We start from the raw sequence: 57,671 nt of genomic DNA on the forward strand, positions 1-57,671 counted from the left end.
AGTCTCGCCTTCAGGCTGAGATTGTTGCGTTGAAGAAGGATCATGATGACGGCGGCAGCACCTCCAAGGGCGGCGCCGAAGGTAGCGATAAGGGAAGCCAATGGCTGCGCCGATGCTTGCAGGCTGCCGATATCGGCGTGCACCGTCACACACGCCAACTGACGGCAAACATTTCGGTAGACCGTATCGCCAGTCCGACCGGCGCCAAGGGGCAGCTTCATGTCGATCTTGCCGATACCCAGTGTACCGAACATGCCGATGGTGGACGATGCGTCCGGTGGATTGTACATCACGCCGAAGGTGTAGGCCGGGTGCTTCAGTGTTTCAAATGCGGCCGGATCCAGCACCACATTGGCATTGCCGATCCCGATGATCGGGGCCGTGGACTTCGAAATTGCCAACCGGGCAGTGGCATAGATGAGTTTTCCGTCCGGCGTTGCCAGATCGTGCCTGATCAATGGCATCGGCTCCTTGCTGTTGCCGAAGACAGCAGAGCAGTGAAAGGAGCCGTCCTTCACACGCCCCATGTCCTTGAGATACTTCGTACTGAACAATGTATCGCGCAGGAACATGATCTCCTTGTCGGAGCAGAACGGATATGGAGAAGAGTTGGCGACAGCCAGCATCCGGTCTGCTTCGGCGAACACTTCCACCGCACGGTCCAGCAGCTCATCCGAGAATATCTGCATCGGACCCCTGTCGCCTGAGATGACGACGAGCCTGCTGATCCACATACCGCATGCGGCACCGGTGGTAATCAGCACAACAGTCATTATTGCCAAGAACCATCGCCGGTCGATATAGCGCGACATTCAGAAAAATCCCCCGAGGCTTGCCCTGCAAATCGTGATGCCGGTCTGCACGCAAGCGTTGCAGCATTATTGCCACTGGGACTGTTAAGATTTCTCTGATTTTCTGCAAACCTGTTCATTTCAACCGGAACCGAATTGCCACCACGCCACGGAGGCAAAAGGGCGTGTTAAACATTGTGACAATGTTTTCGTGGGAGAGTATGCAGGATAGAGTTTGAGGGGGGAGTTACAATCAAAAACAAATGAACCCGGCCAGATCAGAGCAGGAATTTCAGAATATCCTACGGCGGCTGGAGCTTGCGCTTGACGCCTCACAGATCGGGGTTTGGGAGCACAACGCCGACAACGAGGTCCTGTGGGATCTGCAGATGCACAGGCTTTATGCCACCGGCAAAACACAACGAAGCGTGACGGCCGAGCTGTGGATAGACGCCATTCATCCAGATGATCGTGCGCGGGCCCAGGAAGATTTCGAAGAGGCCGTCCGTCGCAAGGGCGACTATTCATCCGAATTCAGAATCGTCCTGTCGGACGGGAACGTCCGGCACATACGATCGAGAGCCCACTATTACGAAGATGGAGAAACCGCAACATTCATCGGCGCCGAGTGGGATGTGACGGCGGACGTGATTTTGACCCGCGAGCTATCGGCCCAAAAGGCCATCGCCGAGGCCAGGGCGCTGGCGCTCGAGGCAAGCACTGCGCAAATCGAGTATGCCGCCGAACACGACTATCTGACTGGTCTGCCAAACAGACGGTTTTTTGACAAACGGCTCTCTGAACTGTCTGCAGACTGCAATCTCGAACGGCTGGCGATCCTGCATGTCGACCTGGACTACTTCAAGCAGATCAACGACACTGCCGGCCATGCGGCGGGCGACGCTGTGTTGAAATCTGCAGGGCTCATGATTGCATCGGTTGTCCCGGAAAACGGTTTCGTGGCGCGCATGGGCGGCGATGAATTCGTCGTTTTGATCCCGAACTTCTCGACGCTCGGTGAGCTGGAGATCGTGGCGCAGCACATTGTGCGGCTGCTCAAGCAGGGCGTCTCCTACGGCGGTACGCTTTTGCAGACGGGCGCTTCGATCGGTGTGGCCTGGATGACTGATGGAAATGCACAAGGCTTGCTGGCCGAGTCCGACATTGCTCTCTATCGCTCGAAGAAGATGGGGCGTAACAGGGTTGAGTTTTTTGCGCCGCATCTGAAAACGGGATTATCGCGCGACAGGCGCATTGCCGAGCACGTCAAATTCGGGCTCGAAAGAGGCGAGTTCGTTCCGTTCTACCAGGCGCAGGTGGATGCGCAAACACGAAGCGTGGTGGGTATCGAGGCACTCGCCCGATGGAAACATCCGCAACGGGGACTACTGACCCCGGAAACGTTCATGAAAGTGGTAACGACTCTGGGGTTGAGCGCCGATTTCGACGCAGCAATACTCAAGGCAATCATACATGACCGGCAAAGCTGGGAAGCGCGGGGGATTGCGGCGCCGCGGGTTGCCGTCAATACATCGGCGGCGCGGCTTTCCGACCCCACCCTCATCGATCAGCTCAAGCAATTGAAGATCGAACCGCACACACTTTCGTTCGAGCTTTTGGAAACGGTTTTCCTCGACGAGCTTGAAGACGATGTTCTTTTCAATATTACGGCGCTGAGGCAGATGGAAATCGATATCGAAGTCGATGACTTCGGTTCCGGACATGCCTCGATCATCGGGTTGCTGAAACTCAAGCCGAAACGGCTCAAGATTGACCAGCGGCTGGTGGTGCCGATCATAAAATCGCGCGAGCAGAGAAGCCTCGTCCGTTCGATCGTCGATATCGCCAAGACACTCGGGATTGACGTCATCGCTGAGGGCGTGGAGACCGTCGCGCACGCGAGGCTTCTTCGCCGGCTGGGATGCGATACATTACAGGGTTATGCGATCGCACACCCGGTCTCGTCGCTGGACCTGTGCGCTTATCTGGTCGCGGCGCAAAGGGACAGGCTGGCAGGATAGCCAGCTGACCGTTAGTTACTTCCTAGTGCTCCGTGCGCGTCTCATTTGCCGCCTTCGGAAGGTTCCGTACGGGAAATGGCTTCTGGAAGTGCCCGCGGCCGGCCAGGAAGTTAAGCTCGCGATTTGCCGCCATTGCGGCGAGTTCGTCTTCATCTCGAATGCCGCTTTCGAATATGGCCATGATTATGCGGGCAAGGTCGTTGCAGCGCTCGTGTGTCTTGGGGCAGCGGTCCAGCAAGCGAGATGCCTGGTTGTGAGCCCGCTGCATGATCTCCCAGTCAGTCGTCGCAAAAATACGTCGGTCTCGAGCCGAGAATGCCATGATACGCTCCCATCTGTTCGGGCGAGAACACATCTATTTCGCGGGTCGCCGTTCCCGCAGACTGGCAACAAAGGATAAGCTAAGCGCATTTCCCGGGCCGCCGCAATTCAGTTCTAATTGTGCAGCATTCCGTGCCACTTACCGCAATGCGAAAACTCCGCCATCATCGACAAACAGGACAAGTCCGGCTCCGCCCGCCAGGCAACATATCCGCCAATGCCACGACATTCATGCATTTGCCCTTTCCAACAGGCGCATCAGACCGGTTTCCGCGCTGCTGAGGCCCTTGCGACATGGGCCACGCAGGAGTGATGTATCGAGTTGACCGGCACTGAAGCAGTCGGTAATCAACGGGTGGACATAGCTCGACCGTGTTACGGCGGGTGTATTGCGCAGATACTCGCTGACATTCCGCATTGCGGCGGCAATTGCACGCTTCCTGGCCGTGTCGGTCGTTGCGTCGACGCGCGCAAGGAACTCGAGCGCACGGGCCGAACCATGGAAAGTGCGAAAATCCTTGGCGCTGACTTTCGAGCCTGAGATTTCGCGCAGGTAGCTGTTCAGTTCGCCGGCGTGCAGGCTGCGCCATCCTCGGTCAATCTTGTATTGGAACAATCTTCCGCGCCGCTTCAACATTTTCAGCCGCTTTACGGCGGACTGATCCTTGATGGCAATTTCGTGCTTTTTCTTGGATTTGCCGGCGAAAACAAAGTTGGCGACGTTACCGTCGATCTTGAGGTCAGTTGACCTGAGCGAGGCGATCCCGCGGCCGCCGTCCTTCGCGTATTTTTCGTGACCTGCGCGAAAGGCTTCCTTATCGATCAACTTTACGGCAAGGGCCGCGAGCGGCCGGCTGGAGGTTGGAGCGTGCCGCATGTCACGGAGAATGCGTTTGCGAATGAGCGGAAGCGCCCTCCCGAATGCGAGGAGGCGATGAGCCTTGATGCTGTTGCGAACCAGTTCCCATTTAGGGTGGTATATATACTGACGGCGTCCAAGATCATCCAGGCCAACAACTTGGATATGTCCGTTATCGCTGTCGCAGCAGAGCACACTGGTCCAGGCGGGAGGGATGACCAATGCCAAAAGCCGCTCGGTGTTTGGACGGGACGCTGGTCGGCCATTCGTATGGACGTACTGGAAGCCATCCCTGTGGGGGACCCGTTTCAGCGTGAACGTTTCCGGATCGACCAGCTCAAGTCCAAGTTCCTTTGCATAATCTGCATAATCCTGCGGCATTGCTTCACCCTGTTGCTGCGGTCAACAACGTGCACGCGTGTGGAGCGGTTCCCAGCACAACCAAAAAGGTGCATTCTGCTCCGCAGAATCCGGTGCGGGATCTGATTCCCGATGCTGCTGTTCAATCATTAAAACGCCTCTCGAGATCTGGAACCAAACAACAACCGATCCGTTCATGCCAATCGTTAGGGAAGGACTGCCATGGCTCCGCGCTCATTCTGGAAGGGGTATCTCAAGCTTTCACTCGTCACCTGTCCGGTCGCAATGGTCCCTGCGACCACCGAGGAAGAAAAGGTACGCTTCCACACGCTGAACCGGAAAACCGGCAATCGTGTCGTGAGCCAGTATGTCGATTCCGTAAGCGGCAAGCCTGTCGACGAAGACGACGAGGTGAAGGGCTACCAGCGGGGCGAAGATGAGTACGTCATGCTTGAGGATGATGAGATCAACGCGGTGGCACTCGAAAGCACACGCACCATTGACATTGAAATGTTCGTGCCGCGGGAGAGCATCGACTGGATATGGTATGACAAGCCGCATTACCTGACCCCCGACGATCCAGTGGGCGAGGAGGCCTTTTCGGTTATTCGCGATGCGATGGAGGCGACCGGGAGGGTTGGCATTTCACGGCTGGTCATGTACCGGCGCGAACGGGCCGTGATGCTCGAACCGCGGGGCTTGGGTATCGTCCTGTGGACGTTGCGCTATGGCGATGAAGTGCGCGACCGCGATGCCTATTTCGGCGATATAAAGAGCGATACGACTGACGCGCAGCTGATGACGCTGGTGAAGACCCTCATCGACGAGCGGACCAAGCCATGGGACCCGAAGATGGTCGATGACCCGGTTCAGGACCGGTTGCTTGAAATCATTGCCGCAAAGAAGAAGGGCAAGAAGCGCCCAGCTGCGAAGAAGGCCGAGCCAGAGCCTACCAGCAATGTCATCAATATCATGGACGCCTTGCGCAAGAGCATCGCGAGCGAAAGCAAGCCGACGAAAAAGCGCTGAGTGTCCTGACCTAGGCCTTCTTGCTCCGTGGCTTTGGCTTTTCGATCGGGACAGCTGCCGCACGGAAGTCGGCCCAGGGATCGGACTTGTACGCTGCAACCCGGATCGGCGTGTTCAGCACCGTAAAGTAGGCGGGCCCGATGCCGGAAGTAAGCTCGCTCCATTCAAGCGGCATCGAGACGGCTGCGCCTGGTCGCGCACGGGTGGAATAGGGCGCCACGGCAGTTGTGCCCCGCTGATTACGCAGATAGTCGATCAGGATTTTTCCCGTGCGTTTTGACTTGGTGATGGTCGAGACATAGCGGTCCGGACTGTCCGCGGCCATTGCATCGGCAATGCCCTTGGTGAAAGCCTTTACCTCCGGCCATGCTGCCTTGGGCTTGACCGGAGCGACCACATGCAGACCCTTGCCGCCTGAAGTCTTGACGAACGCATTGAGGCCGGCTTCTTCAAGCCGCCGGCGCGTCTCATGCGCAGCCTCGATCACGCTTTCCCATGGCACGCCATCGCCGGGATCGAGATCCATGATGATGATGTCCGGATGTTCCCAGTCCTTGACCGTCGATCCCCAAGGATGGATTTCGAGGACGGCGGATTGGACCAATCCAATCAGCCCATCGAGGTCGTTGATACTGATCAGTGGCTCGTCATCCTTGTCCTTCGGGTCCGTCACAAGAGCAATGTTCGGATTGAGACCCTTCCAGGCATGCTTCTGAAAGAAGGACTGACCCGTAATGCCTTCCGGGCTTCTGAGAAGCGCGAGCGGACGACCTACCACAAAGGGGGATATGTATGGCCAGACATCGGTATAATAATTGGCGAGACCTTCCTTGGTGACGCCCTGTTCGGGCCAATAGATGCGGTCCGGATGGGTGAGTTTCACGGTACGCCCCTCTGGTCTTGTTCGGGATCGGGATTTCGTCTCGGCGGCAGAATTCGTTGTCTCCCGTTCAACTTCGTGTGCCGGCTTGTCCTCGCGCAGTCCGCGGAACGCCGCATGCCGCAGCATCTCGTCGGCCGTCCAGGCACGGAATTCCACCTGAGCTACAAGCTGCGGCTTGACGTACCGCACCTGCCTTGCCGCATCAGCGCTCAACCGTTCGGCAAAGGGGCTTTCGGGAATACGGATACGTTCGAGTTTACGGTAGAGGTCTTCGGCCACCGAGGCGCTGTAGCCCGTGCCGACGCGGCCGACATGCTGGAGCTTCTTGCCTTTGTAGACGCCCATGACAAGCGATCCTATGGCTTTACGGGATGTCGTGGACGGGACGTAACCGGCGATGACGAATTCCTGGTGCTGAGAGCACTTGGATTTCACCCAGCTCTTGCCGCGGCCGGAGCGATATGGCGCGTTGTGCAATTTGGATACGATGCCTTCCAGTCCGAGACGGCAGGCATGGTCATGGATCAGTGCGCCGTCCCCCTCGAAATGCTCGCTGAACCGTATCTGTGTTGACGCATTGGTAACGAGATTTTGCAACACGGCTTTCCGCTCGGTGAGGGGCAGGGCCTGCAGGTCATATCCATCGAGGTGGAGCAAGTCGAATACATAGAAGACAAAACGGTCCGTCCGGTCCGTGCTGAGGTCTGCCTGCAGCGCGGAAAAATCCGATGCGCCGGCGGCATTCTCCACGACCAGTTCGCCGTCGATCACTGCCGTGCCGACGGGCAGGTCCTGAAACGCCGCCATGATCTGCTTGCCGAATTTCTTGGTCCAGTCCAGACCCGTGCGAGTCAGCAGTTTGACGCGACCTGCCTCGATCCGGGCTTGGAGGCGATAGCCGTCAAATTTGATCTCATGAATCCAGCGTTCGCCTTTTGGCGGTTTCGGGGCAAGCGTCGCCAAGGCTGGTTCGATGAACTCCGGCAGGCGCGCTTTCTTTGCGCCCGGGAGGGTTGACGGATCAGGGCCGCTGGTTTCGGCGACCACCGTCTTTCTTGTGGGTTTCGGCTTCGCCGCTCCCTTTTCGATCTTGCCAGTCTTCGACGACCAGCCCGGCGCCTCGCCGGCCACATCGGCAATCTGACGTCCTGTCTTCACCGACTTGGGCATCTCTTCGAGGATATCCGGGTCACTTTCTGATCGGGCAGCTTCGTCTTCCCCCTTGATAAGCAGCCAGTTTTCGCGTTTCTCACGCGGCTTGCCATGCATGCGAACCAGGTGCCAGCGGCCGGAAAGCTTCTTGCCGTGCAGTTCGAACTCCAGGTGGCCCTTGGCATAGCCCCGATCAGGGTCGAACACCGGCGTCCACGTGCCTCGATCCCAGACAATGACTGTACCGCCACCATATTCGCCCTTGGGAATGGTTCCTTCGAAGTCGCCATATTCGAGCGGATGATCCTCGACATGGACCGCCAGCCGCTTCTCGCCGGGAACCAGGCTCGGACCGCGGGTAACGGCCCAGCTTTTCAGTACGCCATCCATTTCCAGACGGAAGTCGTAGTGGAGCCGTCGCGCATCGTGCTTCTGAATAACGAAGCTGTTGCCCGATTTCCGTCCCTTGCGGCCTTTGGGTTCGGACGTGGTCTTGAAATCACGTTTCTTGCGGTAGGTTTCGAGCGCGACCATGGATCAGATACTCGGGCGACAATAGCGGTGCATCGATCTTCCCCCGAGGCGCTAGCTTGCTTTCCGCCGTGCCGGCTCCGCCTTGGCTTTCTTCGTCGCGGCTGGCTTCTTTGCGACGCCCGCGCTTTCACGCAAAGCCTGCATGAGATCGACAACCTTTTCAGATTTGACGGGCTTTCTTGCGGGAATCGGCTTGCCCTCAAGTTTCGCCTTGACCATTTCGGCGAGCGCGGCCTCGTAGCGATCCTTGTATTCGGATGGCTTGAAGGTACCGTGTTTGGTTTCGATGATATGTTTGGCAAGGTCGAGCATCTCGCCCTTGATTTTCATATCCGGAACATCGCTGAAGGCGTCCTTGGCCGAGCGGACCTCGTAGTCGAAGTTCAAAGTGGTCGCAATCAGCCCGGAATCCTCGGCCCGGATGAGGAGTGTGCGGACACGCCGGAAGAGCACGGTCTGTGCGAGGGCAGCGACCTTCTTGGCCTTCAGGCCGTCTCTGATCAGGGCAAATGCCTCCTGACCAAGCTTGTCACTTGGCGTTAGGTAATAGGGCTTGTCGAAATAGGTGTGGTCGAGTTCGTCGTAGGAGATGAAGGCCTCGACAGCCAGGGTCTTATCGCTTTCAGGGACCGCCGCCGCAACCTCTTCAGGTTCCAGCACGATGTACTCACCGCTGCCGACCTCATAGCCCTTGACCTGGTCTTCGCGTTCCACCGGCTTGCCCGTATCGCTGTCTATGAATTGACGCTGGACACGGTGGCCAGTCGCGCGATTGAGGGTGTGAAATGCAATACGTTCAGACGTTGAAGCGGCGGTATAAAGGGCGACGGGGCAGGTAAGCTCCGCAACCTTCAGAAAGCCCTTCCAGTTCGCACGTGGCGCCAATACTCAACTCCCTTTGGCTACCGTGAGGAATGCCGGAGACTGCAGTTGGTTCCGATGATGGCGTTTATTATGCCGAAATCAACTAGATTTGGATAGTCCGTGCTTTTACGTGTGCTGCCCGCCCCGCGCCCCAGCCAAAAATAGCGACTCCGAGGCCGAGCGCCACGAAGAGGATTGCAGTTGCGGCGAAGGTTCCCGTCGCGCTGTGGATGAGGCCAACAAGGAGTGGGCCAGCCGCTGCCAGAATGTAGCCTATGCACTGCGCCATGCCTGAAAGATGCGCCGCCACATGAGCATCGCCAGATCGCAGTACGATAATGGTCATGGCGATCGCGATGAGCCCCCCTTGTCCCATGCCCTGCACAATGGCCCAGAGCCAAACCGTCGCAAGGGGCGCAAACAGGAAGCCCAGTAACCCCGTGACGGCCAGTGTTATGAGCGTGATGTTGATGATGCGCTGGTCCTTGCAGCGCACTGCGATCGAGGGCACGAGCAGGCAGGTGAAGACCTGCGTCATAATGGAAACTGAAACGACAACGCCCGCTGTGACCGCGTCAAGGCCACGTTCGCGCAGGATTGGAGCAAGCCAGCCGAACACGCAGTATGCCAATGCGGATTGAAGACCCATGAACAGGGTGATCTGCCATGCGAGCCGATCGCGCCAAAGGCCTTCCACTTTGAACCCCGCATGTTTGGTCCGGACCTTCCTGAAGGCCGCGTGCGGGAACCAGATAAGCGCGACTAAGAATGCCGGCACCGCCCAGGCTCCAAGCGCCAGGGACCATGAGCCGCCCAGCATGCGCTCCAAGGGTACGGTCAATCCGGCTGCGCTGGCCGCCCCTGCGCACATCGCCATGGTATACAAGCCTGTCATCATACCGGTTCTGCTGGCAAAATCGCGCTTCACGAGACCGGGGAGGAGGACATTGCCGGTCGCGATGCACGCGCCGGCGAGGGCAGTTCCAACAAAAAGCAAAGGCAGGGAGCCGAGTCCGCGCAATGCGGTACCAATGGCCAGAAGCAGCAGGACGCCAAGCAGAGTGCGCTCGGCGCCAATGCGTTGTGCCAGCCTAGGTGCCAGCGGGGCGAACACCCCAAGGCAGACAACGGGCAGGGTAGTAAGTACTCCAGCGCCGAAAGACGACAGGCCCGTCTGCTCGATAATCTCCGGCAACAGCACGGATGTGCTCGAAAAGATGGGACGAAGGTTAAGGGCTATGAGTACGAGACTGAAACCAGTGAAAATCTGTGCAGTGCGACTTGCGAAAATCGGAGCGGCCGGCTGGGGTACGCTGTCAACTTCAGCGTCTATCAGCTGGTCATCGACAATGCTGGGCAGCGGCTTGGGGGAAAGGTGACCGTTCATGAAAGAAGCCGATCAAGCTCGATAAAAATAGGGGTCATGAAGGCGCGGGTCGTCGACGCAGCCCGTTCTGGATCGCCCGAAGCGATGGCGTCGACAATGGACATATGTGACGCCATATCGGGCTCAGGAAGTTCGCCGGTGACGGTCGCCTTGATCACCTCCTGGATCGAGGTGGAGAAAAACTCGTAAACTTCCACAAGAGCATTATTGCCAGATGCAGCAACGACTGCCTTGTGGAAGGCCAGATCGCGTTCGACATAAAGATCGTGCCGCTCGGCCTCGTATTCCCCGCGGCTGATCAGCAGATGGCGTAGTCGCGCAATGGTTGCGGGCGTCTGACGAATAGCGGCGAGACGTGCGGCTTCGACCTCGAGCGCACATCGCGTCTCGACCTGGTCACGCAGACCGGTTCGACGGATTCTCAGGAAATATTCGTCGACATCGACCACCGACCGGACATAGGTACCAGACCCCTGCCGCGTCTCGAGAAAACCTTGGGCAACAAGAACCCGAACGGCTTCCCTCACCGTACCCCGGCTTACCGCCAGCATATCCGCAAGGGTCGCTTCGTTAGGTATACGGTCACCGACCTGCCAGCGATTGGCCGTAATTTCGGCTCGGATGTTGTAAACGGCCGTATCAGCAAGATTTGTGCGGGCTACTGGCTGCATTGCCAAATCCTAAAGTCATCAGATGACTTGATCAATAAAAGAGCGCCCATACCAAGTCAATACGCAACCGTAACTTGAAGAAAATGATGTCGCTACACGCTCGGTTGCGCGTTGATTGCTGGCACGCCGGTCGACGCGCAGGAGCGAGCATCAAGTTGCAGGATGGCGTTTCTCCGCATCCGTCGCAATTCTGGATGCCAGAAGTAACTGGAATCGTTGGGCAACTGGGTTTGGCGCACAGCAAGCGAAATCAATAGACGGATAACTTAATGGTTTCAGTGGGGTTTTCGATTCGGACGTCATGTCCGGCCGACCGAAACCAGCGCTACACAACTGTTACATTGCTGTCATATCACTGTAATAAAGCTTCTATAGACCGCAGGCCGACGTCGGACGCGTCACAAGAATTAAACCAACAGGAGCTGCTCCTATGAACAAGCTATTTTCCACGGCCGCGTTGCTCGCAATCGCAGTGGCCGCATCAACAGTTGGCGCATCTGCCCGCGACCAGATTCAGGTTTCAGGCTCCTCGACGGTGCTGCCATATGCCAAGATCGTTGCCGAATCCTTCGGCGAAACATTCCCGGATTTCAAGACGCCTGTCGTTGAATCCGGTGGTTCAGGCGCAGGTATCAAGGAATTCTGCAAGGGCGTTGGCGAAGACACCATCGACATCGCGAACTCTTCCCGTCCGATCAAGGACACCGAGCTGAAGTCCTGCGTTGACGCCGGCGTCAAGGATGTCCAGGAAGTCCGCATCGGTTATGATGGCATCGTCTTTGCGACCGACATCAAGGGTCCGGACTGGAAGCTGACACCGAAGGACATCTACCTGGCGCTCGCTGCCCAGGTCATCGTTGATGGCAAGCTTGTCAACAACCCGAACACAAAGTGGAACCAGGTCAACCCGGCATTTCCTGACTGGGATATTGCGGCCTACATTCCTGGTGAAAAGCACGGCACACGCGAAGTCTTCGAAGAGAAGCTGCTGACCGCCGGCTGCAAGGAGAGTGGAGCCACGGATACCATCAAGACGCTGGGTCTGGACGAGAAGGCTGCTGCTGCCGCTTGCGTCAAGGTCCGCAAGGACGGCAAGGCGATCGACATCGATGGCGACTACGCAGAAACATTGGCTCGCATCGATGCGAACAAGACCGGTGTAGGCGTATTCGGCCTCGCATTCTACGAGAACAATGCCGACAAGCTGAAAGTCGCTACCGTATCTGACGTCGTACCGAGCACGGAAACGATTTCCTCGGGCAAGTACCCGGTTTCGCGTCCGCTCTTCTTCTATGTCAAGAAGGCGCATCTCGGTGTCATTCCCGGTCTGAAGGAGTATGTTGAATTCTTCCTCGACGACCAGATGATCGGCGACGACAGCCCGCTCGTCGAGTACGGCCTGGTCGCTGCGCCGGAAGCAGAACGCAAGGCCCAGCGCGATGCATTTGCTGCCGGAACGACCATGCAGCTGAAGTAAAGCTGAAACACAGTATGCGGGTGGCCATTGTCACCCGCATACGAACCGAGAACGTATGAATTTGCGGGACAGATCGGGGAAGCTTTGATGTCCACTTCATTGGTATTTTTGATTGTCGTTGCGATTGGTGTCGTTGGGTATTTCCTGGGGCGTCAACGCGCGCTCACCAAAGACACCGGCGGCCTCAAACCACATTCCCTCCCGCATTACCATGGCTGGTGGGTTTTCCTGGCGTCTGCCCTGCCTGCGGTGCTTTTTCTCGCTGTCTGGGCCGCCGCCACCAGCGTCTACCTGGAGCGGACTGCGATCTCCGAACTGCCGGCCCGTACGGCCGATACCGTGATTGCCAGCCAGAGTCTTGAACTTGGTATGGTTAGCGGGATTGCGCGCGGTCTTAACAAGCTCAGCAACGAAGAGAAGGCGAATCTGCCGCAAACCTTCGTTGAGCTGCGTCCACTCCTTTCGGCAAAGGGCGTTGCGCTTGCGCAAGATGGTCAGGATTACATGATCCCCATCGCCTTGGAATGGAACAAGAACTCGATATGGGCGAATAATATCGGCGGCATTGTCGCGATTATTCTCGCTGTTGCCGGCGCGATCTTCGGACTTTCCGGTGTTCATGTGAGGGCCCGTGCCCGCAACAATGTCGAGCGTGTCATACTTGCGGCGCTGGTTGCAGCATCGACCATCGCCATTCTTACAACTGTCGGCATCATCCTTTCGATGCTCTTCCAGACGTTGACCTTCTTCCAGTCCGTCTCGCCATCGACCTTCTTCTTCGGCACGGTCTGGGATCCTCGCTTTGCCGCTGCGGGCGCTGAGGGATCGCAGGGCCAGTTCGGTCTGATTCCCCTGCTGGCCGGTACGATCTACATCGCCTTTGTGGCCATGCTGTTCGCCGTGCCGGTCGGGTTGTTCTCGGCAATTTACATGGCCGAGTATGCCAGCCCGAAGGTTCGATCTGTGGTCAAGCCCCTGCTTGAAGTGCTCGCAGGCATTCCGACGATCGTCTATGGTTTCTTCGCACTCGTAACCGTTGGCCCGTTCCTGCGCGACTTGAGTGCGGCGCTGTCCGGCGGCTATGCATTCATCCAGGCGCAGAGCGTCCTGACGGCGGGTATCGTCATGGGCGTCATGCTGATCCCCTTTGTTTCGTCGCTTTCGGACGACATTATCACGGCGGTGCCACGCTCGCTGCGTGACGGTTCGCTCGGTCTTGGGTCGACGCGTTCGGAGACGATCCGCCGCGTGGTCCTGCCCGCTGCGCTGCCAGGCATCGTCGGGGCTTTGCTACTGACCGCATCGCGCGCTATCGGCGAGACGATGATCGTTGTGCTGGCTGCCGGTGTTGCCGCCAACATCAATATCAATCCATTCGACGCCATGACGACGATCACCGTCAAGATTGTCAACCAGCTGACGGGCGACCTTGAGTTCAACTCGCCGCAGACGCTGGTCGCATTCGCCCTTGGCCTCACCCTCTTCTTCATCACGCTTGCCATGAACATTTTCGCGCTCTACATCGTGCGCAAGTACCGGGAGCAGTACGAATGACCGACATATCCCTCAATCCTGCCGGCATCTCAGCCAAGCCGGCCCGTCGCGATATTGGTCTCAAGCGCCGTTATGCAGCAGAGCGCCGCTTCAAGCTCTACGGCATCGCCGCAATTGCCATCGGCATGTTCTTCCTGGTCGCGTTGCTTTATTCGGTGCTGTCCAACGGCTACACCGCTTTCTGGCAGACCGAGGTCAATCTTGCGATCAACCTCGACCCGAAGATCATTGATCCCGACAACAAGCGGGCGACTGACCCCAAGGTTCTCCTGACCGCGAACTATCCTGTTCTTGCGCGCAATGCCCTCGCCGAAAAGCTTGGCGTGAGCTCGAGCGACAAGGCGGGTATGCGTGAGCTTGGGAAGCTGTTTTCCGAAGGCGTGCGCGGGCAATTGCGGGAACTGGTGGTCAGCAATCCTTCGCTGATCGGCACAACGCAGAATGTCTGGGTGTTGACGGGCGCCGACATTGACTCTGCCTTCAAGGGTCAGATCGATCTGAGTGTCGACCAGAGCCGCCGCAAGGTTTCAGACAAACAGGTCGAGTGGATGAACAAGCTCAAGAGCGAGGGCGTCATGGCGCAACGCTTCAATACGGGTCTGTTCACATACGGTGCCTCCAGTCGTCCGGAGACGTCCGGGCTTGGTGTCGCACTGATCGGCTCGCTCTACATGATGTTGATCGTGCTGTTTCTCTCGCTGCCCATCGGTGTCGCTGCGTCGATCTACCTTGAGGAGTACGCCAAGAAGAACCGGCTCACCGACATCATCGAGGTCAATATCAACAATCTTGCAGCTGTTCCTTCCATCGTTTTCGGTCTGTTGGGGCTCGCAGTGTTCATCAACTTCTTCCACATGCCGCGTTCGGCTTCGCTGGTCGGCGGACTTGTCCTTACGCTGATGACACTGCCCACGATCATTATTGCCACACGCGCTGCCCTACGCGCCGTTCCACCGTCCATCCGCGCGGCGGCGCTGGGAATCGGAGCGTCAAAGACACAGATGGTGTTCCATCACGTATTGCCGCTGGCTGCGCCCGGCATCCTGACGGGCACGATCATTGGCCTGGCTCACGCGCTTGGCGAAACTGCGCCATTGCTCCTGATCGGCATGGTGGCCTTTGTTGCCAACAGTCCGGTTACGCCGCTCGACCCTTCCACGGCGCTTCCAGTCCAGATCTATATGTGGGCAAATGAGGCGGAACGGGCCTTTGTCGAGCGGACCTCGGGAGCTATCATCGTGTTGTTGCTTTTCCTCGCGGTTATGAACATCACAGCTATCATTCTGCGTCGCCGCTTTGAGCGTCGCTGGTAAAGGGAAAGGCTCTGGCTATGAACCTGATGACAGAACGAAATCTCGAAAAAGCGGTAAACGACAAAATGAACGCCCAGCCCAATGCTATCAAAATGCAAGGCAAGGATGTCACCGTTCACTATGGTGAGAAACAGGCCCTGTTCGGTGTCAGCCTTGATGTGCCGGAGAAGATGGTCACCGCGCTCATCGGACCGTCGGGCTGCGGCAAGTCAACATTTCTGCGAAGTCTCAACCGCATGAATGACACCATTGAGGGCTGCAAAATCGGCGGCAAGATCACGCTCGACGATGAGGATATCTATAATCCGAAGATCGATGTCGTCGAACTGCGTGCCCGGGTGGGGATGGTCTTCCAGAAGCCGAACCCGTTTCCGAAGTCGATTTTCGAGAATGTTGCTTACGGCCCGCGGATCCACGGATTGGCCAAGAACCGCCAGCAGCTTGAGGAAATTGTCGAAAAGAGCCTTCGCCGCGCCAGCCTGTTTGAGGAAGTGAAGGATCGCCTGCACGAAGCCGGTACGGGGCTTTCTGGCGGCCAGCAGCAGCGCCTTTGCATTGCCCGTGCGATTGCGGTCAGCCCGGAAGTGATCCTCATGGATGAGCCGTGTTCGGCGCTTGATCCTATCGCCACCGCCAAGGTGGAGGAATTGATCGATGAGCTGCGGCAGAACTACACGATCGTCATCGTGACGCACTCGATGCAGCAGGCTGCACGTGTCTCGCAACGTACCGCAATGTTCCACCTCGGAAATCTGGTTGAGGTGGGCGACACGGAAATGATGTTCACCAACCCGACCGAAAAGCGGACGCAGGACTACATTACCGGGCGCTTTGGCTGATCGCGGTCCGACCCAGGGAACGAGGAAAAGAAATGACCGAATTGCAATCGCAGCACACCGTCCGTTCCTACGACGATGAACTGAAGTTTCTAACTCACAAGATCGCCGAGATGGGCGGCCATGCAGAACGCATGGTTGAGCAGTCCATTACCGCCATGGTCAATTCCGATAATGCCCTGGCGCAGCGGGTTATTTCGGATGATCTGATCCTGGACGCCGGTCAGCGCGAAATCGATGAGAAGGCCATAACCATAATCGGCAAGCGCCAGCCCATGGCGATCGACCTTCGCGAGATCATCGGTACGATCCGCATATCCTCGGATCTCGAGCGTATTGGCGACCTCGGCAAGAATATCGCCAAGCGCGTTGTTGCCGTGACCGATACCAGGCAGACGATTTCAGTCTATCGTGGACTGGAGACGATTGCCGAGCTCGCTCTGACCCAGCTGAAGGATGTACTCGACGCCTATGCGACGCGCTCTGTCCAGCAGGTCAATATCGTGCGTGAGCGCGATGACGAAATCGATGCCCTTTATACGTCGCTGTTCCGCGAACTCCTGACCTATATGATGGAGGATCCGCGCAATATCTCGGCCTGTACGCACCTGCTGTTCTGCGCCAAGAACATCGAACGCATTGGCGACCATGCGACCAACATTGCCGAGACGGTCTACTATATCGTCACCGGCGAACAGCTCCCCACAGAACGGCCGAAGGAAGACCAGACCCACACCATCATTGTCGATGAAGCCAGACAACCGTAATCCAGGATAGACGAATTATGGCGATAGCCCCCAAAATCACCGTTGTTGAGGACGAGGAAGCATTGAGCGTTCTTCTCCGGTACAATCTTGAAGCTGAAGGCTATGTTGTTGAGACGATTTCGCGCGGTGACGAAGCAGAAATTGCTCTGCGCGAAAAGGTGCCCGATCTTCTCATCCTCGACTGGATGTTGCCCGGCCTGTCCGGTATCGAACTCTGCCGCCGGCTGAGAGCCCGGCGCGAAACAGAGATCCTGCCCATCATCATGTTGACGGCACGCGGCGAAGAAAGCGAACGGGTGCGGGGTCTCGCGACCGGTGCCGACGATTATATGGTCAAGCCGTTCTCGACTCCGGAACTTCTCGCACGCATCAAGGCCATGCTGCGACGCGTCAATCCAAGCCTCCTGTCGCATGTGCTGAGCTTCGGCGATCTGAAACTCGACCGCGAACAGCACCGGGTATTCCGCAAGGAACGCGAACTCAAGCTGGGCCCGACCGAATTTCGTCTCCTGGAATTCCTCATGCAGTCACCCGGGCGGGTGTTTTCGCGCGGTCAACTCCTCGACAATGTCTGGGGCGCCGATATCTATGTCGATGACCGCACGGTCGATGTCCATGTCGGACGCTTGCGCAAGGCGATCAATATCGGGCGCTCGATCGACCCTATTCGCACGGTTCGCGGCGCTGGCTATTCTTTCGGCTAGTGCCGGTGTGATAGTTCCCGCGTCGCGTTCTCGATCCCTGAAAGGGTAAGCGGATACATGCGCTGCGTGAAGATTTTGCGGATCATGGCTGTTGAAGCGGTGTAATCCCAGTAGTCTTCCCTGGTGGGATTGAGCCAGACCGCATTCTTCCACTGTTCGAGGACACGCGTGAGCCAAGCCGTACCGGACTCCTCGTTCCAGTGCTCGACCGAACCACCGGGATGTGAGACTTCGTAAGGCGCCATCGCCGCATCGCCAACAAAGATGACCTTATAGTCAGGGCCATATTTGTGAATGACATCCAATGTGGGAATGTTTTCGGTATAACGGCGCCGGTTGTCTCTCCACACGCTTTCATAGATGCAGTTGTGGAAATAAAAGTACTCCATGTGCTTGAATTCGGAACGCACGGCCGAGAAAAGTTCCTCTGCGATCTTGATATGTTCGTCCATCGAACCACCGACATCGAAAAACATGAGGAGCTTCACATGGTTGCGCCGTTCGGGCCGGGTCAGGACATCAAGGTAGCCATGCTCTGCCGTAGCTCTGATGGTTCCTGACAAATCGAGCTCTTCCTCGGCTCCCTCCCGCACCCAGCGGCGCAACCGCTTCAAGGCAACCTTGATGTTGCGCGTTCCAAGCTCGACGCTGTCATCGAAATTCTTGAATTCCCGCCTGTCCCAAACCTTCACGGCCCTGCGGTGGCGACTTTCATCCTGGCCGATGCGCACGCCTTCGGGATTGTAGCCATAGGCGCCGAAAGGCGAGGTGCCGGCGGTGCCGATCCATTTCGATCCGCCCTGGTGACGGCCTTTCTGTTCTTCAAGTCGCTGACGCAGGGTCTCCATGAGCTTGTCGAAACCGCCCAGCGCTTCGATCAGCTTCTTTTCTTCCTCGGTCAGGTGTTTCTCTGCCAGCCGCCGCAGCCACTCCTCTGGAAGATCGGCTACGTCAATACCGCCTTCACCGCCGAGGACCTCAATGCCCTTGAAGAAATGGCCGAAAACCTGATCGAAGCGATCCAGGTGACGTTCATCCTTCACCAGCGTGGATCGCGCCAGATAGTAGAAGGCCTCGACATCATAGGTTACGAGCCCCTCATCCAGGCCCTCAAGCAGCGTCAGATATTCCCTTAGGGAAACTGGAATTTTTGCCGCCTTGAGCTCAAGGAAGAAGGGCAGGAACATTGTTCAAATCGTCTTCACATATTTTATGAACGGCGTGACCTTGGCGACGCGGTCGTAAAGCTGGCGTGCGGTGGTATTCTCCTGGTTGGTTGTCCAGTAGACCGAGTGGGCACCTGCCTTGGCCGCTTCGGCATGCACCGCTTCTATAAGGGCACGGCCTATGCCTTTGCCACGTACATCCGGATCGGCGAAAAGGTCCTGCAGATAGCAGACGTCTTCGATGCTCCAGCAATGGCGATGAAACAGATAGTGTGTGAGGCCGACGGGCCTGCCATCCAGTTCCGCGATGAGACCGCGATACTCGTGATCGGCACCCGAAGTCAGCCGGGCGAAGGTTGTCCGATAGACCTCTTCGGGAACGCTCGTCTCATAGAAGGTCAAATAGCCGGTCCACAGCCGGCGCCAATCGGTTTCATCTGCCTTTTCCAGGGGACGGATGCGAACACTCATCTAGCCTTGTCTCCTCGCCATGAAGGCCAATCGTTCGAACAAATGCACGTCCTGCTCGTTTTTCAATAAAGCTCCGTGCAGTTTGGGCAAAGCATTCTTAGGGTCGGCACGCAGGTCTTCCGGGGCTATGTCATCGGCGACCAGCAACCTGATCCAGTCCAGTGCCTCGGACGTGGAAGGTTTCTTCTTCAGCCCCGGGACCTCGCGAATCTCGTAGAACTGGGTAAGGGCGGCACGAACAAGGTTCTGCTTGATCCCAGGATAGTGGACCTCGACAATTCTCGTCAGGGTGGGAACGTCGGGGAACTTGATGTAGTGGAAGAAGCAACGGCGCAGGAAAGCGTCGGGCAATTCCTTTTCGTTGTTCGACGTAATGACAACAATGGGGCGATGGGTCGCCCGGATGGTCTCGCCGGTCTCGTAGACATAGAACTCGTTGCGATCCAGTTCCTGCAGCAGGTCATTGGGAAATTCGATGTCAGCCTTATCGATTTCATCGATCAGAAGGACAACTTTCCGGTCCGCGGTGAAGGCATCCCATAACTTGCCAGGCTTTATGTAGTTGGTGATGTCGTTGAACCGCGCGTCACCGAGTTGCGAATCCCGCAAGCGGCTGACCGCGTCATATTCGTAAAGGCCCTGTTGCGCCTTCGTTGTGGATTTGACGTTCCATTCGATCAGGTCGAGGTCGAGAGCCGCAGCAATCTGACGCGCAAGTTCTGTCTTGCCGGTTCCAGGCTCGCCCTTGACGAGCAACGGGCGTTCCAGCGCGATCGCTGCATTGACCGCGACCATCAAATCCTTGTCGGCGACATAGGCCGCTGTTCCTTCAAACCGCATCGTGGGTCCTTTCGTGATGTGGCGAGATTAGGGGCGCAGCGAAACAAGGGCAAGAGCATGAAATTAGCCGACAACGCCACTGGTGCAACACGGGCATCCGTCCTATATTTGTCTTGGCGCTCTGCGCTTCTCGACAGGAGAGACTTATTCCCCGGGGCCTTAATGATCCCTTAGGGAGCTGTCACTGAAGAGGCCCGTGGGCTTCTTCACACGGCGCCCACCTACTTTGTAGGTACCCGGGATCGACTTCTCCATCGGTTGTGTGGACGCCACTTTTATTTCCGTGCTCATCCCGAGCTGGCAATGCCGGCGCCTCATGAGATCCACTGTGAAACACCATTCCCCAATCAAAGACCTGAAGAAACATCTGCGGCTCGGGGCGCTGGCCCGTCGCGATGGCCTTGACGCCGAATATCGGATCGAGGCCTCGATGAGGATCGCGGAAATCGGCCTGGCATCATTTGAGGTCGAGAGCGGAGGGATTGTCTCCGGCTTCTGGCCTATTCGATCGGAAGTGGATTTGCGGCCATTGCTGTTCGGGCTGCGCGAGCGTGGCGCCCGGCTGTGTCTTCCGGTGATCATGGACAAGCAAACCATTCTGTTTCGCGAACTGGTGCGGGGAGCGCCGATGGTCGAGACGGGCTTTGGCACGGCAGGGCCGCCGGAAGATGCGGTGGTCCTCGATCCGACGTTCATGCTCGTGCCCCTTGCGGCTTTTGACGCACGCGGACATCGCATAGGTTACGGTGCAGGTTATTATGACCGGGCAATTTCCCGGCTGCTGGAGATAGGCGTCAATCCGCGGCTTATTGGAGTCGCATTCGACTGTCAGGAGGTCGAAATTGTTCCGGATGAGCCGCATGACATGCCGCTGGAGGCTATCCTGACGGAAAGCGGCTTGCGCCGGTTTGGCAGTACCGATAAAGCCATTTAACAATACAGGCCCGCCCAGAAAGCTCGGGTACGGCAGTTTGGTATCAGGATAGGCGCGCGTGAGATTACTTTTTCTTGGTGACATGGTTGGGCGCTCGGGCCGGACGGCCGTTTACGAGCAACTGCCGGGACTCATATCCGATCTGAAACTCGACTTCACCATCGTCAATGGGGAGAACGCGGCCGGGGGGTTCGGTATTACCGAGGAAATCTTCCACGATACAATCAACGCCGGGGCCGATGTCGTTACGACAGGTAATCACGTGTGGGATCAGCGCGAGGCGCTTATCTTTGCTGCCCGCGAACAGCGCTTCCTGCGGCCCGCAAATTTTCCGCTTGGTACGGCGGGCAAAGGTTCAGGTGTTTTTCTTGCCAAGAACGGCGCCCGGGTACTTGTTTCGAACATCATGGGGCGGGTTTTCATGCATCCGGACCTGCATGATCCGTTTACTGTCGCCGAGGAAATCCTGGCTGCATGCCCGCTGGGTGAGCAGGCCGATGCAGTCGTCTTTGACTTCCATGCCGAAGCTACCAGCGAAAAGCAGTGTTTCGGCCATTTTGTCGACGGCCGTGCCAGCTTTGTCGTCGGCACCCATACGCATGTCCCTACGGCCGATGCCCAGATCCTGAACGGCGGCACGGCCTATATGTCGGACGCGGGAATGTGCGGCGATTATGATTCCTCCCTTGGAATGGACAAGGAGGAGCCGCTCAATCGCTTTCTCTCAAAAGTGCCGAAAGGCAGATTTGAGGCAGCAACCGGCAAGGCGACAATCTGTGGCGTCGGTGTCGAGATTTCCGACCGCACGGGGCTTGCTGAAAAGATCGCGCCTTTGCGGCTTGGTCCAAGACTTGAAGAAACAATCCCATCCTTCTGGAAATGAGTTGACCGACGACGGCACGGCCCTTTAAGTCGTGCCTTCGGTTTGCACCATCCGGGCCAACATAGGAACGACCCCCATGGAAGCGCTTCTCTCCCATTTCGATTTCATCTTTGAGCCAGCCGGCCTTATCGCCCTCGTCACCCTTGTCGTGATGGAAGTGGTGCTCGGCATCGACAACCTCATCTTCATTTCCATCCTCACCAACAAACTGCCGAAGGAACATCAGGCGCGTGCCCGTCGCCTCGGCATCAGCGCAGCGCTCATTCTGCGCCTGACCTTGCTGTTCACCATTTCGATCATCGTGCAGCTGACCGAGCCCGTGTTCGAAGCATTCGATCATGGTTTCTCGTGGCGCGACCTGATTTTGATAGCGGGCGGCCTCTTCCTGGTTTGGAAGGCGACGAAGGAAATCCATCATACAGTGGATCATGAGGACGCCAAGGACGACGTTATCGGCAAGACCGTCACCTTGACGATGGGGGCGGCAATTACGCAGATTCTTATCCTCGACCTGGTGTTTTCGGTGGACTCGATCATTACCGCGGTTGGCATGACCGATGAGATAGCAATCATGGTGATCGCCGTTCTGGCTGCAGTGACAGTCATGCTGCTCGCGGCTGAACCGCTGTCGAAATTCATCGCCGCCAATCCAACCATCGTTATGCTGGCTCTAGGCTTTCTCTTGATGATCGGCATGACGCTGATTGCCGATGGGTTTGGCTTCCATGTGCCGAGAGGCTACATCTATGCGGCGATGGGGTTCTCTGCACTTGTCGAGGCGCTCAACATGCTGTCTCGGCATAGAAAAAAGAAGGCGCAGGGCGCAAAGTAATCAACATTGGCATAAGGACTTTCTTCAATGAATCACCCCATATCCTCCGGCGCCTTCGTGCCCCTGAAACTGGCCGATCGCTCGCTTGTGTACAAGACGTTGGCGGTCTTGATCGGCACCGCGTTTCTTGCCGTCAGCTCATGGATCGAAGTCCCCATGTATCCGGTGCCTGTGACCATGCAGACATTCGCGGTGACCATGGTTGGCGCGCTATATGGCTGGCGTCTCGGCGGACTGACAGTCATGGCCTGGCTCGCAGAAGCAATGGTTGGATTCCCCGTGCTTGCTGGTGGAGCCGGTGGACTGGCCCATTTTGCCGGACCAACCGCGGGGTACCTCTTTGCGTTTCCAGTCGTAGCCGCTTTTGTTGGTCTGCTGGCCGAGCGCGGCATGACCCGCAACCCGTTCCTTTCCTTCGGGGTCATGCTTCTTGGCAACGCGCTGTGCCTTGCACTCGGTGCGTCATGGCTCGCTGGCCTGATCGGTGCTGAGAAAGCCTGGACCTTTGGCGTGGCACCATTCATCGTTGGCGGCGTGCTGAAGTCGGCGCTGGCGGCGGCAACGATAGAACTTCTGCGCCGCTCCGGAATCATGGTCCGGCTCACTTGACGATAAGACTTCGCCCGCACCACCTGCTGTGCATGCTGACCTATGTCGGCAAAGGTTATACTCCGGCCTTTACCGACAATTACGACAAGGTCATTGCGCGGCTGGTGGAGGGCGAAGATATCTTGATCCAGGAGGGGCCCGACGAAATATGCCAGCCGCTCCTTTCCACAGTTGAACCCCACTGCCTTCGAGACAGCGTCATTGAACGGGATGCAAAGGCCAGGCAAGATGTTGGTCGCATGCTCCGACGCTCTCTTGAGCCGGGCGAGCGCGTCCATCTCGATGGCAAAATGCTCGACCAGCTACGGGCGGCTTTCCAGAATGGCAGGACGCGGACCGCGTGCACGGGGTGTGAGTGGTTCGAACTCTGTTCAACGGTTTCAAAAACCGGCTATCGCGATACCCGCCTCAAGCTATCCTGAAAATACTGTGACAGCTAAAAACGTATGTCGGCTGGACGAGACGCTGGTTTTTACCTATAAGGTCGCCATTCCAGAATGTCGCCGCCAGGCCGCCCGCAGCCATATATTGCTGGGCCCTGTCGCGGGGCATCAGCAACCATACTAAGCTCGCAGGGGTGCCATGGCAGGCCATTCACAATTCAAGAACATCATGCACCGTAAAGGGCGCCAGGACGCCGTTCGGTCGAAAATCTTCTCCAAGCTCGGGCGCGAAATTACCGTTGCCGCCAAGCAGGGATTGCCTGATCCGGCGATGAACCCGCGACTTCGCCTGGCCGTTCAAAATGCCAGAGCGCAGTCGATGCCCAAGGACAATATCGAGCGGGCGATCAAGAAGGCCGCAGGCGGCGATGCCGATAACTACGAAGAAGTGCGTTATGAAGGCTATGGCCCGGGCGGCGTTGCCGTCATCGTCGAAGCCTTGACGGACAATCGCAACCGGACTGCATCCAATGTGCGGGCGGCTTTCACAAAGGCCGGTGGTGCCATGGGTGAAACCGGATCGGTAGGCTTCATGTTCAACCGGGTCGGGGAAATCACTTACAAGCCGGAAGCGGGGAGCGCGGACAAGGTCATGGAAGCGGCCATCGAGGCTGGTGCCGATGATGTTGCGAGCGATGAGGATGGCCATGTCATCCTGTGTGCATTCGAAGATATCGGCGACGTTTCCAAGGCTCTGGAGGGCGTTCTTGGCGAAGCGGAATCGATCAAGGCGATCTGGAAGCCCCAGACGACCGCTCCGGTCGACGAGGAGAAGGCTCAGTCGGTGCTGCGCCTGATCTCGACACTCGATGATGACGACGATGTCCAGAACGTTTATGCGAACTTTGAAGTCAGCGACGAAGTACTGGCCAAGCTGAGCGCCGCCTGATCCCGTCGATCAATGCCAAGCTTGTCAAATCCCGCCAGCCGAGAACGTCTGGCGGGATTTGTATTTTATGCTCAGTTCACGGGACCGTCGCCGCCAATGGCCTCCATATCGGGCTCGGCAGGAGCGACGCCGGTGGCGCGGTTGATCAAAATGGTGACCACCCACAAAACGACACCGATGCCGATCAGGATTCCAGCAATCTTGTACTGAACGGGATCCCGTCCGGTCCACGGCCCTGCAAAGAAGGCGCAGGAAATTGCTCCGAGTACGGGCAGGAATGTCGGAGTCCGGAAATGTTCGTGGTCGACCGGTTCCCGGCGTAGCACGAGTACGGCTATGTTGACGATTGTGAAGACGAACAACAACAGCAGCGCTGTTGTGCCGCCAAGCGCGGGCACCTCGCCGACAAACATGATCAGGCAGAATGCAAGGAATGTCGTGAAGGCAATTGCCAGATAGGGCGTGCGGCGGGTTGGATGCACCTTGCCGAACACGGGTGGAAGAACATGTTCGCGGCTCATGCCATAGACCAGGCGGCTTGCCATCAACATGTTTATCAAAGCGCTGTTTGCCACCGCAAACATGGTGATGAAGCCGAATATCCATAACGGAAAATTGGGGGCGCCGGCCTGAACAACCTTGAGCAAGGGCGTCTCGCCCTGTCCAAGGTCAGCAGGAGCGACCAAGGTGATCGCCGATATCGATACCAGTACATAGATCGCGCCAGTGATGAACAGGCCGGCGAGCAGAACCCTCGGGAAAATGCCCGACGGGTTCTTGCATTCCTCGGCCATGTTGACCGAATCCTCGAAACCAACCATCGCAAAGAAGGCGAGCGTGGTCGCCGCCATGACGGACCAGAATACACTGGAATCAGGGGATGTGGCGAATTGGGTAACACGCGATACATCGCCTTGGCCGCCAAAAATGGCCCAAAGCCCGATGAAGATGATAATCAGCAGACCGGTGAGTTCGACTACAGTCAGGACAACATTGGCCTTCACGCTTTCGCCTACGCCCCTAAAATTCACGGCAGCAACAATGGCCATGAAGGCGAGGGCGACGAGCGAGATTCCAATGCCGGCTTCAAGGTTGAGCTGGAACGCCCCGGACAGATTAGCTGCAAAGGCGCGGGACGCAGTCGATGCGGATGTGATGCCAGAGCACATCACTGTGAAGGCGACGATGAATGTAATGAAATGGATGCCGAATGCCTTGTGCGTGTAAAGCGCGGCGCCGGCTGCCTTGGGATATTTGGTGACCAATTCAAGATAACTGAATGCCGTGACGACTGCCACGACGAAAGCCACGAGAAACGGTAGCCATACGACGCCGCCAACCTGTTTCGCCACTTGCCCGGTGAGGGCGTAGATGCCGGTGCCAAGAATGTCGCCCACGATGAAGAGAAGCAGGAGCCACGGGCCCATCACCCGATGAAGACTTGGCTCGATCACTGTCGCCTTGCTACCTGAAGTCACGTCGGTCATCGGGTTTTTCCCTCCCTTGGATGCAGATAAGCGTGGGAAAAAGCTATTGGCGAATCAGCAGCTTGTCAAACAAGCCGCAGATTCCTGACGCTGCGAACGGCAATATTTGAACAAACAAAAACGGCCCCGTATGAACGGGGCCGCTCTGAAATCCTGTTTGCCGTCGGTCTTATATACCGAGATTGGCGAAGCGGCTCTTGAACTTCGACACGCGGCCACCGCGGTCGGTCAGCTGCTGAGAGCCACCGGTCCATGCCGGATGGGTGGAGGGGTCGATATCGAGGTTCATCGTATCGCCATCCTTGCCCCAGGTGGAGCGGGTCAAATACTCGGTGCCATCGGTCATGACGACTTTGATGGTGTGGTAGTCGGGATGAATATTGGCTTTCATCTATATTGTCCTAAACTAGAGGGCACAAAACCAGAGCCACGAATGATGTGGTATGCCGGTCGGGAGCCGATTGGTAGAGATGAAGCCAAACGTCACAGGGGCGTGGGCTTCCAAAACTGTTGGCGAGCCTATACATCAGCCTTCAAGCAATAACAAGGCCGTCTGGCCGCAAAGTCGCAAAGCGATGTGAGGAAGACAGGAACCATGGCCGATATGGCGATCGAAGAAGCGGAAAGGAAGCGGCGCTCGTTGAAGCCGCTGCGCCGCATCTTCCCATATATGTCCCGCTATAGGGGAATGATCGGCGGGGCAATGGTTTCCCTGATCCTTGCGGCCGGGACGACGCTGATGCTGCCGCTCGCGGTTCGCAGAATGATAGACAACGGGTTTAGCGAAACAAACGGGGCGTTCATCAATAATTACTTCGGCATGCTGGTTCTGCTTGCCGCGCTGCTCGCCATTGCCTCTGCCGGCCGTTACTATTTCGTCATTACGCTGGGCGAGAGAATTGTCTCGGATCTGCGCCGGGATGTTTTCAGCCATCTGACAAGGCTTTCGCCAGCATTCTTCGACGGTACCCAATCGGGCGAGATCGTCTCGCGGCTGACAGCGGATACGACGCAGATCAAGTCGGCAGTAGGCGCGACCGCATCGGTTGCATTGCGCAATCTCATACTCGCATTCGGTGCGATAGTGATGATGATCGTCACGAGTCCCAAACTATCGGGGCTCGTAATCGCGGCCATACCCGTGATCATCGTCCCATTGGTTGCATTTGGACGTTCGGTCCGGCGCCGCTCCCGCGCTGCGCAGGATACGCTCGCGCATGCGACCGCCTATGCAAGCGAAGCCATCGTCTCGGTGCGCACGCTGCAGGCCTTCACCAATGAGGGGCTGGCGACGGAACGGTTTGCTCAATCAGTTGACGATGCCTTTCTTGCGGCGAGATACTCCATAAAGGCGAGGGCTATCCTCACGGCTTTCGCGATCTTCATGATCTTCTCCAGCGTGGTCGCAGTGCTTTGGTTCGGATCGCGTGATGTTCTTTCCGGTGCCATGTCGCCGGGAACGCTCGGCCAGTTCTTGCTTTATTCGGTGTTTGCAGCGGGTGCGCTGGGAGCGTTGTCAGAGGTTTGGGGCGAACTCAGCCAGGCCTCGGGCGCGGCGGAGCGACTGATGGAGATACTCGCCGAAGTCCCCGCCATTACCGCCCCGGCCAATCCCATTGCATTGCCCCAACCGGCTATCGGGTCCGTGCGTTTCGACGACGTGCGGTTCAATTACCCGACACGGCCCGATGCGCCCGCATTGAAAGGGCTCGATTTCACGGTCCGACCCGGCGAGACTGTCGCAATCGTCGGCCCCTCCGGTGCTGGCAAGAGTACGGTGTTTTCGCTGCTGTTGCGCTATTACGACCCAGTCTCCGGCCAAGTCCAGATGGACGGCATTGACCTTCGTCAGGCCGATCCCTCTGATGTAAGGTCACTCACTGCCATCGTTCCGCAGGACACGACCATTTTTGCTGCCAGCGTTCGCGACAATATCGGGTTTGGCCGGCCCGGCGCAAGCGATGCGCAGATCGAAGCTGCTGCCAAGGCAGCGCTCGCACATGATTTCATAATGGCGCTGGACCACGGTTACAGCACACAGGTGGGCGAGCGCGGCGTCACGTTATCCGGTGGACAGCGCCAGCGCATTGCCATTGCCCGCGCCATCCTGCGCGATGCACCTATCCTCTTGCTTGATGAGGCGACGTCCGCCCTCGACGCTGAAAGTGAGATGTTGGTCCAAAAGGCGTTGGATCATTTGATGCAGGGCAGGACCACCCTGGTGATCGCTCATCGGCTTGCGACCGTGCTGCGCGCCGACCGCATCCTGGTCATGGAAGATGGCCGGATCGTCGAGGAAGGCACGCACCAGACTCTTGTCAAGAAGAACGGTATCTATGCCAGCCTTGCCAAGCTGCAGTTTGAAGCGGGTGCGCATGCTTTCAAGCGGGCTGCCGAATAAATTCTCTGTGCACTCGCGTCCAAATCTTCCATTGCTTTTGCTTCGGCCATAGTTGGGGGAAGGGTCATGATTGCGAATGTTCTGACGGGTTTGGTAGCGCTGCTTCACCTCTATTTCGTTTACCTGGAAATGATCGCCTGGGATAAGCCGCTGGGCCGGAGAACCTTCATGTTGACACCTGAATTCGCGTCTGCATCCAAGGCTCTCGCCATGAATCAGGGGCTTTACAATGGCTTTCTGGTTGCCGGATTGGTCTGGGGCCTCTGGCTCGGCGAGGCGGGCTTTGCGATCAAGGCCTTCTTCCTCGGCTGTGTCATAGTCGCCGGGGTATTCGGTGCACTGACAGTCAGCCGGAAAATCCTTTATGTCCAGGCTGTTCCCGCATTGCTGGCCCTGGTGGCACTGATTTACACGTAGACGGACAGAGCTTGCTCCGGACTCAGCGCTCCGTCAGTTTCAACTCAATGCGCCGGTTGCGCGCCCTGACCTCGGGCGTGTCGCCGGGTTCGAGCGGCTGGAACTCCCCAAAACCTGCAGCGACGAGGCGGTTTGAGGGAACGCCATTGGCAATCAGGAACTTGACGACCGAGATCGCACGTGCCGAGGAAAGCTCCCAATTGTCCTTGAACTGGCCGGTTCCGGATAGCGCGACATTGTCGGTATGACCATCGACGCGCAAGACCCAGTTTATCTCATCGGGAATTTCCTTTTGGAGCTCGATCAAGGCTATGGCGAGCTTTTTCATCTCTTCGGAACCAGCTTCGTTCAAGACCGCTGTGCCCGATGGAAAAAGCACCTCGGACTGAAATACGAAGCGGTCGCCGACAATGCGGATATTCTCACGATCCGAGAGAATTTCGCGCAGGCGACCGAAGAAGTCCGACCTGTATCGGTTGAGTTCCTGTACGCGCTGCGCCAAGGCAACATTCAATCGCTTGCCGAGGTCGGCAATCTTGGCATTGGATTCCTTATCCCGCGATTCAGAGGCATTAAGCGCGTCTTCCAGAGCGCCGATCTGCTTGCGCAGAGCCATGATCTGCTGGTTGAGAATTTCAACCTGCGACAGTGCACGGGCGCTGATCTGCTTTTCATTTTCCAGCCCGGTGGACAGTTCATTAATCTTGCCTTCGGCGGCGGCACCAGCACCGGTGCCCTCGGACAGCAATGACTGCAAGCGGGATTGCTCATTCTGCGCATTTGTCAGCGATGCCTGAAGGTTGGCGATCGTATCTTCAAGATCCTGCTTGTTGCCTTGCTCGAGCGACAGCAGCTGCGTGAGTTCGTTGATCTGCGAGTTGAGACGATTGAGAACTGCATCCTTGCCGGTGATTTCCTGGCTCAGGAGGAACTGTGCCAGCACGAAAACCGACAACAGGAACATGATCGACAGCAGCAGGGTGGATAAAGCGTCGACAAAACCCGGCCAATAGTCGACGTGTCGGATAGCCTTGCGATTGCGAACAAGGGCCATGGTTAATTGGCCTTGTCACGGGCGATGGCATCTCCCAGCTTGGCCAGCGTCTGCCGCATGGACTTCTGCTCATCGGCCTGCTTTTCCACCCAATCGCGCATCATTTGCTGCTCGGATCGCATGTTCTTCACCAGGCCCTGAATGCCTTCCGCCAGGCTTGCCAGGGCAGCTGTGGTGCGTTGGCTGGAGCCGCCCGTTTCCTGGATATTCTGAAGGCGTTCCGACAGGGCTCTCAACTCGTCGGATGTACCGCTGCTGGCGGCATCCAGCGCATGCAGGTCGGAGCCAAGGTCCGTAACGCTGGAAAGCCAGTTTTCCAGCTCGGTATAAAAGCGATTCTGTGCTCGGCCAGCCTGCAAATCGAGAAAGCCCAGTATCAATGAGCCGGACAGACCGAAGAGTGATGATGAAAACGCCGTTCCCATGCCACGGAGCGGAGACTGCAAGCCCGCCTTCAGCGAGTCGAGAACGCTATTGGCATCTCCGGCCCGCGGATCGAGTGACTGGATCGTCTGGCCAATGGAGCCGATGGTTTCCAGGAGACCCCAGAAGGTTCCAAGCAGACCGAGAAACACCAGAAGGCCGATCAGATATCGAGAAATGTCGCGGGTTTCATCAAGCCGTGAAGCGATGGAATCGAGCATCGACCGCATCGCAGTGGTCGAGAGCGCCATGGACTGGCGCCGCCCGATCAATGCGCGCATGGGAGCGAGCATCACCGGGCGCGCATTGGGATCATTGTTGCCCTGGCGGAACGAATTCACCCAGCGAACTTCTGGAAAGAGGCGGATGACCTGTCCGAACCCGAGAAGGATACCCACAGTCAGCACACCGAGAATCAGCCCGTTGAGCCCCGGATTGGTAACGAAAAAGCCCTGGATCTGACGGTAGAGTATGGCGGCCAGAAATGCGACTATTGCGAGGAAGATCGCCATGGATAGGAGCACGAACCGTGGGCTGGAGAGCCGGTAAGGATCATAATCATCGCCGTCCATACCCTGGCGGGTCGAACTGAAATCAGCCATTGCATCGTCTCCGCATTACCCAAATCGGTTTTGCGACCCTAGCCGAAATCATGGGGAAAATGGAAGTGCAATGGGGCAACGGTTGAATTTGTTCTTGGCGTGACAACTGCCGGTTGGTGAAAGGGCCCTCGACAGTGGCGCGCACCGAGGGGCCTCGTCCGTTTCACCATTGGCCGCACCAGAAGATCCAATGATCAGATGGGCTTCTTGAGGGTTTTCAACAGCGCACGCTGGATAGCCTCATTGCCGGCTACGACAGTCTTGCTCTCGACAACATCCTGGCTTCCATCAAGGTCTGTGACGAAGCCGCCCGCTTCGCGGACCAAGATGATGCCAGCGCCGATATCCCATGGCGAGAGGCCCGTTTCCCAGAAGCCGTCGAGGCGGCCAGCCGCTACATAGGCAAGGTCGAGCGCTGCGGCGCCCATGCGGCGCACACCGGAAACCTCGCCCATGACATTGCGCAGTTCGACGAGATAATTGCCATGATGTCCGCGCCCGAGATGAGGCACGCCCGTACCGATAACGGCATCCACCAGCTTTGAGCGACCGGCAACGCGCAGGCGGCGGTCATTGAGGAATGCACCGCCACCGCGTTCGGCCGTGTAGAGCTCATCCATGGCGGGGTTGAAGATCACTCCGGCGACGATCTGGCCCTGACGCTCGAGCGCAATCGAAACGCCGAAGATCGGTATACCGTGCAGGAAATTGGTTGTGCCATCCAACGGATCGACCAACCAACGGTGCTGACCGTCAGCACCTTCGATCGCGCCCGATTCTTCCATCAGAAAACTGTAGTCCGGACGAGCGCGATGCAGTTCCGTATAGACGATCTCCTCGGCCTTCTTGTCGGCTTGGCTGACATAGTCACCGGGGCCCTTGAGAGATACCTGCAGGTTCTGAACTTCGCCGAAATCGCGCGCTAGCGAGCGGCCAGCCTTCATGGCTGCCTGCACCATTACATTGAGAATAGCTGAACGCGCCATTTCGGGTTATTTCTCCGTCAGTATCAAATTGCGGGCGCCAGAAGACGGCGCCCCGGGACCGCTTAGTCGGCGCGGCGAATGTAGGTCAGCTCGTTGGTATCAACGACGATACGCTCGCCCGACGAAATGAACGGCGGAACCAGAACGCGAATGCCGTTTTCGAGCAGGGCCGGCTTGTAGGACGATGCGGCTGTCTGGCCCTTGACGACGGGGTCCGCTTCGGTGATCGCCAAAGTGACCTGATCAGGGAGCGAAATGCCGATTGGCCGTTCGTCATAAAGCTCGACCGTGACCATCATGCCATCCTGCAGGAACGCAGAGCGGTCGCCGACGAAATCCTTCTGCAGTTCGAGCTGTTCATAGCTGTCTGTGTCCATGAAAATGAGCGCTTCGCCCTGTTCGTAAAGGAAGGAGAAATCCTTCTGTTCGAGGCGGACCTTCTCTACGGTCTCGGCGGCCCTGAAGCGCTCATTGAGCTTTGTACCATTGAGAAGGTTCTTCAGCTCAACCTGATTGTAAGCGCCGCCCTTGCCTGGCTTTACGGCGTTGGTCTTGACGGCGACCCAAAGACTGCCATCGTGCTCGATCACATTGCCTGGACGGATTTCGTTACCGTTGATTTTCATTTGTCTATCCGGATTGGAGTTGGAAAATTGGCGCCGATTTTCACGGCGTGGCCAATATTGGCGCCTCCAAGACCACAAATTCGCGCGATAGGCAAGAGAAAGCGCAAAAACAAGCTTGCGCCATCTCCGTGCAAGCGACGCTGAACGTCATGCAGCAAGGGCAGTTTCCGCAAGCGAAACCCAATAGCTGATCCCGTAAGGGATGGCGTCGTCATTAAAATCATAGGCCGAATTGTGGAGACCAGGTGTATCGCCATTGCCAAGAAAAACAAAGGCACCGGGGCGGCTCTCAAGCATATAGGAAAAATCCTCGGCGCCCATCACGGGCGGCATGTTCGTGTTAACGGCAGCTTCGCCAACAATCGTTTGGGCGATCCTGACGGCGAAGTCCGTTTCACGATCATGATTGAACGTTACCGGATAGCCCTCATGGTAAATCACATCCGCCTTGCCACCGAAGACGGCGGCGGTCGACCTGACAATATCCGTCAGCCGCGTTTGTGCGAATTCCCTGATCTCCGGCATAAGGGTACGGACGGTGCCGCCAAGCTTGATGACATCGGGGATCACATTGGTGGCATCGCCGCCATTCAACTGCGTCACCGAAACGACCAACGCCTTGAGGGGGTCCGTCTCACGCGAAACAATCGATTGGAGCGCAAGGATGATGTGGGCCGAAATCACCACCGGGTCGACCGCAGTATGTGGCTCGGCGGCGTGACCGCCGCGACCCGTGACCGTGATCTCGAACTCGTTGGTTGCCGCCATTATCGAACCCTTGCGTGTCGCGAACTGGCCCACCGGAAGCCCCGGCGCATTGTGCATGCCGTAAACTTCGCTGATTGCGAAGCGCTCCATCAGGCCATCGTCGATCATTGCGCGTGCGCCGGCACCCCCTTCTTCGGCAGGTTGGAAGATGAGCGCAATCGTACCTTTGAAATTGCGGGTTTCTGCGAGGTACTGAGCCGCTCCAAGCAACATGGCTGTATGACCATCGTGACCGCAGGCATGCATCTTGCCTGGTGTTTTGGAGGCCCAGGGCCTGCCGCTGGCCTCGGTCATGGGAAGGGCGTCCATGTCGGCACGAAAGCCGATGACCGGACCGTCCCCATGGCGACCACGTACAAGACCGACCACTCCGGTCTGCCCCAAGCCTGTCTCGATGCTGTCGCAGCCGAATTCGCGGAGCTTGTCCGCAACGAAGGCAGCGGTCTGGTGCACATCATAGAGAATTTCTGGATTCTCGTGCAGGTGCCGGCGCCATTCTGCCACGTGGTGCTGCATTTCATGAGCCCGGTTTATCAGCGGCATTTTTCAGTTCCATCCCTTGGTCATTGTTCATTATGACGGAACGCTACGTCGCGCTTGCCCAATCAGTCAACGAGCGAGATTGAAGGATCGCTCACTGCAGCTTGTTCGCCTCGGCGATTGCCGCCTGCTTCTGGTCGTCATCGAGTCCATCCATGAACGAGTCGAGATCCGGATCGTTCAACCCCGCACGCTTGGCGACGATGTACCAGGCGGCAGCCTTGATCGAGTCTCCTTCCACGCCGATGCCATCACGATATAGCTTGGCAAGCCGGGCTTGCGCCGCAACATTCCCGCCGGTTGCAGCGCGCAACATCCATCCAAAGCCGGACTTGTATTCGTGAGGCCCCCCGAGCCCGGCAACAAGCCAGCTGCCAAGGTCAAGTTGGGCCGTATCATAGCCTTTGACGGCGGCCTTGATGAGGTAAAGCCTCGCCTTGGCCATGTCACGAGGAATGGTTGGCGTGCCGTTGGCGAGCACCTGGCTGACAGCATATTCGCCGTCGGGCAACCCCTGCTCAGCTGACTTCAGGAACCAGGGATAGGCATTTTCAACACCGCCAGGCCCCGGCTGCTCCTGCATGAGCAGTTGCCCAAAGTTGAATTGCGCAGCGGCATTCCCGGCTTCGGCCGCGGCCTTCGTCAGTTCCTTGGCCTTCTTGGGATCCTTCGGAGCGTACCGACCTTGAAGCAGGATCGCCGCATATCGGAACTGCGCCTCCGGAATTCCCTGTTCAGCGGCTTTGCCATACCATTTTGCCGATTCCGTCATGTTGATCGGGGTTCCAAGACCACGGGCCAATATTTCGGCAAGCAGAATCTGGGCAGCACCATCACCAGCTTCGGCGCGCGGCAAAGCGAGATTATAAGCCGTTTTGTAGAGGCCCCGCTGGTACGCACCGAAGGCTTCGTCAGCGGGCGCCTTGCCGAACCGTGTCGGGTTCACCGCCTCGAGCGCGGGGTCGCCCGGCGCCTTTGGCTTGTCCTGCTTTGCCGTGGTCTCCGACGATTCCGATTTTGCCGCTGAGGAAGGAGATGGGGACGTTGATGGTTTTACCGGCTCGGCAGTGGCCGGTGCTTCGGTGGTCTGGGCAAACGCCGCCGACGCTGCAAGCGGCAAGACCACCAGCATCGCTGCCAGTAGGGACCGTTGATTTCCAGGAAATACTGCCATTAACCTCTGCTGACCTCTATTCCTCAAATCGCGGTGCGTGCTCATCAAGAAGCCTGTTGGCTTCCCTAACAGCCGCGGCTGTATCCTCTGCATCGAATACCGCGGCACCGAGAGCGATGAATTCAGCCCCCGTCATAGCTGCGTCGGGGATGCTTTCAAGCGAGTTGCCTGCCTGCACGATGCAAGGGATTTCAACCATTGACGCCCACCAATCGGCAAGCTCAAGGTTGCGTGGGTGCGCCTCAGGCTTCGTGTCTGCGCCAATTTTGCCGAAAAGCACGTAGTCGGGCTGGGCTTCGCCAATTTCCAGCGCAGTGTGGCGATTCTTGATATTGCCGGTGCCGACGATCATTTTCGGCGAAAAACGTTCGACATTGCCGGCGACATCTGCCACCGCTCCCTCGAAATGCAGGCCATCCGCTTTCACCCGGCCGGCAATCTGCGTATTTCCGACGATTATCGCCGCAGCGCCTGCTTTCTGGATGACCGGGACGGCCGCCTCGGCGATGGCCTGAAACAGGTTTTCATCCGCATCGTAGCCTGGCACCAAAACCGACGCGACATCGCCCCCCGATAACGCGTCGGCAAGGCGTCTGGCAAGTTGGTCCGCGCTGGCGGCAGGAGGCGCAATCAGAACGATGCGGCAGCGTTGGGGTGTCGGATGGGTGTTCATGGCTGCAACCTTACAATCGTTCTCTATAGAATGCGTAATCGTGATGGAATTCGGGCATAGAGGATGGCGGGTGTTTTGAACAGCCCTTCCTGTGGCCCGTGTTTTCTCCTTACGTGCTTGACGCTTTGTGTATCAAATCGGGGCATAATTCCAAAAAGCATTTTTCAATTGCCGCGAGCGGGTCTAAACCATTGCAGCCCCTCCTGCCGGATTTTCCCGCCATGCCTGATCTCTTGATGAACCCATGGTTCTACGCTGCCGCCGTTCCAGCTACTATTCTGATCGGGCTGTCCAAGGGCGGACTCGGTGGCGCAATGGGCCAGGTTGGCGTTCCACTGATGGCGCTGGTCATGCCGCCCGTTCAGGCCGCAGCAATCATGCTGCCGATCCTGATCATCATGGATGTGGCAAGTCTCTGGTCGTGGCGCGGATACCGTGATGCGAAAACGCTGCAGCTGATGTTGCCCGGGGGATTGCTGGGAGTCGGTATAGGATGGCTCACAGCCTCCATTGTTACCGATGACATGGTGAAGCTGATCGTAGGTGTCATAGCCATCATATTCTTTGCAAGGTATGCGTTCGCGAGTGCGGCCAAGCGTGCATATGCTCAACCGCACAATGCGGGGGCGGCGACCTTTTGGTCTACCATCGCCGGCTTCACAAGTTTCGTCGCCCATGCGGGAGGGCCGCCCTACCAGGTGTACGCCTTGCCACTGCGTCAGGATCCCAGAGTCTATAACGGAACCAGCGTTATTTTCTTTGCCATCATCAATGCTGTGAAGGTCATTCCGTATTTTGCTCTCGGTCAGTTCGATACCGCCAATTTGAAGGCGTCGGCTGTCCTCGTACCACTCGCTCCGTTGGCAACTTTTGCCGGGGCCTGGATCGTGAAACGCATGCGAGCCGAGGTTTTTTATCCGTTCATGTATGGCATGATCCTGCTGATGGGATTGAAGCTTACCTACGACGGCATCCTCAGCCTGTTATAATTTTCAACGAAAGTTGATCGGGCGAAACGCAACTTTTGCCCTATGTCAACATTACCAATCCACTACCGCCCAAGCGAGTCGCTCCCCATAGAGGCCGGGGCGATACTGAATTAGCATGACAGGATATCGGTGAACGCTATGACACAGACTGAGCTGAAACAGCGGGATACCCGTATCGATGTTTTTCGAGCCCTGGCGCTTCTAACGATCTTCATCAATCATATTCCGGGAACGGTTTATGAGAACTTGACCCACAAGAATTTCGGATTTTCGGATTCGGCCGAGGCCTTTGTCTTGATTTCCGGTATTGCGGTCGGGCTCGCATATGGTTCCAAATTTGAAAGCGGTGCCCGGTTCCTGATGACGCTGAAGGCTTGGCGCAGAGCTGCCACGCTCTATTGCACCCATATACTGACAACGATCGCAACCTTGGCGATCTTCTGTGCAGCGGGGATCTATCTGAAACGCCCCGATTTCATGTCCTTTATCAATATCGGTCCCCTTGTCGATGAGCCGGCCAAGGCCTTTATCGGGCTTGCCACGATGGGTCATCAACTTGGCTATAACAATATTCTTTCCATGTATGGCGTCTTGCTGCTGATGTTGCCGGCGTTTCTGCTGATCGCCAGCTTCAGTATTCCGGCCATGGTGGCGGTTTCGGCTATCCTGTGGCTGGTCTCAGGCATCTACCAGATTGCCCCACCGAACTATCCCACTGGCGGTGTGTGGTTCCTCAATCCGTTGTCCTGGCAGTTTCTTTTCGTGATCGGTATCGCCGGCATCATGCACGTGCGGCGGGGCGGCAGTATTGTCTTCAACAAGTATCTGTTCGGCCTCTGCGTCGCCTACATCCTCACGGCGCTGGTTTGGGTTCGCTGGCCGCTCTGGGGTGTGGATACATCGCTTGGCTTGCCAATGGTCGTGACCGGGTTCGATAAGACTTTCCTGTCGCTGACACGGCTTGCCCATGTGTTGGCGCTTGCCTATGTGATCGCGTCGGTTCCGGCCATCTCGAACCTTGCGCGCACGTCTGTTGACCACCCGCTGGCGCTACTCGGCAAGCACTCTCTGCCAGTCTTCGTGGCAGGCACAATCCTTGCCATGGTGGCTCAGGTGGTAAAGGTGATGAACCCTGGCGGTCTTCTGGATGATACGTTGCTGATCGCCAGCGGAATAATGGCGCAGTTCGCCTTGGCTTATTATCTTGAATGGTTGCCGCGCATCGGTTGGGGCCGCCCTGTACAGGCAACGAAGCCCAAACCCGTGCTTACTGGCCGACCTGTTGCGACACCAAACATGAAACCGGCAACGAGAGCCGTCGTTTCCTGAAAGCTGCAGAGATTGACGAGAGCCCGCCCCGTGCGGGCTTTTGATTGTGGTTCAAAAAATCGGTGGCTTCACTTCGTTCGTATGGTCTAAACTTGGCACCTATCGCGTTTGGAGGCGTGCATGGGTGGAATCTTCGACCACGATCTGGAGCGTTCACCGGCAAATTACCAACCGTTGACACCGCTCTCCTATCTTGAGCGAGCGGCCCGGGTTTACCCCAACCGGACAGCGATCATTCACGGCTCGTACTGCATCGATTACGGGACTTTCTACCGGCGAGCTTGCCAGCTCGCATCGGCACTTGCCGGGCAGGGCATTGGAAAGGGCGACACCGTCAGTGTAATGCTGTCGAATACCCCTCCCATGCTGGAGGCGCATTTTGGCGTCCCGATGACGAAGGCAATCCTGCATTCGTTGAACACACGACTCGATCCGGCCGTCATTGCGTTTCAACTCGATCATGCTGAAACCAAGCTGGCAATCGTCGATACAGAGTTTTCAGCTGTGTTCCGCAAAGCGTTGAAGCTCGCCAGGGTACAGCCAAAGATCATCGATTTCGTGGATGATCAATATCCCGCCGACGCGCCCTATGCGCAGGGAGAGCGCATAGGCGAACTCGACTATGGCACGTTCGTCGAGTCCGGTGACCCGGACTATGCGTGGTCCATGCCTGATGATGAATGGGACGCAATCACGCTCAACTATACGTCCGGCACAACGGGCAATCCCAAAGGGGTCGTCTATCATCACCGCGGCGCGGCACTGATGGGCTATGGCAATATCATTGCATCCGGGATGGGGCGCTATCCGGTCTATCTGTGGACACTGCCGATGTTCCATTGCAATGGCTGGTGTTTTCCTTGGACGCTGGCATTGCAATTCGGCACGCATGTCTGCCTGCGCTGGGTCAGAGCAAAGCAGATCTATGACGCGATTGCCGATCATGGTGTTACACATCTGTGCGGCGCTCCGGTGGTCATGTCGACTCTGATCAACGCACCGGAGGCCGACAAGCGGGCATTCCCGCAAATGGTGACATTCAACACGGCGGCCGCTCCGCCACCGGAATCAATCCTTGCCGGCATGGCGGGAGCGGGGTTCGCCGTCACTCATCTTTACGGTCTTACCGAGACCTACGGACCTGCCGTGGTCAATGAATGGCAAAATGAATGGGACGAGCTTGAGACATCGTCGCGGACCGCCATGAAGGCACGTCAGGGTGTGCGCTATGTAGCACTGGACGACCTTGCGGTTCTCGACCCCGAAACGATGCGGCCCGTCCCTGCCGATGGCGAAACGATCGGCGAGGTGATGTTTCGGGGTAATATCGTGATGAAGGGCTATCTCAAGAACCGTCAAGCCAGCGATGAGGCTTTTGCCGGAGGCTGGTTTCACTCCGGCGATCTCGGCGTGATGCATCCGGATGGCTATATCCAGCTCAAGGACCGGTCGAAGGACATCATCATTTCAGGCGGCGAGAACATTTCATCCATTGAAGTCGAGGACGCTCTCTACAAGTTTCCCGCGGTCAGTGCCTGTGCCGTGGTGGCCCAGCCGGATGACAAATGGGGTGAAACACCGCTGGCGTTCGTGGAACTGAAGCCTGGTCATCAAGCCAGCGAAGACGAACTCATTGCCCATTGCCGGACATTGCTGGCGAAATTCAAATGTCCGAAGCATGTGAGATTCGAAGCGATTCCGAAAACCTCCACGGGCAAGATTCAGAAGTTCGAACTCCGCAAGCGAGCCAGGGAGATTTCGGGCGAGTAGCCACCTGACCAAGCAACGGAACACAGGAGCAGGGGAAGTGTCATCAACTTGATTGTCGACGTTAACCAATCGTTAAGCATTACAATCTATAAATTGATCATCCAGTTTTCTGGATTCTTACCAAGTGGTTTGGCCACTTTGTTTGACGCCTCCCTGTTAGACTCCTGAGAGCCGCCATGTTTTGCGGCTCTTTTTTTATGTTCATATCTTTTTTCCGACCCTGCCGTTAACCCTTTATTAAGGATAAACTTGCGCTCATGTGAGGATGCAGGCAGGTTGCTGGGGAATACTGCCCGCCGACCGTTGTGGTGCCCAGCTTGCTGATCCAGTAAGGGGGTACTGCTTTGGAAAAATTGCGGATCGTGGCAGCGCATTTTAGGTAACAGGGCATATGATGGCTGAACAGGAATTCCACGTGGACAACACGATACGGCTCGCAGAGCGCATGGTCCGCTCGGAGAGCTTCAACTACCTTTACGATGAAGGTATGAGCCTCGTGGAAGAAGCTGCCTCCTACCTTGATGGCGAGGGACGCGAGGAAGCACGGCGATTGTCCCGCACGGCTGCGACCCTTTATGCGGCCGAATCAATGCGCCTTACGACGCGCCTGATGCAGGTCGCCTCATGGCTGCTCCTTCAACGCGCGTCGCGTAGTGGCGAGATGACGCTGGAGCAGGTGCTGTCGGAAAAAGCCAAGGTACGTCTGGACACGGATTCGGCTCCCGAAACTGTAGCAGGCTGGAACGAGATTCCGCTTTCGTATTGCGATCTCGTGCACCGGTCACTGCGTCTGCAAACTCGCGTTCGTCAGATGGACGATGAAATTTACAATGAGCGGACGGAAGCAGATCACAGGCGGGTTCTGTCCGCCAATCCGGTGTCGGACCAGATTACCCTGCTTGCGACCGCATTCAGCCATCGCTGAGGAATTCAGCGCACCGCTCGGTTTGTTTCTCTTTTGTTCACCTTTCTGCTGTCAACATGCCTGAGACATGGATAAGGTTTTCAGCATGAAAGAAGCGATTCGCATCATTGGCATTGATCCCGGACTCCGCCGTACCGGTTGGGGTATCATCGAGACACTGGGCAACTCGTTGCGCTTTGTGGAGGCTGGCACAATCCTTTCCGATGCCAAGCTCGATCTGGCCTCACGGCTTTGTCAACTGCATGACGGTCTTACGGGGGTGATTCACCGAATGATGCCGCATGAGTCGGCCGTCGAGCACACCTTCGTCAACAAGGATGCCACGGCCACCCTCAAGCTCGGTCAGGCCCGCGGGATTGCCCTGCTTGTACCTGCCCTTGCCGGACTTCATGTTGCTGAATATGCCCCGAATGCGGTCAAGAAAGCTGTCATCGGTGTGGGGCACGGCGAAAAACAGCAGATCCACATGATGGTAAAGGTCCTGATGCCGAAAGCGACGTTCGATACTGACGATGCCGCCGACGCACTTGCTGTTGCGATCTGCCACGCGCATCATCGGCAGAGCGCGATCGGACGCATCGCGATCGAACAAAAGCTGGCGGCGCTATGATTGGAAAATTGAAGGGTACAGTGGACGAGATCGGCGAGGACCATGTCATCGTCGACGTGCATGGTGTCGGCTATGTGGCATATTGTTCCGCGCGAACGCTATCAAATATGCCGGGACCCGGCGAAGCGGTGGTGCTGCTTATTGAAACCTATGTACGCGAAGACTTGATACGCCTGTTCGGTTTCGGTACGGCGCTCGAACGGGAATGGTTCCGCCTGCTGCAAAGCGTGCAGGGTATCGGCGCCAAGGTAGCATTGAGCGTGTTGGGTACGCTCACCCCGTCGGATCTGGCCAATGCGATTGCGCTGCGCGATATTGCCATGGTCAGTCGTGCGCCGGGTGTGGGCAAGCGCGTTGCCGAGCGTATCGTAACGGAACTCAAGAACAAGGCGCCCGCCTTTGCTGGAGAAGCATCGGGTACCATCGGCCTGAAACAGGAGCTAGGCGAAGGCGTTGCTCCAGCGCCCGTAAGCGATGCGGTATCGGCGTTGACCAATCTTGGCTATTCACGCGATCAGGCCGCCAACGCCATCGCTGCTGCCCTGAAGAATGCGGGCGAAGGCGCCGACTCGACCAAGCTTATTCGGCTTGGTCTGAAGGAATTGTCACGCTGATGCGGTTGTTTGATGGGACCGGTTATGCGAGGACATGCGCATGAGTGATGCTAGCCGTCTGATAACACCCGACAAGCGCGGAGAAGATCTCGATACGACGCTGCGCCCGCAAACCCTTGCCGATTTTGTGGGGCAGGCGGCAGCGCGCGCCAATTTGAAAGTCTTTATCGAAGCAGCAAAGTCGCGTGGCGAGGCGCTCGACCATGTGCTGTTTGTCGGACCTCCCGGCCTTGGCAAGACGACGCTGGCGCAGATCATGGCCAAGGAGCTGGGCGTCAACTTCCGCTCGACGTCGGGCCCGGTAATCGCCAAGGCAGGCGATCTTGCCGCGCTGCTGACCAATCTGGAAGAGAACGATGTCCTTTTTATCGATGAGATTCATCGCCTCAATCCGGCCGTGGAGGAAATCCTCTACCCGGCAATGGAAGACTATCAGCTTGACCTGATCATCGGTGAGGGCCCGGCTGCGCGTTCTGTGAAGATCGACCTGGCCAAGTTCACGCTGGTTGCAGCGACGACACGGCTTGGACTCTTGACGACGCCGCTGCGTGACCGCTTCGGCATTCCCATCCGGCTGAATTTCTACACGGTCGAAGAACTGGAACATATCGTGCGTCGCGGTGCGCGGATCATGGGTATTGGAATGACGGATGATGGCGCCCTAGAAGTGGCACGCCGCGCCCGCGGTACGCCGCGAATTGCCGGCCGTCTGCTGCGGCGGGTACGGGATTTCGCCATCGTTGACGGAAAGGACAGCATCGATCGTGCGACGGCCGATTCCGCCCTGTTGCGGCTGGAGGTGGACTCACTTGGCCTCGATCAACTTGACCGGCGGTACCTTGCCATGATCGCCCATAATTTTGGCGGCGGCCCCGTGGGTATCGAAACGATTGCCGCCGGCCTGTCCGAGCCGCGTGACGCCATCGAGGATATTATCGAGCCCTATCTCATTCAGCAGGGGTTCATCCAACGGACACCGCGTGGACGGGTCCTGACGGCAAATGCATTGAAACATCTGGGCCTTAACGCCCCAGCGGAAGTCGCCCAGCAGCAGATCAGCCTGTTTCAGGAAGATGACTGACGTTAAGGAACCTTCAGTCCGAGGCCTTGGAGGATCACAGGGTCGAGTTCCCTTTTTTCGTCGTCAAGCGTTATGCCAAAGGCGCCGCCCCATGACCATACAGACCAGGGAAAGCCACGCTTTTTAGCAGCTGCTGTCATATCCTTCAAATAGGCGGCACGCCAGGAAGACGGCATGCGAAACGCCTTGCGATATTCTTGGCGGATCATGCCGAATTCGCCGAGAAATATGCGCTGCGGCGGGATGGCGTATTCCTTGCCCCACGCTGCAGCCTTGTCAAACGGTTCAGTGAGCATGGCGAGAACCATGGGGTACGTTGTCACGCCGCCAACCATCTCGTTGAAGCCGGTCAAGAGCTCGTCACGTCGATCTTCCGGTGCCTTTGTCGCGATTGTCTTTCGGATGATCGCGGCACGCTCGTCAAACGCTTTCTCACCCAACAGACCGGGCGGGTAAGGCAGGCCCTCCACGTAGCTCATGGAATCCCCCGTCCAGTCAGCACCCTGGTGGGTGAGGACGTAGGGTTCATAGCTGTGAAATGTCCAGATGACATTATTGTCGGCGATGGATCGTGGATCAATTTTCGCCAAACCGTATGCACTTGACCAGCAACTTCCTGACAAGACCAAAGTATGTCCTGGCATCGACTTGCGAGCCGCCGCATGCACACGCTCAAGCATTGACGGCCATATCGGAAAGAGGGTGGAATCGCAGTCAACCACCGGCTCATTGAACGGCTCGAAGGCAGTCGTCGCGGGGTCGGTGGCCGCTAGCGCCTTACCAAGTTGGCGCACCACATCCAGGTAGCGCGCAAACAAATGGGGGTCCGCCAGAATCTGATTGGTTCCGACCTTGCGGACATCGCTTGGGATTGAGTGGAGATCGACGATCACCTTGAGGCCTGCTTCATGGAGCATGTCGACCGATTCCAGCGTTTCCGCGATCAACCTTGTCACTCTCTCGGCGGAGGCGTCTTCGAGAAATATCGCCGGATCAATCGGCATGCGGACGAAGTCAAAACCCGCTTTCCTGATATCCCGAAGCTTGGTGGCATCGGTGTTCTGCCGCCATTCGGGAAAGTTGGCGAGTACAGGTTCCTCATCCCACCGCTCGGTTCCCGGCCAAGTGGTCCAGATGTCGAGATTCAGGCCGTGTTGCATGGTGAATGTGGTGGCCGATGCAACAACGGTCGTCGCCACTGTCCAGCAAACAATGCAGAACAGGGCGCGTAGCAATGACAGATGCAATTCTTTGGCGTCCTTCCTGCGGTGGGTCTGGACAAGATGCCTGTCGTGCCTGCAAAAGGGAAGGACGATGAGTGAAAACAGTTACCAAACACAGAATGCCGGACTGGCCGGAGAACTGACCGATGTCGGCCACCGTCTCATGGTGCGTGTTTATTACGCCGATACGGATTTCTCCGGCATTGTGTATCACGCCCGGTACCTGGAATTTCTGGAGCGTGGCCGCACGGATTATCTGCGTCTACTGGGTGTGCATCATTCGGAACTTGCGGATGGCAAACTTGGCGAAAGCATTGTCTGGATCGTGCGGCGCATGGAGATCGACTTCAAATCGGCCGCCCGCATCGACGATATACTGACCGTGGAGACGCGCACGGCAGAAATCGCCGGGGCGCGTGTGAAAATGGCGCAGGCCATCAAGCGTGGCGATGATCTGCTCATTTCGGCGACTGTCGAGGCTGCGATGGTGAATGGCGCCGGCCGTCCGCGAAGATTTCCCGCAGAATGGGTCAAGCTCTTCAGGCCGGGAGTGCAGGACAGATAATTAAAATGGCGCTTCAGCCTGAATGATAACTGATCCTTAACCATAACAAACCATGAATAAGGGCGTTCAAACGGGGTGTTTCACGTTAACGCCTTCGTTTTACCAAAATTAACCGTGAGAAGCCGCAGGTAGTTACTGGAAAAGATCCGGTTTCAAAACGTGGCTCATCTGGAATGAGAGACGATTGCGCCCCGGTCAACATGCCGGGTTTTCGGATTCGAGGGTAGTGGATATGGAAAATTTAGCGGTTGCCGTTCAGACATCGGATACGTCCCTGTGGGGGCTATTCTGGCAGGCCGGATTTATCGTCAAACTGGTGATGGTTGGCCTTCTTGGCGCATCAATCTGGACCTGGGCGATCATCATCGACAAAGCCCTCGGATTTGGCCGCGCAAAACGTGCCTTCGACCGTTTCGAGCAGATATTCTGGTCCGGACAATCGCTTGAAGAGCTCTATCGCAACCTCGGCGACAAGCGCACAACCGGCATGGGTTCGATTTTCATCGCGGCGATGCGGGAATGGAAGAAATCGTTCGAAAAGGGTGCTCGCTCGCCGATCGCGCTACAGATGCGCATCGACAAGGCGATGGATGTGGCCCTGGCACGCGAGAGCGACTATCTCGCTGCGCGTCTTACCTTCCTTGCAACGATCGGGTCGGCCGGGCCTTTCATCGGGCTGTTCGGGACGGTCATCGGTATCATGACCTCCTTCATGGCGATTGCCGGGTCGAAATCCACAAGTCTAGCGGTCGTGGCACCAGGCATTGCGGAGGCTTTGCTGGCAACCGCCATCGGCCTCGTCGCCGCTATTCCGGCCGTTATCGCCTACAACAAGCTGTCAAGTGACGCAGGCAAACTGACCGCACGCATGGAAGGCTTTGCCGATGAGTTCTCCGCCATACTCTCGCGGCAAATCGATGAGAAGCTGCCGCGGACCTAAGCAGTCCGGGAAACCGATAACGCAATAGCGGGAATTGATGCCATGGGCATGTCGATAGGAAACAACGGTTCTTCGGGCGGACGCCGCCGGCGCGGGCGGGCAAGCAAGGCGCTGATGAGCGAAATCAATGTCACGCCTCTGGTTGACGTCATGCTCGTGCTGCTCATCATCTTCATGGTGGCAGCGCCGCTCATGACGGTCGGCGTGCCGATTGATTTGCCCGATACGCAGGCGAAGGCGCTCGATACCGATACCAAGCCCATTACAATTTCGGTCAACCAGCAGGGCCAGATTTTCATCGAGGACACCGAGATCCCGATCGAGGAGATCGTCCCCAAGCTGCAGGCCATTGCCAAGACCGGCTACAACGAGCGCATTTTTGTCCGTGGCGACAAGACGGCCGATTATGGTGCGGTCATGAAGGTGATGGCACGGATTTCTGCGTCGGGATTCAAGAATATCGGTCTGGTCAGTCTTCAGGAGCAGGATAGCTGATTGAAATGAGAGGCAGCGTCACATCCTCTGCTATTATCCATGCCGTTGTTCTCGGCTGGGGGCTGCTGTCCTTCTCGGCGCCCGCACCCATGGTTGCGGACGTTGAGTCCATGCCGATCGATATCGTGCCAGTCGAATCCATTTCGCAGGCCCAGCAAGGCGACAAGAAGGCCCCCAAGGCAGAAAAGCCAGCACCCAAGCCGACGCAAAAGCCGCAAACTATTCCGGAGGCACAGAATCTTGGCGATAGCGATATGGACGTAGCCACCAAGCCGACGCCAGAGCCGAAGCCCAAGCCAATCGAAGCAGCGGAAGCACCCAAGCCATCCGAAATACCTGCTGAAAAGGCCGAGCCGGAACCCAAACCCGAAGTCAAGCCGGAGCCGGAACCTGTTCCGGTACCGGCAACCGAAGTCAAGCCAGAACCTGCCCCGAAGCAGGAGGTGAAGCCTGATCCGGTTGCTGAGGCAATCAATGAGGTGAAGCCCGAGCCGGCTCCAGCAGAAGAGACATTCAAGTTGCCGGAAAATGTGGCCAAGCCGGAAGTCAAGCCGACGCCACCGTCACAGACGGCGAAAACGCCTGACCGCAAGGAAACGCCTGAGAAGCCAAAGCCGACCCAGAATGCTGCCGCTCCTTCCAAGGAGAAGGGCATAGCGGATGAAGTCGCAGCGTTGCTCAATACCCAGAAGCCCGCCGGTGGCGGCGCAAAGCGATCGACGGATTCGGCTGCTCTGGGTACGGACAAACCAAGCAATGGCGCGAAGCTCAGCCAGAGCGAGATCGATGCACTTAAAGGTGCCATCCAGAAATGCTGGAATGTGCCCGCTGGCGCCGAGGATGCCGAGGGCCTGAAGGTTACGGTGAAGATGAAGCTGACGAAAGAAGGGGAGATCGAAGGATCTCCCGAAGTGTCGGGATCCGGCAGTTCGCCAGTACAACGCGCTGCTATCGAGAGCGCCCGGCGCGCGGTCATGCGCTGTGCACCTTATTCCCTGCCACAAGACAAGTACGACACCTGGTCTGACGTAACCGTGAATTTCGATCCGCGTGATATGTTCTAACACTAATTTGGCCAGCCAGATGAGGGCCCTTTAGCCATGATGAAAATGTTCCGTATTATCCTTTCAACCTTTGCCGCGATCCTCGCTGTAGCGATGACGGTCACCGTGCCGGCGCGCGCAGAAGTTACAATCGATATTACGAAAGGTACTGTCGAACCGTTGCCCATTGCGATTACCGATTTTCTTTCCGGTGACCAGCTTGGTGCCAATATCTCGGGCGTGATTGCGGCCGATCTCGAACGGTCCGGTCTGTTTGCTCCCATCGACAAGGGTGCCTTCATTGAGAAGATATCCAATCCGGATGCGGCGCCGCGCTTTGAAGACTGGAAGGTTATCAACGCTCAGGCACTGGTAACAGGGCGTGTGACCAAGCAAGGCGACGGCAGGCTGAAAGCGGAGTTCCGGTTGTGGGATACATTCGCGGGGCAACAGCTCGAAGGCCAGCAATTCTTCACCTCGCCTGACAGCTGGCGCCGTGTCGCCCATATCATTGCCGATGCCATCTACGAGCGCCTGACAGGTGAAAAAGGTTACTTCGATACCCGCGTCGTCTTTGTCGACGAATCCGGTACCAAGGAAAAGCGTGTCAAGCGCCTGGCCATCATGGATCAGGACGGCGCCAATGTTCGCTATCTTACCAATGGCAAGGATCTCGTCCTGACACCGCGCTTCTCGCCAAGCCGGCAGGAAATCACCTATATGTCCTATGAGCAGGGCAAGCCGCAAATCTATCTGTTGCAGCTGGAAACAGGACAGCGTGAGCTCGTCGGAAACTTTCCGGGCATGACCATTGCACCGCGCTTTTCGCCGGATGGACAGAAGGTTGTCATGAGCCTTCTACAGGAAGATGGCAGTGCCAATGTCTACACAATGGACCTGCGCAGCCGCACGACGACACGCTTGACCAGCACTTCTGCCATCGACACCGGTGCTTCCTATTCGCCGGATGGCAGCCAGGTTGTCTTTGAATCTGACCGCGGCGGGCGCCCACAGATCTACAAGATGGGTGCTGATGGCTCGAATCCGCAGCGTATCTCGTTTGGTGACGGTTCCTACTCAACGCCGGTGTGGTCTCCACGCGGCGACCTGATCGCCTTTACCAAGCAATCGGGCGGGCAGTTCTCGATCGGCGTTATGAAGGTCGATGGATCCGGAGAACGCATCCTGTCGAGCGGCTACCATGACGAAGGTCCAACCTGGGCCCCGAATGGCCGCGTACTGATGTTCTTCCGGCAGCCTCCAGGCTCAAACAGTCCGCACCTCGTGACGGTTGACCTTACGGGCCGCAATCTCCGCCAGATCCAGACCCCCAATCTGGCTTCGGATCCTGCTTGGTCGCCCCTTCTTGAATGATCCGGCAAGCCGGTCAATGAATTGTGTGCATTCGCGGCGAAGTTATCCATGCTTTGCCGCGAATGTCGTTTTTCCGCCGTATTTAGTGCCTTAAGGGTGCAGCGCACACTCGCTATATTCGCCGTTAATCCTGGAGTTAAGAGTGGATTAACCCTGTTTCTTGAACAGGCCTTAACCTCGATATGGTTACTGCTTGTTCACCGAAACAATTCAATTCTTAAGGAGTCCAGGCTATGCGCCGCTTCGAAATGATCGCCCGCAGTCCAGTCGTCGTTGCACTTTTCATGTCTCTCGCAATCGCGGGCTGTGCTTCGAAGAAGAACATGCCGAATACCGCTGGTGACCTCGGACTTGGCGGAAGCGCCACTCCGGGATCGACGCAGGATTTCACCGTTAACGTTGGCGATCGCATCTTCTTCGATGTCGACTCATCCGTCATTCGTGCCGATGCGCAGCAGACCCTGGCCAAGCAGGCCCAGTGGTTGCAGCGCTATCCGAACTATGCGATCACGATCGAAGGCCATGCCGACGAGCGCGGAACACGCGAATACAACCTTGCTCTTGGCCAGCGCCGTGCAGCTGCAACACGCAACTACCTCGCGTCACGCGGCATCCCAGCTTCTCGCATCAAGACCTTGTCGTACGGCAACGAACGCCCGGTTGCTGTTTGCGACAGCGAGTCTTGCTGGTCCCAGAATCGTCGCGCCATCACTGTCCTGGGCGGCGCCGGCAGTTAAGCCGAGATTGGTTCATCCACGAAAAGCGGCTTTCGGGCCGCTTTTTTTGTGATGGTTTGCTTCAAAACAAAATTTGGCCGAAGTCACGTTGCTCGTGTTAGAAGGGCCTGCCGCAAAATCATGGCGGCGTTTCAAATTCCCATATCAGGGCGGGTAAAAGGAATGAACAAACGACTGAAGAGAATGGTATTGGCGATGACGGTTCTGCCATTTCTGGCAACCGGGTCAAGCCATGCCGCAGGTCTTGATGGCGGGTATTTCAAGCGAGCGCCGAAAGCCGATATCGTTTCAAGCGATGCGCCGGTGCTGATGGCACAGGCTGGCGATCCTCGTGTGAGCCAGTTGGAGGAGCAGATCAGGCAGCTCACGGGCAAGATCGAGGAATTGAACTTCCAGCTTCTGCAAATGCAGGAGCAGATGCGGAAGGTCCAGGAAGACAATGAGTTCCGGTTCCAGGAGCTGGAAAAGGGCAAGCGATCCGATGCAGGCGGCAAGAACGATCGCACCGTGGCGTCCGCAGCGCACACGCGGACAGCGGGGGAGGCATCGACTGATGCCTCCACTGCGACTTCAGGTCATTCGGGCTCGATCATTTCGCCCGATGCCACCGATTCCGCTGCTATTGACCAACAGATCGACAGTTCCAGTTCCGCGCAACTCGGCGATGCGCCGCGCGACCTGGGTCATATCGAGTTTGATGCCAATGGCAACGTAATCGGTGGCACGAAGAACGATGACCCGGCCATGCCGGCGGACAACACAACAGTTGCCGCATTGCCGCAGACCGATGATCCAAAAGCCCTGTACAGCCAGGCCTATCAATTGTTCCTGGCCGGTGATTACAAGGGCGCGGAAGTGGCGTTCCGCAGCCATGTCGACCGCTTTCCAGATGATGCTGCCGATCCGGACGCACGCTATTGGCTCGGCGAATCGCTCTATGGCCAAGCCCGCTATCAGGAAGCGGCATCAGTCTTTCTTGATAACCACAAGCAGTTCCCCGACTCCAAGAAGAGTCCCGAGAATCTGCTCAAGCTGGGTATGACGCTGGCCAAGATGCGTGATCATGAAGTCGCTTGCGCGACCTTCGCGTCCGTCACATCTCGCTATCCCAACATTTCTGCGGCAGTCAAAGAGCGCGTGAAGAATGAGCGTGCCGCCAACAAATGCTAGACCGGATCTCGATCCGAACGCCGTTTTTGAAGCCATCGATTTCACTGGGCTGAAATCCGTCGTCGTTGCCGTGTCAGGCGGCAGTGACTCGCTGGCACTATTGTATCTGCTTGCGACCCTTGGCGCCTCGCGTCCATCTTTCCCGGATATAATTGCCGTTACGATCGATCATGGTCTTCGCCCGGAATCAGCAGAAGAGGCCCGCTATGTCGCCAGGCTTTGCAAGGAAGCCGGTATTGAACATCAAACGCTGAACTGGGACGGTCCAAAGCCCGCAACCGGTCTGTCGGCAAAGGCGCGCGCCGCACGCTACGGCCTCTTGTGCAAGGCCGCCCGCGAGGCTGGCACCGATATGGTGCTCACGGGCCACACGCTTGACGATCAGATCGAAACCTTCCTCATGCGTTCAACGCGCACAGGTGAGGGGAGCAGCGCACGCGGGTTGGCGGGCATGTCGGCCGCAACATTGCTGGACCGGGAAATCTGGCTTGTAAGACCTCTGCTGGCGATTACCCGAGACGCGCTGCGCGGCTACTTGCGGATGAAAGCAGTTGAGTGGTGTGAAGATCCGTCAAACGAAAACCCAAAGTATGAGCGTGTACGGATACGCGAAGCATTAAGATATCATGATCGCGAGCTGATCCATGCTGGGATCATCAGGCAGGCCGAGCAGCGCCGGTCATTGAATGTGCGATGCGCCCAAGTCTTGCGGCACTGTGTGATGGTTCACGATGGACTGCTTGTGGAGATCCAACGAAAGGCCTGGCTCGGGCAGGAGACCGATGCGCAACGCCTGGCGATTGGCGTACTGCTTGCAATTGCTGGCGGGCATGAGTTTCTGCCTGCAGGCGACATTTGCGACAAGGCCCTGCAGCACATTGCAACGGATGATCTGCCTGGTCGCACGACCTACAGCCGGTGCATCCTCCAGCGCAAGAAGGACAATGTACTGATATTTCGTGAGATGCGATCGGTCCCGCAGATCACGATTCAACCGCAACAGTGTGCCATCTGGGATGGGCGTTACCGGATCGACAATCAGACATCGCGCCCTGTCGGCGTGAAAGCATGTGGCGTGGATGGGCTCCATGTGTTGAGGCAGAGCGAGCAGAGTATTTCCCACCGCGCGGCGGCATTGTCGGCGCCAGTTCTGGTGTGGGGAGACAAGGTTGTCGGTCTGCGCCCCGCTTTGCCCGTTGGAATCAGCGTTTTTCGCCACCTTGCGCTGTTCGATCATATCCTTTCAGGCTATGATGAAGACTTGGCTCAATCCGTTGCAGATATCTTTCAGGTCCAGGGCTACAAGCCGTCGCCTGTAAACCAGATTAACAAGAATTGACCTCAGTTTGAACGCCAGCCTTGGCAAGGCCATGCTTCGAACCTATGTTACGTATAAATTCCGCGTGCTTGCGGTTGTGATTGATGGGACCCGATATGAATCCTAACTACAGGAACTTCGCACTGTGGGCGATTATCGCCTTACTTCTGATCGCGTTGTTCAATCTTTTCCAGAGCCCCACCTCGCGTTCGGCATCGAGCGATGTTCCCTATTCGCAGTTTATCAGCGACGTAAATAGCGGCCGTGTGAAATCGGTAACGATTTCCGGTAACCGTATCACGGGCACATATTCCGATAATGGTTCAAACTTCCAGACCTATTCTCCTGGAGATGCCGGCCTCGTTGGCCGCCTCGAGAGCAAGAATGTGCAGATCGCGGCCCGACCCGAGACGGATGGTTCAACATCGCTCGTTGGTATGTTGATATCCTGGCTTCCGATGATCCTGATCCTCGGCGTATGGATCTTCTTCATGCGTCAGATGCAGGGTGGTTCACGTGGGGCCATGGGATTTGGCAAGTCAAAGGCGAAACTGTTGACTGAAGCCCACGGCCGCGTGACCTTCCAGGACGTGGCTGGCGTCGACGAAGCCAAGGAAGATCTTGAAGAGATTGTCGAATTCCTGCGCGATGCCCAGAAGTTCCAGCGGTTGGGCGGGCGTATCCCGCGCGGCGTACTCCTTGTGGGCCCTCCCGGTACCGGTAAAACCCTGCTGGCGCGTGCCATCGCTGGCGAAGCCAACGTTCCGTTCTTCACCATTTCGGGTTCTGATTTCGTGGAAATGTTCGTTGGCGTTGGTGCATCGCGCGTTCGCGACATGTTCGAGCAGGCCAAGAAGAATGCTCCTTGCATTATCTTCATCGATGAAATCGATGCTGTCGGCCGCCATCGCGGTGCCGGGCTTGGCGGTGGTAACGACGAGCGCGAGCAGACGTTGAACCAGTTGCTCGTCGAGATGGATGGCTTCGAAGCAAATGAAGGCGTTATCCTCATCGCTGCGACCAACCGTCCGGACGTGCTCGATCCTGCACTGTTGCGTCCCGGTCGTTTCGACCGTCAGGTTGTCGTGCCAAATCCGGACGTCACTGGTCGCGAGAAGATCCTGAAGGTGCATGCACGCAACGTGCCGCTTGCTCCGAATGTCGATCTGAAGGTCCTTGCTCGCGGCACCCCCGGGTTCTCCGGTGCTGATCTGATGAATCTCGTCAACGAGGCCGCCTTGATGGCTGCACGCCGTAACAAACGGCTTGTGACCATGCTTGAATTTGAGGATGCCAAGGACAAGATCATGATGGGTGCCGAGCGCCGCTCGACCGCCATGACCCAGGCAGAAAAAGAACTGACAGCCTATCACGAGGCAGGCCATGCTATCGTGGCACTGAACGTGGAAGTTGCTGATCCGCTGCACAAGGCAACGATCATTCCACGTGGACGCGCTCTGGGTATGGTCATGCAGCTGCCGGAAGCCGATCGCTACTCCATGAGTTATAAATGGATGATCTCACGCCTTGCCATCATGATGGGCGGCCGCATTGCGGAAGAACTCAAGTTCGGCAAGGAGAACATCACATCGGGCGCGTCGTCCGACATCGAGCAGGCGACCAAGCTTGCCAGGGCCATGGTGACCCGTTGGGGCTTCTCCGACAAGCTTGGGCAGGTGGCCTACGGCGAGAACCAGGAAGAGGTGTTTCTTGGCCACTCCGTAGCACGGACTCAGAATGTCTCCGAGGAGACAGCGCAACTGATCGATGCCGAGGTGCGCAAGCTGATCGATGACGCCTATAACCATGCCCGCAGCATTCTGACCAAGAAGAAGAAGGAATGGATTGCCATTGCCGAAGGTCTGCTTGAGTACGAGACGCTGACAGGCGAAGAGATCAAGGCGCTGATGGCTGGTGGCAAGCCTGCTCGTGATCTTGGCGACGATACGCCGCCATCACGCGGTTCGGCAGTGCCGAAGGCCGGTTCGGCCAAGAAGCCGCGCAAGGGTGATGAGCCGGACAAGGGTCTTGAGCCACAACCGCAATCATGATTGCGGAGTGATACACGAAACGGCCGGTGCGAACCGGCCGTTTTTGTACGAATTGTTCACGCATGGCAGTTAAGTATAATCGTCACCAGGTTGCACAATTCGTAGGATGTGAAATAGGAGCGCCTTTGCGCTAGGCAGTGATAATTACCGGCTCAACAAAGCTGCAGAATTGGACGATAAACATGGCTCGCAAGTATTTTGGTACGGATGGCATTCGCGGACAGGCAAACGCATATCCCATGACACCCGATATCGCGATGAAGGTAGGGATGGCCGTTGGGCTCGCATTCAAACGCGGTGAGCACCGTAATCGCGTTGTCATCGGCAAGGATACGCGGCTTTCGGGCTATATGATCGAGAATGCCCTTGTCGCCGGATTCACTTCGACTGGCATGGATGTGTTCCTCCTAGGGCCAATCCCGACCCCCGCCGTGGCCATGCTTTGCCGATCATTGCGTGCCGACATAGGCGTGATGATCTCGGCGTCCCACAATCCGTTTCACGACAACGGCATCAAGCTTTTCGGACCGGATGGGTTCAAATTGTCCGATGATATCGAACTCGAAATCGAACGGCTGATGGACGAGAACCTGGCTGACCGTCTGTCGAGTTCCGACGCGCTCGGTAGAGCCAAGCGCGTGGACGGCGACATTTATCGTTATATTGAATTTGCAAAAAGGACGATGCCCAAGAACATATCGTTGGCTGGGCTTCGTATCGTGGTCGATTGCGCCAACGGTGCCGCCTATAAGGTGGCGCCGGCTGCGCTGTGGGAATTGGGCGCCGAGGTCGTCACGATCAACAATGAACCCAATGGCACGAACATCAACGAAGATTGCGGCTCCACACATCCGCTCGGATTGATCAAGAAGGTACACGAGGTGCGGGCGGACATAGGCATAGCGCTGGATGGCGACGCTGACCGTGTGCTGATCGTCGACGAAAATGGAGCCATCATCGATGGCGACCAGCTCATGGCGGTCATTGCCCAGTCCTGGCAGGAGTCAGACCGGCTTGCAGGAGGCGGCGTTGTTGCCACTGTCATGTCCAATCTTGGTTTCGAGCGCTTCCTGGGTGATCGCGGTCTCACGTTGGCGCGCACACAGGTCGGCGACCGCTATGTCGTCGAACACATGCGTGCCAACGGATACAATATTGGTGGTGAGCAGTCTGGCCATATCGTGCTGTCGGATTATTCGACCACCGGTGACGGGCTGATTTCTGCCCTGCAGATTCTGGCGGTCGTTCAAGAGCTGGATAAACCGGTCAGCGAGGTTTGCCGCAAATTCGAGCCGGTGCCCCAACTTCTGAAGAATGTGCGTACGACCGGTGGCAAGCCGCTGGAGAACAAGAAAGTGAAGAGCGCCATCGATGAAGCGCGCGACCGTTTGGGAAATACCGGCCGGCTGGTGATCCGCCCTTCAGGTACGGAGCCGCTCATCCGCGTTATGGCCGAAGGCGACGACCGGAAATTGGTCGAAGCTGTCGTCAACGACATCATTTCTGTCATCTCATCATCAGCTGCCTAGAGAGTCTGGCATCGCAATGTTACGAATGCATAGGGCCCCAATACGGGCCCTTTTGCTTCTTGATAACTGAGTTTTACTGTTTTCGATTTGTTAACGTTAATAGATATGGTGAAGAAACACAGTTAAGCGGGATTTAACTTTTTCCCCGCATATTAGCCCACAACCTTGAGTAGCAACCGCTGCGCTTCCATTTTAGGCTTGTGAGGGAATCGGAAATGAGCACTTTCAACAACTATGCTGCATTGAGCGCAGCGCTCCTTTGCCTGGGTGCGGCCCCGGCCTATTCGGCGGATATGCCTGAGGCTCCGATCGTGGAAGTCCAGCCGTTTGGCGGCTGGTATTTGCGCGGTGATATCGGCATGAGCAACCAGCGGTTCGACGAACTGGATTACGTTGGCTTCGACGACCCCGTTGTTCACGGCTGGCACAATGATGGCGATTTCGATGCCGGCGTAACAGGGCAGATCGGTGTCGGCTACCAGTTCAATGATTGGTTCCGTGTTGATGCGACAGCCCAATATCGCGGCAAGACCGAGTTCAGCGCGCTCGACTTCTATGACACTGACGGCATTCCCGGCACGGGCGACGAGGCCACCAACAGTTATCATGCCAAGAAGTCCGAATGGCTCCTTCTGGCAAATGCTTACACGGATCTCGGAACGTATGCCGGGATCACGCCCTATGTCGGTGCAGGCATTGGTGCCTCGCGCAACACTATTTCGGGCTTTACCGATGACAATATCATAACCGGCGGTGGCGGGTTCGCGGGCAGCGATTCCCAGTGGGAATTCGCTTGGGCGCTGCACGCCGGTGTTGGCATCAAGGCGACCGACCGCATGACCATCGACCTCGGCTACAGCTATGTGGATCTGGGCGATGGCAAAACCGGTATCGCCTACAATTATGATGGCGTAGGCACGCGCAATGCAGCGTTTGAATTCAAGGACATTGCGTCGCATGATTTCAAACTTGGCGTGCGTTACGCCTTCTGATTGATTGTACGGATGAATTTGCAACGGCAGGAGCTATCTCCTGCCGTGTTCGTTAGAGTATCGGGCATTGGCCACAACAGATTCCTTGTCGCACCCAAACAAATTTCTTGACTGTCAGCGACATTTCTCCTAGTTCCCGGAGTGGGCCACCTCTCCCCAACGAGAGGCGTGCTATCTGTAAGGATAGGAGAAAACATGACCACGCTATTGAAGCCGGCGCAGCGCCCGGCTAACCCTAATTTTTCATCAGGTCCCTGTGCAAAACGTCCCGGATGGTCGCTCGACGCGCTTTCCGATGCTCCGCTTGGCCGCTCGCATCGCGCCAAGGTTGGCAAGACCAAGCTGAAACAGGCGATCGATCTTACACGCGAAATTCTGCAGGTGCCCGCCGATTACCGCATCGGTATCGTACCTGCATCCGACACCGGTGCTGTCGAGATGGCGCTTTGGTCGCTCCTTGGTGAACGTGGCGTCGACATGGTCGCATGGGAAAGCTTTGGAGCCGGCTGGGTGACGGATGTCGTCAAACAGCTGAAGCTCAGCGATGCCCGTGTCATTGAAGCGGCCTATGGCGAATTGCCGGATCTTACACAGATTGATTTTGATCGCGACGTGGTCTTCACCTGGAATGGCACGACCTCTGGCGTACGCGTTCCGAACGGTGATTTCATTCCCGCCGACCGCAAGGGGTTGACCATATGCGATGCGACCTCTGCCGCATTTGCGCAGCGCCTGGATTTTGACAAGCTCGACGTCGTCACGTTCTCCTGGCAGAAGGTACTTGGGGGCGAGGGTGCCCACGGCATGCTGATCCTCAGTCCGCGTGCGGTGGAACGCCTGCTGTCCTATAAGCCTGCATGGCCATTGCCCAAGATCTTCCGCCTCACTTCAGGGGGCAAGCTGATTGAAGGTATTTTTGCTGGCGAGACGATCAACACCCCATCGATGCTCTGTGTCGAGGATTATCTCGATGCCCTGAATTGGGCGAAGTCAATCGGGGGGCTTGATGGTCTGGTTGACCGTGCAAACAGGAATTTTGCCACCCTTGATGCATTTGTCGAACGCACGCCATGGTTAGCCAACCTTGCGGCAGTGCCCGCAACGCGATCCAATACATCCGTTTGTCTGACAATCGTCGATCCCGAGATCACGGCTCTCGATGCCGATGCGCAAGC

At 57.1% G+C, this 57,671-nt stretch carries 55 protein-coding genes and 1 other RNA gene (2 of these 56 cut by a window edge); 36 read left to right on the forward strand and 20 right to left on the reverse strand.

Annotated features, from left to right (window positions below; all coding sequences use genetic code 11):
* Positions 1-812, reverse strand: partial view of an EAL domain-containing protein gene (locus K9U38_RS07530; RefSeq protein ID WP_224493719.1) — the 5' portion only. 781 nt of this gene lie to the left of the window's left edge; 812 of the gene's 1,593 nt are visible here — the first part of the coding sequence; the start codon lies at positions 810-812; its stop codon lies beyond the left edge, outside the window.
* A gap of 242 nt (positions 813-1,054) precedes the next feature.
* Here K9U38_RS07530 and K9U38_RS07535 point away from each other — a divergent pair, with 242 nt between their 5' ends.
* Entirely contained in the window at positions 1,055-2,812 is a 1,758-nt protein-coding gene (locus K9U38_RS07535) for a putative bifunctional diguanylate cyclase/phosphodiesterase (RefSeq protein ID WP_224493720.1), read from the forward strand.
* 22 nt (positions 2,813-2,834) lie between these two features.
* On the opposite strand, the gene K9U38_RS07540 is transcribed toward K9U38_RS07535, so the two are convergent.
* A complete protein-coding gene (locus tag K9U38_RS07540) occupies positions 2,835-3,134 on the reverse strand; it encodes a hypothetical protein (RefSeq protein WP_224493721.1) in 300 nt (99 codons plus the stop codon).
* 228 nt (positions 3,135-3,362) lie between these two features.
* The gene (locus K9U38_RS07545; RefSeq protein ID WP_224493722.1) at positions 3,363-4,373 is read right to left on the reverse strand and encodes a DNA topoisomerase IB; all 1,011 of its coding nucleotides are present in this window, start codon (positions 4,371-4,373) and stop codon (positions 3,363-3,365) included.
* Between the two features lie 201 nt (positions 4,374-4,574).
* Between K9U38_RS07545 and ku (K9U38_RS07550) the strand changes: the two genes are divergently transcribed.
* Positions 4,575-5,381 carry a non-homologous end joining protein Ku gene (gene ku / locus K9U38_RS07550; RefSeq protein WP_224493723.1) on the forward strand — a complete coding sequence of 269 codons (807 nt, stop codon included), beginning with the start codon at positions 4,575-4,577 and terminating at the stop codon, positions 5,379-5,381.
* Positions 5,382-5,391: 10 nt separating this feature from the next.
* On the opposite strand, the gene ligD is transcribed toward ku (K9U38_RS07550), so the two are convergent.
* The 4 genes from ligD to K9U38_RS07570 all read right to left on the reverse strand — a co-directional run bounded on the left by ligD (position 5,392) and on the right by K9U38_RS07570 (position 10,872).
* The gene (gene ligD, locus K9U38_RS07555) at positions 5,392-7,950 is read right to left on the reverse strand and encodes a DNA ligase D (RefSeq protein ID WP_224493724.1); all 2,559 of its coding nucleotides are present in this window, start codon (positions 7,948-7,950) and stop codon (positions 5,392-5,394) included.
* Positions 7,951-8,001: 51 nt separating this feature from the next.
* Positions 8,002-8,835 carry a non-homologous end joining protein Ku gene (gene ku, locus K9U38_RS07560; protein ID WP_224493725.1) on the reverse strand — a complete coding sequence of 278 codons (834 nt, stop codon included), beginning with the start codon at positions 8,833-8,835 and terminating at the stop codon, positions 8,002-8,004.
* 82 nt (positions 8,836-8,917) lie between these two features.
* Entirely contained in the window at positions 8,918-10,201 is a 1,284-nt protein-coding gene (locus K9U38_RS07565) for a CynX/NimT family MFS transporter (RefSeq protein ID WP_224493726.1), read from the reverse strand.
* The gene (locus K9U38_RS07570) at positions 10,198-10,872 is read right to left on the reverse strand and encodes a FadR/GntR family transcriptional regulator (RefSeq protein WP_224493727.1); all 675 of its coding nucleotides are present in this window, start codon (positions 10,870-10,872) and stop codon (positions 10,198-10,200) included. Before K9U38_RS07570 ends, K9U38_RS07565 begins: the two co-directional genes overlap by 4 nt.
* A gap of 430 nt (positions 10,873-11,302) precedes the next feature.
* Between K9U38_RS07570 and K9U38_RS07575 the strand changes: the two genes are divergently transcribed.
* The 6 genes from K9U38_RS07575 to phoB all read left to right on the forward strand — a co-directional run bounded on the left by K9U38_RS07575 (position 11,303) and on the right by phoB (position 17,523).
* Positions 11,303-12,349, forward strand: a complete 1,047-nt coding sequence (locus K9U38_RS07575; protein ID WP_224493728.1) for a PstS family phosphate ABC transporter substrate-binding protein — start codon at positions 11,303-11,305, stop codon at positions 12,347-12,349.
* Positions 12,350-12,436: 87 nt separating this feature from the next.
* The gene (gene pstC / locus K9U38_RS07580) at positions 12,437-13,903 is read left to right on the forward strand and encodes a phosphate ABC transporter permease subunit PstC (protein ID WP_224493729.1); all 1,467 of its coding nucleotides are present in this window, start codon (positions 12,437-12,439) and stop codon (positions 13,901-13,903) included.
* Positions 13,900-15,216, forward strand: a complete 1,317-nt coding sequence (gene pstA, locus K9U38_RS07585; RefSeq protein ID WP_224493730.1) for a phosphate ABC transporter permease PstA — start codon at positions 13,900-13,902, stop codon at positions 15,214-15,216. Before pstC ends, pstA begins: the two co-directional genes overlap by 4 nt.
* Before the next feature lie 65 nt (positions 15,217-15,281).
* A complete protein-coding gene (gene pstB, locus K9U38_RS07590; RefSeq protein WP_224493829.1) occupies positions 15,282-16,055 on the forward strand; it encodes a phosphate ABC transporter ATP-binding protein PstB in 774 nt (257 codons plus the stop codon).
* A 41-nt stretch (positions 16,056-16,096) separates the two neighbouring features.
* Positions 16,097-16,819, forward strand: coding sequence for a phosphate signaling complex protein PhoU (phoU, locus tag K9U38_RS07595; protein WP_224493830.1), 723 nt, complete (start codon positions 16,097-16,099; stop codon positions 16,817-16,819).
* Positions 16,820-16,836: 17 nt separating this feature from the next.
* Entirely contained in the window at positions 16,837-17,523 is a 687-nt protein-coding gene (gene phoB, locus K9U38_RS07600; RefSeq protein ID WP_224493731.1) for a phosphate regulon transcriptional regulator PhoB, read from the forward strand.
* On the opposite strand, the gene K9U38_RS07605 is transcribed toward phoB, so the two are convergent.
* The 3 genes from K9U38_RS07605 to K9U38_RS07615 are packed head-to-tail and all read right to left on the reverse strand — an operon-like array spanning position 17,520 to position 20,000.
* Positions 17,520-18,710, reverse strand: coding sequence for a vWA domain-containing protein (locus tag K9U38_RS07605; RefSeq protein ID WP_224493732.1), 1,191 nt, complete (start codon positions 18,708-18,710; stop codon positions 17,520-17,522). The two genes, phoB and K9U38_RS07605, sit on opposite strands and share 4 nt — an antisense overlap.
* A gap of 3 nt (positions 18,711-18,713) precedes the next feature.
* Complete coding sequence (locus tag K9U38_RS07610; RefSeq protein WP_224493733.1) at positions 18,714-19,160, reverse strand: GNAT family N-acetyltransferase; 447 nt, start codon at positions 19,158-19,160, stop codon at positions 18,714-18,716.
* On the reverse strand, positions 19,161-20,000 hold the full coding sequence (locus tag K9U38_RS07615) for an AAA family ATPase (protein ID WP_224493734.1): 840 nt from the start codon (positions 19,998-20,000) through the stop codon (positions 19,161-19,163). It lies immediately after the preceding gene.
* Positions 20,001-20,115: 115 nt separating this feature from the next.
* Here K9U38_RS07615 and ssrS point away from each other — a divergent pair.
* From ssrS to K9U38_RS07650, 7 genes are all read left to right on the forward strand, one after another.
* A non-coding RNA gene (ssrS, locus tag K9U38_RS07620) (6S RNA) lies at positions 20,116-20,272 on the forward strand.
* A gap of 56 nt (positions 20,273-20,328) precedes the next feature.
* Positions 20,329-20,934, forward strand: coding sequence for a 5-formyltetrahydrofolate cyclo-ligase (locus tag K9U38_RS07625; protein WP_224493735.1), 606 nt, complete (start codon positions 20,329-20,331; stop codon positions 20,932-20,934).
* Positions 20,935-20,992: 58 nt separating this feature from the next.
* Positions 20,993-21,817 carry a TIGR00282 family metallophosphoesterase gene (locus K9U38_RS07630; protein ID WP_224493736.1) on the forward strand — a complete coding sequence of 275 codons (825 nt, stop codon included), beginning with the start codon at positions 20,993-20,995 and terminating at the stop codon, positions 21,815-21,817.
* Positions 21,818-21,893: 76 nt separating this feature from the next.
* Positions 21,894-22,649 (forward strand): TerC family protein, encoded by a 756-nt coding sequence (locus tag K9U38_RS07635; RefSeq protein ID WP_224493737.1) that lies wholly within the window; start codon positions 21,894-21,896, stop codon positions 22,647-22,649.
* Between the two features lie 27 nt (positions 22,650-22,676).
* Positions 22,677-23,258, forward strand: coding sequence for a biotin transporter BioY (locus K9U38_RS07640; RefSeq protein WP_224493738.1), 582 nt, complete (start codon positions 22,677-22,679; stop codon positions 23,256-23,258).
* Positions 23,255-23,680: a DUF1284 domain-containing protein gene (locus tag K9U38_RS07645; RefSeq protein ID WP_224493739.1), complete on the forward strand. Its 426-nt coding sequence runs from the start codon at positions 23,255-23,257 to the stop codon at positions 23,678-23,680. Before K9U38_RS07640 ends, K9U38_RS07645 begins: the two co-directional genes overlap by 4 nt.
* 160 nt (positions 23,681-23,840) lie before the next feature.
* Positions 23,841-24,590: a YebC/PmpR family DNA-binding transcriptional regulator gene (locus K9U38_RS07650; RefSeq protein WP_224493740.1), complete on the forward strand. Its 750-nt coding sequence runs from the start codon at positions 23,841-23,843 to the stop codon at positions 24,588-24,590.
* A gap of 71 nt (positions 24,591-24,661) precedes the next feature.
* On the opposite strand, the gene K9U38_RS07655 is transcribed toward K9U38_RS07650, so the two are convergent.
* Both K9U38_RS07655 and rpmE read right to left on the reverse strand, forming a co-directional pair.
* Positions 24,662-26,077, reverse strand: coding sequence for an APC family permease (locus K9U38_RS07655; protein WP_224493741.1), 1,416 nt, complete (start codon positions 26,075-26,077; stop codon positions 24,662-24,664).
* Between the two features lie 169 nt (positions 26,078-26,246).
* The gene (gene rpmE / locus K9U38_RS07660; protein ID WP_224493742.1) at positions 26,247-26,468 is read right to left on the reverse strand and encodes a 50S ribosomal protein L31; all 222 of its coding nucleotides are present in this window, start codon (positions 26,466-26,468) and stop codon (positions 26,247-26,249) included.
* 204 nt (positions 26,469-26,672) lie between these two features.
* Here rpmE and K9U38_RS07665 point away from each other — a divergent pair, with 204 nt between their 5' ends.
* Entirely contained in the window at positions 26,673-28,478 is a 1,806-nt protein-coding gene (locus tag K9U38_RS07665; RefSeq protein ID WP_224493743.1) for an ABC transporter transmembrane domain-containing protein, read from the forward strand.
* Positions 28,479-28,544: 66 nt separating this feature from the next.
* A complete protein-coding gene (locus K9U38_RS07670) occupies positions 28,545-28,895 on the forward strand; it encodes a DUF1304 domain-containing protein (RefSeq protein WP_224493744.1) in 351 nt (116 codons plus the stop codon).
* Between the two features lie 22 nt (positions 28,896-28,917).
* Here K9U38_RS07670 and K9U38_RS07675 read toward each other — a convergent pair whose 3' ends face one another.
* The 7 genes from K9U38_RS07675 to K9U38_RS07705 all read right to left on the reverse strand — a co-directional run bounded on the left by K9U38_RS07675 (position 28,918) and on the right by K9U38_RS07705 (position 35,741).
* Positions 28,918-29,949 (reverse strand): peptidoglycan -binding protein, encoded by a 1,032-nt coding sequence (locus K9U38_RS07675; protein ID WP_224493745.1) that lies wholly within the window; start codon positions 29,947-29,949, stop codon positions 28,918-28,920.
* A gap of 2 nt (positions 29,950-29,951) precedes the next feature.
* Positions 29,952-30,974, reverse strand: a complete 1,023-nt coding sequence (locus K9U38_RS07680) for a MotA/TolQ/ExbB proton channel family protein (RefSeq protein ID WP_224493746.1) — start codon at positions 30,972-30,974, stop codon at positions 29,952-29,954.
* A 194-nt stretch (positions 30,975-31,168) separates the two neighbouring features.
* Positions 31,169-31,960, reverse strand: coding sequence for an inositol monophosphatase family protein (locus K9U38_RS07685; RefSeq protein WP_224493747.1), 792 nt, complete (start codon positions 31,958-31,960; stop codon positions 31,169-31,171).
* Between the two features lie 62 nt (positions 31,961-32,022).
* Entirely contained in the window at positions 32,023-32,586 is a 564-nt protein-coding gene (gene efp / locus K9U38_RS07690; protein ID WP_224493748.1) for an elongation factor P, read from the reverse strand.
* A 147-nt stretch (positions 32,587-32,733) separates the two neighbouring features.
* Positions 32,734-33,897, reverse strand: a complete 1,164-nt coding sequence (locus K9U38_RS07695) for a M20 aminoacylase family protein (protein WP_224493749.1) — start codon at positions 33,895-33,897, stop codon at positions 32,734-32,736.
* A gap of 91 nt (positions 33,898-33,988) precedes the next feature.
* The gene (locus tag K9U38_RS07700; protein ID WP_224493750.1) at positions 33,989-35,068 is read right to left on the reverse strand and encodes a tetratricopeptide repeat protein; all 1,080 of its coding nucleotides are present in this window, start codon (positions 35,066-35,068) and stop codon (positions 33,989-33,991) included.
* 16 nt (positions 35,069-35,084) lie between these two features.
* Positions 35,085-35,741: a thiamine phosphate synthase gene (locus K9U38_RS07705; RefSeq protein WP_224493751.1), complete on the reverse strand. Its 657-nt coding sequence runs from the start codon at positions 35,739-35,741 to the stop codon at positions 35,085-35,087.
* Between the two features lie 221 nt (positions 35,742-35,962).
* On the opposite strand from K9U38_RS07705, the gene K9U38_RS07710 reads away from it, so the two are divergent.
* From K9U38_RS07710 to ruvB, 7 genes are all read left to right on the forward strand, one after another.
* Positions 35,963-36,730, forward strand: a complete 768-nt coding sequence (locus K9U38_RS07710) for a sulfite exporter TauE/SafE family protein (RefSeq protein WP_224493752.1) — start codon at positions 35,963-35,965, stop codon at positions 36,728-36,730.
* A gap of 138 nt (positions 36,731-36,868) precedes the next feature.
* Positions 36,869-38,059: an OpgC family protein gene (locus K9U38_RS07715; protein ID WP_224493753.1), complete on the forward strand. Its 1,191-nt coding sequence runs from the start codon at positions 36,869-36,871 to the stop codon at positions 38,057-38,059.
* A gap of 120 nt (positions 38,060-38,179) precedes the next feature.
* Complete coding sequence (locus tag K9U38_RS07720) at positions 38,180-39,829, forward strand: acyl-CoA synthetase (protein WP_224493754.1); 1,650 nt, start codon at positions 38,180-38,182, stop codon at positions 39,827-39,829.
* 391 nt (positions 39,830-40,220) lie between these two features.
* Positions 40,221-40,754, forward strand: coding sequence for a protease adaptor protein RcdA (rcdA, locus tag K9U38_RS07725; protein ID WP_224493755.1), 534 nt, complete (start codon positions 40,221-40,223; stop codon positions 40,752-40,754).
* 85 nt (positions 40,755-40,839) lie between these two features.
* Positions 40,840-41,364, forward strand: a complete 525-nt coding sequence (gene ruvC / locus K9U38_RS07730; protein ID WP_224493756.1) for a crossover junction endodeoxyribonuclease RuvC — start codon at positions 40,840-40,842, stop codon at positions 41,362-41,364.
* A complete protein-coding gene (gene ruvA / locus K9U38_RS07735) occupies positions 41,361-41,978 on the forward strand; it encodes a Holliday junction branch migration protein RuvA (protein ID WP_224493757.1) in 618 nt (205 codons plus the stop codon). The genes ruvC and ruvA overlap by 4 nt, the downstream gene beginning before the upstream one ends.
* Before the next feature lie 40 nt (positions 41,979-42,018).
* The gene (gene ruvB / locus K9U38_RS07740; RefSeq protein WP_224493758.1) at positions 42,019-43,059 is read left to right on the forward strand and encodes a Holliday junction branch migration DNA helicase RuvB; all 1,041 of its coding nucleotides are present in this window, start codon (positions 42,019-42,021) and stop codon (positions 43,057-43,059) included.
* Between the two features lie 2 nt (positions 43,060-43,061).
* Here the strand turns inward: ruvB and K9U38_RS07745 are convergent, their stop codons facing one another.
* Positions 43,062-44,306, reverse strand: coding sequence for a glycoside hydrolase family 5 protein (locus K9U38_RS07745; RefSeq protein ID WP_224493759.1), 1,245 nt, complete (start codon positions 44,304-44,306; stop codon positions 43,062-43,064).
* 67 nt (positions 44,307-44,373) lie between these two features.
* Between K9U38_RS07745 and ybgC the strand changes: the two genes are divergently transcribed.
* The 12 genes from ybgC to K9U38_RS07805 form a co-directional block, all read left to right on the forward strand.
* Positions 44,374-44,847, forward strand: coding sequence for a tol-pal system-associated acyl-CoA thioesterase (gene ybgC, locus K9U38_RS07750; protein WP_224493760.1), 474 nt, complete (start codon positions 44,374-44,376; stop codon positions 44,845-44,847).
* 232 nt (positions 44,848-45,079) lie between these two features.
* A complete protein-coding gene (tolQ, locus tag K9U38_RS07755; RefSeq protein WP_106710930.1) occupies positions 45,080-45,787 on the forward strand; it encodes a protein TolQ in 708 nt (235 codons plus the stop codon).
* A 42-nt stretch (positions 45,788-45,829) separates the two neighbouring features.
* A complete protein-coding gene (tolR, locus tag K9U38_RS07760) occupies positions 45,830-46,282 on the forward strand; it encodes a protein TolR (protein ID WP_224493761.1) in 453 nt (150 codons plus the stop codon).
* Between the two features lie 5 nt (positions 46,283-46,287).
* Positions 46,288-47,346: a cell envelope integrity protein TolA gene (gene tolA, locus K9U38_RS07765; protein WP_224493762.1), complete on the forward strand. Its 1,059-nt coding sequence runs from the start codon at positions 46,288-46,290 to the stop codon at positions 47,344-47,346.
* Positions 47,347-47,382: 36 nt separating this feature from the next.
* Entirely contained in the window at positions 47,383-48,699 is a 1,317-nt protein-coding gene (tolB, locus tag K9U38_RS07770; RefSeq protein ID WP_224493763.1) for a Tol-Pal system beta propeller repeat protein TolB, read from the forward strand.
* A gap of 233 nt (positions 48,700-48,932) precedes the next feature.
* Entirely contained in the window at positions 48,933-49,436 is a 504-nt protein-coding gene (pal, locus tag K9U38_RS07775) for a peptidoglycan-associated lipoprotein Pal (protein ID WP_224493764.1), read from the forward strand.
* A gap of 162 nt (positions 49,437-49,598) precedes the next feature.
* On the forward strand, positions 49,599-50,606 hold the full coding sequence (gene ybgF, locus K9U38_RS07780; protein ID WP_224493765.1) for a tol-pal system protein YbgF: 1,008 nt from the start codon (positions 49,599-49,601) through the stop codon (positions 50,604-50,606).
* The gene (tilS, locus tag K9U38_RS07785; RefSeq protein ID WP_224493766.1) at positions 50,581-51,945 is read left to right on the forward strand and encodes a tRNA lysidine(34) synthetase TilS; all 1,365 of its coding nucleotides are present in this window, start codon (positions 50,581-50,583) and stop codon (positions 51,943-51,945) included. Before ybgF ends, tilS begins: the two co-directional genes overlap by 26 nt.
* Positions 51,946-52,040: 95 nt before the next feature.
* Positions 52,041-53,975 carry an ATP-dependent zinc metalloprotease FtsH gene (gene ftsH, locus K9U38_RS07790; protein ID WP_224493767.1) on the forward strand — a complete coding sequence of 645 codons (1,935 nt, stop codon included), beginning with the start codon at positions 52,041-52,043 and terminating at the stop codon, positions 53,973-53,975.
* A gap of 182 nt (positions 53,976-54,157) precedes the next feature.
* A complete protein-coding gene (glmM, locus tag K9U38_RS07795) occupies positions 54,158-55,504 on the forward strand; it encodes a phosphoglucosamine mutase (protein ID WP_224493768.1) in 1,347 nt (448 codons plus the stop codon).
* Positions 55,505-55,719: 215 nt separating this feature from the next.
* On the forward strand, positions 55,720-56,496 hold the full coding sequence (locus K9U38_RS07800) for an outer membrane protein (protein ID WP_224493769.1): 777 nt from the start codon (positions 55,720-55,722) through the stop codon (positions 56,494-56,496).
* A 195-nt stretch (positions 56,497-56,691) separates the two neighbouring features.
* A protein-coding gene (locus K9U38_RS07805; RefSeq protein WP_224493770.1) for a phosphoserine transaminase crosses the window boundary here: on the forward strand, positions 56,692-57,671 show its 5' portion. 196 nt of this gene lie beyond the right edge of the window; the window shows 980 of its 1,176 coding nt (coding positions 1-980); its start codon is at positions 56,692-56,694; its stop codon lies off the right edge, out of view.

Origin of the sequence: Phyllobacterium lublinensis (assembly GCF_020164435.1) — a bacterium.
GTDB lineage: Bacteria > Pseudomonadota > Alphaproteobacteria > Rhizobiales > Rhizobiaceae > Phyllobacterium > Phyllobacterium lublinensis.

Excerpts from the sequence above, each read along its gene's own strand:
- K9U38_RS07535 (WP_224493720.1), top strand. The coding sequence starts at position 1,055 with ATGAACCCGGCCAGATCAGAGCAGGAATTTCAGAATATCCTACGGCGG.
- K9U38_RS07540 (WP_224493721.1), bottom strand. The coding sequence starts at position 3,134 with ATGGCATTCTCGGCTCGAGACCGACGTATTTTTGCGACGACTGACTGG.
- K9U38_RS07545 (WP_224493722.1), bottom strand. The coding sequence starts at position 4,373 with ATGCCGCAGGATTATGCAGATTATGCAAAGGAACTTGGACTTGAGCTG.
- ku (WP_224493723.1), top strand. The coding sequence starts at position 4,575 with ATGGCTCCGCGCTCATTCTGGAAGGGGTATCTCAAGCTTTCACTCGTC.
- ligD (WP_224493724.1), bottom strand. The coding sequence starts at position 7,950 with ATGGTCGCGCTCGAAACCTACCGCAAGAAACGTGATTTCAAGACCACG.
- K9U38_RS07565 (WP_224493726.1), bottom strand. The coding sequence starts at position 10,201 with ATGAACGGTCACCTTTCCCCCAAGCCGCTGCCCAGCATTGTCGATGAC.
- K9U38_RS07570 (WP_224493727.1), bottom strand. The coding sequence starts at position 10,872 with ATGCAGCCAGTAGCCCGCACAAATCTTGCTGATACGGCCGTTTACAAC.
- K9U38_RS07575 (WP_224493728.1), top strand. The coding sequence starts at position 11,303 with ATGAACAAGCTATTTTCCACGGCCGCGTTGCTCGCAATCGCAGTGGCC.
- pstC (WP_224493729.1), top strand. The coding sequence starts at position 12,437 with ATGTCCACTTCATTGGTATTTTTGATTGTCGTTGCGATTGGTGTCGTT.
- pstA (WP_224493730.1), top strand. The coding sequence starts at position 13,900 with ATGACCGACATATCCCTCAATCCTGCCGGCATCTCAGCCAAGCCGGCC.
- pstB (WP_224493829.1), top strand. The coding sequence starts at position 15,282 with ATGAACGCCCAGCCCAATGCTATCAAAATGCAAGGCAAGGATGTCACC.
- phoB (WP_224493731.1), top strand. The coding sequence starts at position 16,837 with ATGGCGATAGCCCCCAAAATCACCGTTGTTGAGGACGAGGAAGCATTG.
- K9U38_RS07605 (WP_224493732.1), bottom strand. The coding sequence starts at position 18,710 with ATGTTCCTGCCCTTCTTCCTTGAGCTCAAGGCGGCAAAAATTCCAGTT.
- K9U38_RS07610 (WP_224493733.1), bottom strand. The coding sequence starts at position 19,160 with ATGAGTGTTCGCATCCGTCCCCTGGAAAAGGCAGATGAAACCGATTGG.
- K9U38_RS07615 (WP_224493734.1), bottom strand. The coding sequence starts at position 20,000 with ATGCGGTTTGAAGGAACAGCGGCCTATGTCGCCGACAAGGATTTGATG.
- K9U38_RS07635 (WP_224493737.1), top strand. The coding sequence starts at position 21,894 with ATGGAAGCGCTTCTCTCCCATTTCGATTTCATCTTTGAGCCAGCCGGC.
- K9U38_RS07640 (WP_224493738.1), top strand. The coding sequence starts at position 22,677 with ATGAATCACCCCATATCCTCCGGCGCCTTCGTGCCCCTGAAACTGGCC.
- K9U38_RS07650 (WP_224493740.1), top strand. The coding sequence starts at position 23,841 with ATGGCAGGCCATTCACAATTCAAGAACATCATGCACCGTAAAGGGCGC.
- K9U38_RS07655 (WP_224493741.1), bottom strand. The coding sequence starts at position 26,077 with ATGACCGACGTGACTTCAGGTAGCAAGGCGACAGTGATCGAGCCAAGT.
- rpmE (WP_224493742.1), bottom strand. The coding sequence starts at position 26,468 with ATGAAAGCCAATATTCATCCCGACTACCACACCATCAAAGTCGTCATG.
- K9U38_RS07665 (WP_224493743.1), top strand. The coding sequence starts at position 26,673 with ATGGCCGATATGGCGATCGAAGAAGCGGAAAGGAAGCGGCGCTCGTTG.
- K9U38_RS07670 (WP_224493744.1), top strand. The coding sequence starts at position 28,545 with ATGATTGCGAATGTTCTGACGGGTTTGGTAGCGCTGCTTCACCTCTAT.
- K9U38_RS07675 (WP_224493745.1), bottom strand. The coding sequence starts at position 29,949 with ATGGCCCTTGTTCGCAATCGCAAGGCTATCCGACACGTCGACTATTGG.
- K9U38_RS07680 (WP_224493746.1), bottom strand. The coding sequence starts at position 30,974 with ATGGCTGATTTCAGTTCGACCCGCCAGGGTATGGACGGCGATGATTAT.
- K9U38_RS07685 (WP_224493747.1), bottom strand. The coding sequence starts at position 31,960 with ATGGCGCGTTCAGCTATTCTCAATGTAATGGTGCAGGCAGCCATGAAG.
- efp (WP_224493748.1), bottom strand. The coding sequence starts at position 32,586 with ATGAAAATCAACGGTAACGAAATCCGTCCAGGCAATGTGATCGAGCAC.
- K9U38_RS07695 (WP_224493749.1), bottom strand. The coding sequence starts at position 33,897 with ATGCCGCTGATAAACCGGGCTCATGAAATGCAGCACCACGTGGCAGAA.
- K9U38_RS07700 (WP_224493750.1), bottom strand. The coding sequence starts at position 35,068 with ATGGCAGTATTTCCTGGAAATCAACGGTCCCTACTGGCAGCGATGCTG.
- K9U38_RS07705 (WP_224493751.1), bottom strand. The coding sequence starts at position 35,741 with ATGAACACCCATCCGACACCCCAACGCTGCCGCATCGTTCTGATTGCG.
- K9U38_RS07710 (WP_224493752.1), top strand. The coding sequence starts at position 35,963 with ATGCCTGATCTCTTGATGAACCCATGGTTCTACGCTGCCGCCGTTCCA.
- K9U38_RS07715 (WP_224493753.1), top strand. The coding sequence starts at position 36,869 with ATGACACAGACTGAGCTGAAACAGCGGGATACCCGTATCGATGTTTTT.
- K9U38_RS07720 (WP_224493754.1), top strand. The coding sequence starts at position 38,180 with ATGGGTGGAATCTTCGACCACGATCTGGAGCGTTCACCGGCAAATTAC.
- rcdA (WP_224493755.1), top strand. The coding sequence starts at position 40,221 with ATGATGGCTGAACAGGAATTCCACGTGGACAACACGATACGGCTCGCA.
- ruvC (WP_224493756.1), top strand. The coding sequence starts at position 40,840 with ATGAAAGAAGCGATTCGCATCATTGGCATTGATCCCGGACTCCGCCGT.
- ruvA (WP_224493757.1), top strand. The coding sequence starts at position 41,361 with ATGATTGGAAAATTGAAGGGTACAGTGGACGAGATCGGCGAGGACCAT.
- ruvB (WP_224493758.1), top strand. The coding sequence starts at position 42,019 with ATGAGTGATGCTAGCCGTCTGATAACACCCGACAAGCGCGGAGAAGAT.
- ybgC (WP_224493760.1), top strand. The coding sequence starts at position 44,374 with ATGAGTGAAAACAGTTACCAAACACAGAATGCCGGACTGGCCGGAGAA.
- tolQ (WP_106710930.1), top strand. The coding sequence starts at position 45,080 with ATGGAAAATTTAGCGGTTGCCGTTCAGACATCGGATACGTCCCTGTGG.
- tolR (WP_224493761.1), top strand. The coding sequence starts at position 45,830 with ATGGGCATGTCGATAGGAAACAACGGTTCTTCGGGCGGACGCCGCCGG.
- tolA (WP_224493762.1), top strand. The coding sequence starts at position 46,288 with ATGAGAGGCAGCGTCACATCCTCTGCTATTATCCATGCCGTTGTTCTC.
- tolB (WP_224493763.1), top strand. The coding sequence starts at position 47,383 with ATGATGAAAATGTTCCGTATTATCCTTTCAACCTTTGCCGCGATCCTC.
- pal (WP_224493764.1), top strand. The coding sequence starts at position 48,933 with ATGCGCCGCTTCGAAATGATCGCCCGCAGTCCAGTCGTCGTTGCACTT.
- ybgF (WP_224493765.1), top strand. The coding sequence starts at position 49,599 with ATGAACAAACGACTGAAGAGAATGGTATTGGCGATGACGGTTCTGCCA.
- tilS (WP_224493766.1), top strand. The coding sequence starts at position 50,581 with ATGAGCGTGCCGCCAACAAATGCTAGACCGGATCTCGATCCGAACGCC.
- ftsH (WP_224493767.1), top strand. The coding sequence starts at position 52,041 with ATGAATCCTAACTACAGGAACTTCGCACTGTGGGCGATTATCGCCTTA.
- glmM (WP_224493768.1), top strand. The coding sequence starts at position 54,158 with ATGGCTCGCAAGTATTTTGGTACGGATGGCATTCGCGGACAGGCAAAC.
- K9U38_RS07800 (WP_224493769.1), top strand. The coding sequence starts at position 55,720 with ATGAGCACTTTCAACAACTATGCTGCATTGAGCGCAGCGCTCCTTTGC.